We start from the raw sequence: 57,671 nt of genomic DNA, 5'->3' as shown, positions 1-57,671 counted from the left end.
TTGAATAATATTTCCAGTAGAAGCTTGGTATTGTTGGATGAAATCGGTAGAGGAACTAGTACTTATGATGGAATTTCGATAGCTTGGGCAATAGCTGAGTTTTTACATGAACATCCTTCAAAACCCAAAACATTATTTGCCACACATTACCACGAATTAAATGAAATGAGCGAATCTTTGCCCAGAATCCAGAATTACAATGTTTCTGTCAAAGAGCTGAAAGACACGGTGCTTTTTATTCGGAAATTAGTAAAAGGAGGAAGTGCACATAGTTTTGGAATACACGTAGCAAAAATGGCAGGAATGCCTCAAATAGTAATTTTAAAAGCTCAAAAAATATTAAAAAAACTGGAAAAGGATCATTCAAGCGAAGTGTTGAATGGGATTAAATCAAATAAAGACGGCTCGAGCCTGAAAGGCGAACTGGCTCATGAAATACAAATGAGTTTTTTTAATCTTGACGATCCATTATTAGAGGAAATAAAGGACGAGATTTTGAACCTGGACATCAACACCATCACACCGATGGAAGCTTTGATGAAACTTAACGAAATAAAAAGAATGCTAACCAAAAAATAACTCTGTTTGCTTTAAAGTTTAGGTTATCAGAAGGTTACATTCCGTCTATTTATTTTTGCAAAAAACACTTGTTTAATTGAATTAATGTATTAAATTTGCATCCGCAATACGGTATAAGTATTGCGTTCTTTTAAGATTGAAAATGCGAAAATAGCTCAGTTGGTAGAGCGCGACCTTGCCAAGGTCGAGGTCGCGGGTTCGAGCCCCGTTTTTCGCTCGAAACCAAACTGCTGAACGGAGTTATATTTAATTTTCATAAATTAGATGAACATCAAAAAGCAAAATGCTCGGATGGTGAAATTGGTAGACACGCTGGACTTAAAATCCAGTGAACAGCAATGTTCGTGCGGGTTCAAGTCCCGCTCTGAGTACTAGAAAATGCCGTAAAGAATTAATTTTTAATTCTTTACGGTTTTTTTTATTATATACAAAAGAACGATTTTATATTACTACAGTTCTAACTTGAAATTAAAAAAAATAATTTCAATCAACAAAAAGCCACGACATTTTACACTGCCCTCAAAATAATATTTAAAAAAATACTCAAATTTTTCAGGATAAGCAAAAAAAAAGCCACGCTAAACGTGGCATAATTTTTTGATTGTAATTTTTACAAATTACTCAGCTACAGCAGCAGAGTCAACAGCTACAGCAGCAGTGTCAACAGCTACAGCAGTAGTGTCAGCAGCAACTTCTTCTACAGCAGCTTCAGTTTTCTTACAAGAAACTACAGTCAACATAGCAACAACGGCTAAACTTAAAAATACTTTTTTCATCTTACTTTATTATAAAGGTTAATTATTAATTCGGGGCAAAGATATAAATTTTTTAATAGGTAAAATATTTTTTTATATTTATTTTAAAAAATATTATTCTTTTTCAACATTCTATTTCATTCCGAATTTCATACCTGAAAATAAATCATAATAAATATTCAATATATAAACCAAAAATTGAGTCATAGCATATCTTTAGCAATACTTATTTATGTAAAAAAAATTGGATCGTGGCAAGGTTATGAGCGATTATCTACTATTAAAATTTTAATTTTATAATCCAATTATACGGTTAAATTCGTTTTCCATGTACTTAAATTAAAACTATTAGGAGGCGCGAAATTACCATAGTTTAATTTACTAAATGCTCTTCATAATAACATTAGTTGCCCCTTTATTCATTTGTACAAAAGTGCTACAAATATGTCCCTTTTCTTGTCGGATATCATCGTTGTGCATCAAATTAGAAAAGGCATCAAAAAGTTCGTTTTTGTTTGAAATAGAAACACACCCCCCCATATTTACTAAAGCAATTGCTTCGGAAAAATGAGAAAAGTTGGGTCCAACAACAATTGGAACACTAAAAGTAGCTGGCTCCAAAATATTGTGAATGCCTGGATTCCCAAAACCTCCACCAACATAGGCAATATCGGCATAACTATATATTTTTGTTAAAATTCCAATAGCATCAATTATAAAAACATCGAAATCAGCAAGGTTTTTATTTTCTTTTTCTGAGAACAAGACTGATTTTTTTGAAATAGAATTTTTTAATTTCTGAATTTGTTCGGTCTTGATATTGTGTGGGGCGATGATAAATTTAATCTTTTTAGTGGTTTTATTAATAAAATCAACTAGCAAACTTTCGTCTATTGGCCAAGAACTTCCAACAACAATTGTCAACGTGTCATTTTTGAAATTCGAAATAAAATCCAAAGAATTGTCATTTTCTAAAATTGACACAACCCTATCAAAACGAGTATCGCCGGAAACAGCAACGTTGGTTTTACCTATTTGACGCAATAAGTTTTTCGAACTTTCATTTTGTACAAAAAAACAGGTAAAAGTGCTCAGGGCTTTTCTATAAAACCCTCCATACCATTTAAAAAACATTTGGTTTTCCCTAAAAACCCCCGAAATCAAATAAGTTGGAATTTCAAGTATTCGTAATTCGTTCAAATAATTAGGCCAATATTCATATTTGATAAAGAAAACCATATCGGGATGAACCAATGCTAAAAATTGTTTTACATTTTTTTTAGTGTCCAAAGGCAAATAAACCGTGACATCAGCAACTGTATTGTCTATTCGAACTTCATAACCCGAAGGCGAGAAAAACGTGAGCACGATTTTATGATTTGGATATTTGGTTTTTATCTTTTCTATAACAGGCAATCCTTGCTCATACTCTCCAAGTGAAGCGGCGTGAAACCATATGGTTTTGTCAGAGGTAATTATTTTTTCTGTCAAAGTTGAAAAAACAAGTTTCCGCCCATCTACAAAAAGTTTAATTTTTGAACTGAAAAGCGCCAGGATTTTTAATAAAAAATCAACGGTTTGAACAATTAGATTATAGAGAAAAAGCATATCGATAAATTTCTGTGGCTAAAATACGTTTTCTTTTAATTATCTGTAAAATCATTCTGCTAAAATCCCTATTTTTGTTCTAAATTTAAAAACTTAGTAAACTTTGCTTTGCGCTTTGCAAACTTTGAAATTGAAGAAATTAAACAAAGAATAAATGAGAAAAATCCAAATGGTTGACTTAAAAAGTCAGTATGAAAAAATAAAAAATACCGTAAATACCTCAATTCAAGAAGTCCTTGATACCAATGCTTACATCAATGGACCACAAGTTCACCTATTTCAAAAAAATCTAGAAGAATACCTTGGCGTAAAACACGTAATTCCTTGTGCAAATGGAACCGACGCTTTACAAATAGCAATGATGGGACTAGATTTAAAACCCGGCGATGAAGTAATTACAGCCGATTTTACATTTGCCGCAACTGTTGAAGTAATTGCTCTGCTGCAACTCACGCCGGTTTTGGTTGATGTTGATTTAGTAAATATGAATATCTCAATCGAAGGAATCAAGAAAGCAATTACGCCAAAAACTAAAGCTATTGTTCCAGTACATTTGTTCGGTCGTGCTGCTAATATGGAAGCGATTATGGCTATTGCGGCAGCACACAATCTATTTGTTATAGAAGATAATGCGCAAGCTATTGGTGCCAATTGCAAGTTTTCGGATGGAACCAAAAATAAAGCAGGAACCCTTGGTCACGTTGGATCCACTTCATTTTTTCCTTCTAAAAATTTAGGGTGTTATGGTGACGGAGGTGCAATTTTTACCAATGACGATGTTTTGGCACACAAAATTAGAGGAATTGTAAACCACGGTATGTACGAACGTTATCATCACGATGTTGTTGGAGTGAATTCCCGTTTAGACAGTATTCAAGCGGCGGTTTTAAATGCTAAATTGCCTTTATTAGACCAATACAACGCAGTGCGTCAAAATGCTGCCAGAAAATACACGAAAGCTTTTGAGGGCAATAAAAATATTATCGCGCCAAGTATTTGCGAAATTTGTGACTGTCACGTTTTTCACCAATATACTTTACGTATCATAGATGCAGATAGAGATGGTTTAATGCAACATCTGCTCGATAAAGGAATTCCTTGTGCGATTTATTATCCAATTCCGCTACATTTACAAAAAGCTTATTTGGATTCGCGATATAAGGAGGGAAATTTTTCGGTGACAAATCAATTGGTTAAAGAGGTGATTTCGTTGCCAATGCACACCGAATTGGACGATGAACAAATTAAGTTTATTACCGAAAGCGTTTTGGAATTTTTAAAATAATTTAATTCCGTAGAGATGCACTGCAGTGCATCTCTACCATAAAAATAAATATGAAAATACTAGTAACTGGAGGCTTAGGCTTCATCGGTTCACACACCGTAGTGGAATTGCAAAATCAGGGTTTCGAAGTAGTTATTATAGACAATCTTTCGAACACATCGTTGAAGGTTTTAGACGGAATCACCAATATTACGGGGATAAATACGGTATTCGAAAAGCTGGATTTACGAAACAAGGAAAAAGTGCAGGACTTCTTCAAAAGACATCGTGATATTTTTGGAGTAATTCATTTTGCAGCTTCAAAAGCTGTCGGTGAAAGCGTTGAAAACCCATTATTGTACTACGAAAACAACATCAATACTTTGGTTTATTTACTTCAGGAATTACTGCAACTATCAGAAGCCAATTTCATTTTTAGTTCGTCTTGTACGGTTTACGGCCAAGCCGACAAAATGCCCATTACTGAAGATGCTTCCATTCAACCAGCGATATCGCCTTACGGAAACACCAAACAAATTGGGGAAGAAATAATTACTGATGTTGCCAAAGTAAGCAACATTAATGCAATTTTATTGCGTTATTTCAACCCCATTGGAGCGCATCCATCAGCAGAAATCGGGGAATTACCTATTGGTGTTCCGCAAAATTTAGTGCCTTTTATTACTCAAACTGGATTTGGTTTGCGTCAAGAATTATCCGTTTATGGTAATGATTATCCTACGCCTGATGGAACATGTATACGAGATTACATTCACGTTGTCGATTTGGCGAAAGCTCACGTAATTGCCCTAAAACGGTTATTGGATAAAAAGAATTTATATAAAGTCGAAACCTTCAATCTAGGAACGGGAACTGGAAGTTCTGTACTGGAAGTGATTCACGCTTTCGAAAAAGTAAGCGACCAAAAATTGCCTTATAAAATTGTGGCTCGCAGAGAAGGTGACATTACTTCCGCATACGCCAATACAGATAAAGCAAATAATGTTTTAGGTTGGAAATCAAAATTTACATTAGAACAAGCCATGGAAAGTGCTTGGAAATGGGAACAGAAGATTAGAAATTAGCAATCAATTGCAACCCAAATCAAAAAACATTTTTGGAAGAAATAAAATGAAATAATTTTAAAAGCTTGTTTTGTAATATAAAAAATCCCGTTTGCTTGAGCAAACGGGATTTATTGTTAAAGCTTTAAAAATTTATTTTGCAAAATTTACTCCTCCTGCATCATATCTATATGTCTGTCGTGGTAGCCTAATAAGTATAAAACCCCATCGAGACCAAGGCTAGAAATTGAAGTGGATGCATTTTCTTTTACTTTTGGTTTGGCGTGAAAAGCAATTCCTAAACCTGCCAAGTTCAACATAGGTAAATCATTTGCACCATCTCCCACGGCAATAGTCTGTTTAATATGAATGCCTTCTTTTTCTGCAATTGCTTTTAAGTATTCTGCTTTCTTTGCGCCATCAACAATTTCACCCAAATATTTTCCCGTCAATTTACCATCTTTAATCTCCAATTGATTGGCGTAAACGTAATCAATCCCTAGTTCTTTTTGCAAATAATTCCCAAAATAGGTGAATCCTCCAGATAAAATAGCGGTTTTAAAGCCATAATATTTCAAGGCTTTCATCAAACGATGTGCTCCTTTTGTTATGGGTAAATTTTCAGCAACATTTTTCAACACCTCTTCGCTTAAACCTTCTAGCAAAGCCATCCTTTTTTTAAAACTTTCGCTAAAATCAATTTCACCATTCATTGCAGATTCAGTAATGGCTCTTACTTGCTCTCCTACTCCATTTAATTCAGCCAATTCATCAATTACTTCAGTTTGAATTAAGGTAGAATCCATATCAAAACACACTAAACGTCTGTTTCTTCTAAAAATATTATCTTCTTGAAAAGAGATGTCGACATCTAAATCTCTAGAGACTTCCATAAATCTAGCGGTCATTAACGTTTTGTTTTCTATTTCTCCCGTTACGGATAATTGTATGCAAGAACGAGGATATTCTTCCTTTTCAAGCACCGATGTCCTGCCGGTTAATCGTACAATAGAATCAATATTCAAATTTTGATCTGACATTATTTTGGTCACAGCAGCCAATTGAACAGCGGTCAATGTTTCTCCTAAAATATTGATAATGTAGCGTTGCTTACGTTGTCCTTTTACCCAACTTTCATAATCAGGAATTGAAATTGGAACAAACTTAACGTTGATACCTAATTCATAGGCTTTAAATAATAAATCTTTCAAAACTGCAGCTGAGGAAGAACCTGCTTTTATTTCAAATAAAATTCCTAAAGATAGCGTGTCGTGAATGTCGGCTTGACCAATATCTAAAATAATAGCCCCATAAGTTGCTAATATGGATGTCAAACCAGTTGTTACCCCGGGTTTGTCCTGACCAGAAACTTTTAATAAAATAATCTCTTTATCTTCTATTGTCATTTTTATCTATATTAATTTACGCCGGACAAAACTCGACAATCTATCGCTTATAAAAAAGAATATCCCTTTTTTTTTCACAAAGTGAAAATTATTAAGGTTTGAACTTGGTTGCCTTATTAGTAGAAATTCAGTACTGAATAATCCTTTGCAAAAAAAACCCGACTGGTTTTAAAAACCTGTCGGGTTTGAAACTCTAAAACCAAAAAATTACGACGCGATTTCTAATCGTTTCAATAAATTTCTATTCAAGGTTTCTTTGGCATAATCCACGTCAATTTCTAATGTTTTATCATCAGAACTTGGCAATTCGTACATGGCATCGGTCAGGATGGCTTCGCATAAAGAACGCAATCCACGTGCTCCAAGCTTATATTCCAATGCTTTTTCGACAATGAAATCCAAAGCATCGTCTGTGATATTGAAAACAACTTCATCCATCAAAAACAATTTCTGATATTGTTTTATTAATGCATTTTTAGGTTGCGTCAAAATTGCTCTTAAAGTTTCTCTGTCTAACGGATCCATGTGTGTTAATACTGGTAAACGTCCAATAATTTCTGGAATTAATCCAAAATCTTTGATGTCTTTTGGAATAATATATTGCAATAAATTGTCTTTGTCAATATTATCCGCGTTTTTAGAAGTGGAATAACCAACAGCTTGGCGATTCAATCGTTTTGATATGATTCTCTCGATTCCGTCGAAAGCACCGCCGGCTATAAATAAAATATTTTGGGTATTCACCTCAACAAATTTCTGGTCTGGATGTTTTCTCCCACCTTTTGGCGGAACATTAACCACCGTTCCTTCTAATAATTTTAATAATGCTTGTTGAACACCCTCACCTGAAACATCTCGAGTAATGGATGGATTGTCACTTTTGCGAGCAATTTTGTCGATTTCATCAATGAAAACGATTCCTCTTTCGGCTTTGACAAGATCATAATCAGCGGCTTGTAGTAAACGAGTTAGAATACTTTCTACATCTTCTCCCACATAACCAGCTTCTGTCAAAACTGTCGCATCCACAATTGCCAAGGGAACGTCTAGCATTCTGGCAATAGTTTTAGCAACCAGAGTTTTCCCAGTTCCAGTTTGACCCACCATAATAATGTTGCTTTTTTCAATCTCAACATCGTCGTGTAATTCTTGTTGCATTAAGCGTTTGTAGTGATTGTACACGGCAACGGCCATCACTTTTTTAGTTTGGTCTTGGCCAATAACGTATTGATCAAGAAAAGCCCTGATTTCTTTTGGTTTTTTCAAAACCAAATCAGCAGGCAACTTTGCCTTAGTGTTAGATTTTAATTCTTCTAATACAATTCCGTGAGCTTGCTCGATACATTTATCACAAATGTGCGCATCGATTCCGGCAATCAACAAATTGGTTTCCGGTTTTTTTCTTCCACAGAATGAACATTCTAATTTTTGTTTTGCCATTATTTTGTGTTTAAAGTTTAAAGTTTAAAAGTTACTCTAGCAACCTTAAACTTTAAACTTGGAACTAATTTATCCTCTTCTCAACACTTCATCAATCATTCCGTATTCTTTTGCTTCATCAGCAATCATCCAATAATCGCGTTCACTGTCTTTGTGTACTTTATCGAATGTTTGTCCTGAATGTTGTGAAATAATTTGATATAATTCGTCTTTTAATTTCAACATTTCGCGCAAGTTGATTTCCATATCCGTTGCTACACCTTGTGCTCCGCCTGATGGCTGGTGAATCATTACTCTTGAATGTGGCAATGCCGAACGTTTTCCTGCTGCTCCAGCACACAATAAAACGGCTCCCATAGACGCGGCCATTCCAGTACAAATTGTGGCAACATCTGGTTTAATATATTGCATCGTGTCGTAAATTCCCAATCCCGCGTAAACACTTCCGCCAGGAGAATTCAAGTAAATTTGAATGTCTTTTGAAGCATCGGCACTTTCAAGAAAAAGCAATTGCGCTTGAACGATATTTGCAATTTGATCATCAATTCCTGTTCCTAGAAAAATGATTCTGTCCATCATTAATCTTGAAAAAACGTCTAATTGAGAAATATTCAACTGTCGTTCTTCAATGATATATGGAGTCATATTGGTCGGATTCATTGCCGCCACGATTTTGTCGTAATACATTGCGTTTACACCTTGGTGCTTTGTAGCAAATTTTTTAAATTCTACGCCGTAGTTCATATATTTTTAGTTTAAACATTAAAAAAAGAGCGTCAAAAAAAATTTCTTCCTGACGCTCAAAGATACTAATTTTTTCTAAAATTTACTCCCCATAAGAAGCAGCAATAAATTGCTCATAAGTAACTTTTTTAGTTGTTGGATTTGCTTTTTCTTTGAACAATTCCAATAATTTTTCGGCCACTACTTGATCTGAAAGTTTTTTTACTTCTTCTTGGTTTGCCAAAACTCTTGCTACAATTCCTTGAACTTCTTCTTCAGTAGGATTTGTTTGTCCGAATTGTGCCATTTGCTGACGAATAGATTTAGCAGTGAAGGTTTTCAAATCTTCGAAAGTAATTTTGATATCACTTTGAGCCATTGCTCTACCTTCAATCAATTGAAAACGCAACCCTTTTTCAGATCTAGCGTATTCTGCTTCTGCTTCTGCAGGAGAAAGTTGTTTTTCGCCAACGGTTTGCAACCATTTTTTAAGAAATTCAGCTGGTAAATCGAATTTAGTGTTTTCTATTAAAAACTCAGTTACATCACCTAATAATTTTTGATCTGCCTGTTGAGCGAATTGAGATTCAGCATCTTCTTTAATTTTTGCTTTCAATTCCCCAAGAGAGGCAATAGTTCCTGCTCCAAAAAGTTTGTCGAATAATTCTTGGTTTAATTCTGCCAATTCTGTTGAATTGATGCTTTCGATTGTAAAATCAACATCAACTTCTAAACCGTGAACGTCATCATGTGCTACTTTCATAACGTCCATCAATTGATGATCGTCTTCAAATAATCCTTTCGTATTTACTGTAACCACATCACCTGCTTTTTTACCGATGAATTTATCGGCAGTAGCTTTATCCTTGAAAATATCCAAAGAAATAGTTGTAGGGTTGGCAATTCCTTTTTCTTCGTTTGTAAAAACTCCAGAAATGTCAAAACCTGTAGTAACAACTTCTTGAGGAACGGCTTTTCCAAATTGTTTTTGGATGCGTGCTACCTGACCGTCAATTAATTTATTGTCAGCAGTAACAACATATTTAATTATATTATTTTTTGCTTCAAGATCAAGTTCAAAACTTGGAATCAAACCAATTTCGTATTCAAAAACCAATTCTTCAGCATCCCAAGAAAAGTTTTTATTGATTTTTGCAAGCGGTGTTCCAAGAAGATTTAATCTTTCGGATTGCACAAAACGCTCCAAAGCTAAATCAACCACTTTTTGAACTTCCTCTTGTTTGATGGCTTTGCCATATTGTTTTTCGACAAGATCTTTTGGCACTGCCCCTTTTCTAAAACCTTTAACGGTTGCCAAAGGCATTTTTTCGTTTATCCTTTTTGCTACTTGACCTTTGTAATCCATAGGAACAACCGTCATTACAATTGTTTCGTTTACCGTGTCTAATGCTACTCTTTTAATATCCATTTCTGTCTTTAATTTACGTAATAAAATTGGGTTGCAAAATTATAAAATTTTTACAACCCAAACAAGTTTTTAACCTATTGTATTTTAGTCAATTATTTACTCTTCATTTCTAGGTTTTTCCTATTTATCGTCTCCAACAATTTTATACACAACGGATTGACAAACAGATAGAATTATACTAAAAATTAAAGCTGTCCAAAAGGAATCTACATGAAAACCGCCAACAATGTTTGAACACAAAAGAATAATAATTGCATTGACCACAAATAAAAACAAACCCAAAGTTAAAATAGTGGCAGGTAAAGTTAAAATAACCAGAATAGGTTTGATAAAGACATTGAGTAATCCCAAAACAACTGCAACAATCAAGGATGTTTCAAAGTTTTCGACCATAACGCCTTTCATAAAATATGCAATAAGCAAAACCAAAGCTGATGTAATTAGAATCCTAATAAGTAGTTTCATAAGTTTTTATAATTTAAATTACATAAAAACAACCCTGTCTGGTGTAATTAATTTTTGATCCTGACTTTTCGTTAGTTCGAGTGATTTTTGATGAAAATCGTATTGAGGGCAAGCGAAAATTTATTAAAAACGGTTCTCGATACATTTTTTGTTTCATTTTACTACACAAATAAACACTCGAACTGACGGTTGCGATCATTACACCCAACGGGTTAAAAGTACTAAATATTTAATTTTAACCCAAAAACGAACTTGTTATTTCGTAAAACAGCTTCGGATTTTCGGCATGAAGCCAATGACCCACATTAGGAATGGTTTCAATTCTTGAATTTGGAAAATGGTTTTTAATATTTTCGAAATCCACATCCAAAATATAATTAGAATTTCCGCCACGAATAAAAAGTGTTGGTTTACTGAAAACAGAATTTTCGAAAAGTGGTTTTCCTATTTCTTCTATTTTTTTGTTAAAAACAGTCAAGTTAAATCGAAATGCCAACTGTCCCAGATCCTGCCAATACAAGCTTTTCATCAGAAATTGGCGCGTACCAAAATCAAAAACATATTGCGAAAGAATTTCTTCGACTTCGTTGCGGCTTGGTTTTTTAGAAAAGTCGACTGCATTCAAACCTTCAAGAATACTTTGATGATGTTGTGGATAGAATTTTGGACCAATATCCGCAACTATCAGTTTTTCGACCCTTTTCGGATAAGTTGTTGCAAAAAGCATCGCCGTTTTTCCTCCCATCGAATGCCCGATAATATCAATTTTTTCTAGATTATTGGCCTTGCAATACTCATAAACATCCTGAACCATTATTTCATAACTAAATTCGTTAGAATGTAAACTTCGTCCGTGGTTGCGCAAATCAAGTAAATGAACCTCGAATCCATCAGCAGCGAATTGCGTTCCTAGTGTTTTCCAATTGTCCGACATTCCTAGAAAACCATGTAGAATTAATAGCGGTTTACCTGAGCCTTCTATTTTTGAGTACAACATTTATATTATTTTAACCACGAATTCGAATTTTTGTTCCTCCGTGAATTTCGCATAAAGTTTTTATTTCATTTTTTGCAAATACATATTCACGACATTATCCAATCCTAGATGAATTGCTTCGGAAATGAGTGCGTGACCTATAGAAACTTCGAGCAAACCTGGAATGTTTTGATTAAAAAACTGAATGTTGTCCAGACTCAAATCGTGTCCGGCATTAATTCCGAGATTAAGTTCATTGGCTAAGATTGCCGATTTCAAATAAGGGTCAATACCGTTTTTGTTTCCCAAGCTGTATTCGTGAGCAAAAGCTTCGGTATACAATTCGATTCTTTCAGTTCCAATAATTTTTGCACCTTCAATCATTTCTAGAACTGGATCAACAAAAATGGAGGTTCGAATGCCGTTGCGTTGAAATTCCTGAACAATTTCTGTTAGAAAATCTTTGTGTTTTGTTGTATTCCAACCTGCATTTGAAGTTATTGCATCGAAGGCATCAGGCACTAAAGTGACTTGAGTTGGTTTTATTTCGAGAACAAGATCAATAAAAGTTTTCTCGGGATTGCCCTCGATATTATATTCCGAGTACACGATCGATTTCAAATCACGTGCATCCTGATAACGAATGTGACGTTCATCTGGACGCGGATGAATAGTGATTCCTTGTGCGCCAAATTTTTGAATATCGGTGGCCATTTTTAATAAATCGGGAACATTTCCGCCACGAGCATTACGCAAAGTGGCTATTTTGTTAATATTTACGCTTAACTTTGTCATTGGAATAATTCTTGTGGATAATTACTGAGATTAGAAATGCAAAAATACAAAGTAAAACTAGCCATTATTGCATAATTTTGATTATTTTGCATCAAATATTTTGAAATAATTTATGACAGAAATCACGAACTATATTACTAATGATTTTAAAGCGATTGACAGCCAAGAAAATATTGCGGTTGTTCACGACTTTTTTGACGAATTAACTTTTTCGCATTTTCCGGTAGTTGAAGAGGAAGTATACATTGGAAGTATTGCATCTGAGGATATTGAAACTTTTTCAACCGATAAAAAAATAATTGATTATAGGTATTCTTTCGAAAAATTTTATGCTAGAACAAACATGATTTGGCTAGACGTCTTGGAAATTTTTGCAAAAAATCACACTAATTTAGTTCCTGTATTAGACGAATCTAACAAATATGTTGGCTATTATGAAATATCCAATATTGTGAAATTCTTTCACGAAACCCCTTTTTTACAAGAGACAGGAAGAATTATAATTGTTAAAAAAAGAGTGTTAGATTATTCTATAAGCCAAGTTTCTCAAATTGTGGAAAGCAATAATGGCAAACTACTCGGTTTATTTATCTCGGATTCTGATCCAGAAAATATAGAAGTGACCATCAAATTAAGTTTGGGGCCAATAAACGAAATCATTCAATCCTTTAGAAGATATAATTATGAAATTATATCGGAACATCCAGAAGACAATTATATCAACACATTAAAGAACCGCTCTGATTATTTAGACAAATACCTTAGTATATGAGTCTAATTTATCCCGAAAATTAATGAGATCCTCCAAAAACGAAAGTCAAGAAAATGAAAGTAGCCATATACGGTCAATATTATCAAAATAGCACGGAGCCCATCGTAAAAGAAATCTTCGGTTTTTTTATCAAGAACAAGGTAGAAATGGTTATTGAATCTAATTTTTTGAACGTCTTATGCGAAAAAAAAATTATCAAAAAAAATTTTAAAACCTTTACTTTAAATACCGACTTAGACAATAGTTTTGACATGCTTATTAGTATTGGTGGTGACGGTACCATTTTGAAGGCTTCAACACTAGTTCGAGATTCTGGAATTCCCATACTGGGAATAAATGCAGGTAGATTGGGTTTTTTGGCCACGGTTAAAAAAGAAAATATCGCCGAGTTTATGCAGCTTATAATCGAGAAAAAATATACCATTTCTAAAAGATCATTGTTAAATTTATCTTGCATTCCTGACAATCTTGCGATTCAGGACATCAATTTTGCTATGAATGAAATTACAGTAAACAGAAAAGATAACACTTCAATGATTACGGTAGAGACTTACTTGAATAACGAGTACCTGAACTCCTATTGGGCTGACGGATTGATTATAGCAACTCCAACGGGCTCTACGGGTTATTCGATGAGTTGTGGCGGGCCAATATTAACTCCCGATGTAAAAAGTTTGGTTATAACACCCATTGCACCTCATAATTTAAACGCAAGACCACTAGTGATTCCGGATGAAACCGAAATTCGCTTAAAGGTTTCTGGTAGGGAAGAACATTACTTGGTTTCGTTAGATTCAAGAGTTATTTCAGTGAAAAACGAAACTATACTGGTTATTAAGAAAACTCCTTTTCAAATAAATATGGTAGAAATCTCCAAAGAAACCTTTTTGAAAACACTTCGCACTAAATTATATTGGGGTGAAGACCGAAGGAATTAAATTGTTTTTGGCATACCATCATACGAATACCCTTGTTTTTCCCGTTTCATTATTTTCGAACCCCTAATTAAGATGTTTTTTTGTGTCAATTTTTTAATAAAAGACACATTTAAATCAATGTGTATTGATTCCTTTTGATAATTATTATATTTGCATCCAATTTTTAATAAATGTATAAACTTTTTAATCTAATATTCTTCTTCTTCTTTTTTACAATTAATGCGCAAATTCATGAAGTTGGCGTTTTTGTAGGCGGAAGCAATTATATTGGTGATGTTGGTCCCACCAACTACATCTCACCTATTAAGCCTGCATTTGGAATCTTGTACAAATGGAATAAAAGTCCGAGACATTCTTACCGTTTTTCATATACTCAATCAAAAATTTCTGCAAACGATCTTGATTCAAAAGAGACAAGTAGAAATCGGAGGGGATATCATTTTGAAAATAGCGTAAAAGAAGTATCTTTAGGCCTTGAATTTAATTTTTTTGAATTTAATTTACACGAAATTGGAAGAAAATTTTCTCCTTATGTTTATTCTGGATTAAGTTTGTTTAGTTATAATGAATTATATGTTTTGTCTGGAGAAACACTGAAGGATAAAAAAGCCATTTCATTAGCAATTCCGATAAATTTAGGCATAAAAACGAATGTTATGCCCCAATTAATATTGGCTTTGGAAGTTGAAGCAAGATATACCTTAACGGATAATTTAGATGGAAGTAACCCGAAAAATAAAATTGGGCAATTTGGAAATATAAATAATAACGATTGGTATGTTTTTTCGGGGATTACGCTAACTTATACTTTTGGAATCACACCTTGTTATTGTGTAGAATAAAAAATGAATTTAAAAGACAAAATAGACTTAACAAATTTACCTAAACACTTAGCCATTATTATGGATGGCAATGGTCGTTGGGCAAAACAACAAGGGTTTTTAAGGGCATTGGGTCATGAAAGTGGCACAAAATCTGTGAAGGTAAACATTGAATCATGTGCCAAACTGGGAATTGAATTTCTTACTTTGTATGCCTTTTCTACCGAAAACTGGAACAGACCAAAACTGGAAGTCGAAACTTTAATGAAAATATTAATTCGATCATTAAAGAAAGAACTTAAAACACTCATAGACAACAACATCAAATTAAATACAATTGGAAATTTAGAAAAATTACCAAAATCAGCGCAAAAAGAATTGCTTGACGTGATCAACAAAACCAAGGATAATACCCGAATGACGTTAACATTGGCCTTGAGTTATGGTTCGAGAGAAGAAATAGTAAATGCGGTTAAAAACATAAGTTATAAAGTTAAAAATAATATAATTTCAATAGACTCTATTGACGATTCAATTATAAATGAGCATCTTTACACGCAAAATTTACCTGAGGTAGATTTATTAATACGAACAAGCGGTGAACATAGAATAAGTAATTTTTTGCTATGGCAAATTGCCTATGCAGAATTATATTTTACTGATATATTATGGCCAGACTTTAAAGAACAAGATTTATATGAGGCTATTATTAGTTATCAAAAAAGAGAACGTAGATTTGGAAAAACAAGTGAACAAATTAAATAATTTTTTAGTGTTACATAAAAGCATAAAAATAGTCCTTGCCCTATTAATTTTTGGAGGTTTTTTTCAAATTAAAGCTCAGGAAAGAGTTCCTTTTGACCAAGGAAAAAAATATATTCTAGCCGATGTTACAGTTGTTGGTAAAATAAGTTTTAACACTCAAACCGTGGTAACTTTTGCCGGCCTTGAAAAAGGTCAAGAAATTTTGGTTCCCGGAGAAGAAATAAGCAATGCCATAAAAAAACTAGGCAAACTAGGTTTGTTTGATGAAATTTCATTTTATGTAAATAAAATTCAAAACGACAGCATATATATAGATTTACACGTTGAAGAATTGCCTAAACTGAATGAGGTGAAATTTGTAGGTGTCAAGAAAAGCAAAATCGAAGGTTTAATAAAAGACAACGGATTGACCAAAAGTAAGGTTGTAAATGAAAATTTAATTACAACCACAAAAAATTACATCGAAAATAAATACAAAAAAGACGGTTATTACAATACAAAGGTTACCATCAATACTGTTAAAGATACCTCTGCGGTAAATTTAGTGAATATGGTAGTTAATATTGATAAGGGTGAAAAAGTGAAAATTCAAGAAATTGATTTCATAGGAAACACAAAACTATCAGACAAAATCTTGCGTGGTTCAATGAAAGACACTAAACAGAAGAAACTAACTCGAGTCTTAAAAGCATCTAAATTTATCAAGGAAAAATACAAAACAGATTTAGAAAAAGTAATAGAATCATACAAAGAAAAAGGATATAGAGATGCTAGAATACTTTCGGATTCCGTTGCTTATAATAAAGATAAAAATGCATTAATAGTTAAAATAAAAGTTGAAGAACCCAACAAATACTATTTTGGAAACATTAAATTTTTAGGAAACACCGTATATACAGACCAGGGACTTAGCGGAATGTTAGGTATCAAAAAGGGAGAAACTTATAACGGTGTTCTTCTCGAGAAAAGAATCGCCGACAAATCGAAACCAGACGGAGAAGACATCACCAATCTATATCAAAACAATGGTTATTTATTCTCCAACATTAATGTTGTTGAAGTGAAAACAGCGAACGATACGATTGATTTTGAAATAAGAATTAACGAAGGTCCTATTGCTTATTTTAACAAAATTACGGTTACAGGAAATGACAAGACAAACGACCATGTAATTTACAGAGAATTAAGAACAAAACCGGGAGAAAAATACAACAAAGAATTGTTGATAAGAACCATTCGTGAAATTGGCCAATTGGGTTTTTTTGATCCAGAAACCATTGAGCCAAAGTTTAAAAACGTAGATGCGGCAGCCGGAACAGTAGACATCGAATACCCATTGACCGAAAAAGGAGCCAGCCAGATAGAACTTCAAGGAGGTTATGGTGGTGGCGGTTTTATTGGTACTTTAGGACTGTCGTTTAATAATTTCTCTGCAAGAAATTTATTTAACAAAGAAGCATACAAACCAATCCCTATGGGTGATGGACAGAAAGTTTCCTTACGTTTACAAGGAAGTACTTATTTCCAAACGTATAGTTTGTCCTTTTCGGAACCCTGGTTTGGCAAGAAAAAACCAGTACAATTTAGTTCATCATTATCTTATACCAAACAATTTTTGAACAATTACCAAACCGGGAGAGTTGATAAAACTAAAAGTTTTAATATCATGACTATATCTGTAGGTTTAGCTAAAAGACTTTCAGTGCCCGACGATTATTTTGTATTGTCACAATCTGTGAGCTACCAACATTATGATTTAAATAACTACAACACCGGATTATTTACATTTGGTAACGGAGCATCAAGAAATTTAGCATATACCTTAGGATTGTCGCGAAGCAACAAAGGTTTCAATCCAATATTTCCAACTTATGGTTCGGAGTTTAGTCTTTCTGGGAAATTTACACTTCCTTACTCCTTGTTAAACGGCATCAATTATGCAACATTAGGAGATCAAGAAGCATATAAATACAAACATACAGGTGATTCGTATGTAGGGGCAAACGGTATAATTGTAAATGAAGGAGATTTTGTTGAAGCCATTCCAAGCCAAACAAATCCTACACCAAACAGAATGACTTCTTATGTAGATGCTGCAGCAGATCCTGCAAAAGTGGATCAAAAAAAATATAATTGGCTAGAGTATTATAAAATAAAGTTCAAAGCGGATTGGTATACCAAAGTTTATGGTAAATTAGTGTTTCGATCTTTGGCAGAATATGGGTTCCTGGGAACATACAATCAAGATAGAGGTATTGTACCCTTTGAACGCTTCTATCTAGGGGGTGACGGAATGGCAAATTACTCTATGGACGGTAGAGAAACCGTGGCATTAAGAGGGTATCCAAATGGTTCATTAACAGATCCAACAGGAGGAACGATTTATAATAAATATTCCTTAGAATTGCGATACCCAATAACCCTAAAATCATCGGCATCCATATATGCTATGACATTTTTAGAAGCGGGTTCGTCATTTAGTTCGTTTAGAAACTATAATCCTTTTGACCTAAAACGATCTGCAGGTTTTGGATTGCGCGTTTTTATGCCGGCATTTGGATTGTTGGGGATTGATTTCGGACATGGTTTTGACAGCTTAACTCCAGAAGGAAAAGCAAACGGATGGGAAACGCATTTTATTATTGGACAACAATTTTAAAAAAAAATTTTCTAATAAAGCAACGTTATGAGAAAACAATTTTTATTTTTATTCATGATTCTGATTGTATCAAATACTAATCAGGCTCAAACTAGAGGAACAAAAATAGGCTATATTGACATGGAATACATTTTGCAAAATGTGCCAGATTATACCGATGCCCAAAACCAATTAGAGCAAAAAGCACAGAAATGGAAACAAGAAATTGAAACCAAAAAAATAGAAATCAACAAACTAAAGGATGCATTAAAAGCAGAAAAAGCATTATTGACCAAAGGACTTATTGAGGAAAGAGAAACAGAAATTAAGTTTCTTGAAGATGAAATGTTAGAATATCAACAAAAAAGATTTGGGCCTAATGGAGATTTAATAATACAAAAATCCACCTTAACAAAACCTATACAAGACCAAGTATTTGGTGCAATTCAAGATATTGCTGAGGCAAAAAAATATGATTTTATTTTTGACAAAACTTCTGATTTGACAATGCTTTTCGCAGCAAAAAGATTTGATGTTAGCGACCAGGTTTTGCGGGTAATAACGCGAGCCGATAAAAGAGAACAGCTAACAAAAAAACAACTTAAAGAGGAAGAAGAAAAGGAAAATAAAGAAGATGCCGCTGACGAAAATCCTGCTTTGCCAAATAGACAAAAAGCTTTAGATGCAAAGAAAGAAGCTCGGGATAAAGTTATCGCTGACAGAAAATCATTGATGGAAGAAAGAAAAAAAGCTGCCGAAGATAAAAGAAATCAAATTCTAACCAATAGAACAGCCCAGAAAACCGGAACAACACCTGAAACTTCTAAAACGACTGACGCGACAAAAAACGATGCTGAAAAAGAGACCGCTAAAACAGCTGCGGCTGATACCAAACAAAAACAAGCCGATGCAAGAGCTCAAACTTTGGAAGATCGCAAAAAAGTGATTGAAGATCGCAAAAAAGCTGCTGAAGAAAGAAGATTACAAATTCTGAAAGACAGAGAAGCCCAGAAAGCTGGCGCCGTTCCTTCAGCCTCAAAAACTGCTGAACCTAAAGCCAATACAGAGAAGGAAGCTGCTATATCTGCCGGAGCCGAAGCGAAACAAAAACAAATTGACGAACGGGCAAAAACATTGGAAGACCGCAAAAAAGTGGTTGAGGATAATAAAAAAGCCCTAGAAGAAAAAAGAAAACAAGTGCTTGAAGAAAGAGAAGCTAAAAAAACTGGCACGATTTCTGAGAAAACGATAGTCGATGAGGTTATAACCCCTACGTCTGTTACTGAACCGGTCAAAGAAACTCCGAAAACAACAGTAGAAGAGGCCAAACAGAAACAAATTGAACTTCGAGCAAAGACATTGGAAGATCGCAAGAAAATAATCGAAGATCGTAAAAAAGCAGCTGAAGAAAAAAGAAAAAAGATTATAGAAGAAAGAGAAGCCGCAATAAAGGCAAAAACAGATTCATTAAAAACAACAAAAGAAAATTCAAACAATAATTAATTACTTAACACTTAAAAACGATGAAACAAATCAAAACTTTACTAATTGCTGCAATATTTATTTTAGGAGCAAATCAAACCATTAATGCACAAGCAAAAACAGCTCATGTTGATGTAAGTGAAATCATGTCAAAAATGCCCGCTATGCTTGACGCTCAAAATCAACTTGAAAAACTGAGCGCAACTTATGATGCCGATTACAAAAAAATGGCCGAAGAATTCCAAGCAAAATTAAAAAAATATGATGCGGAATCAGGTACTGTTACAGAAGCAATAAATGCAGATCGTCAAAAAGAAGTTCAAGATATGCAAAAAAGAATTCAAGATTTTGGACAAAATGCACAAAAAGAATTGCAACAAAAACAAGAAGACATAACTAAACCAATCTACGAAAAAGTAAGAGCTTCAATTCAAAAAGTGGGTAAAGCTAAAGGTTTTCAATATGTTCTTGATGGAGCAACACTTTTACTTGCCGATGGTCCTAACTTGACTGCTGACGTAAAAAAAGATTTAGGTTTCTAAAAACCTTTTTATTGAATAAAAATCGCTCATCCAAAATTTGGAGTTGAGCGGTTTTTTTATAAAATATATTTATAGGAAATTTAATTCGAAGCACCTAACTTTGTTTCTATGGATAATAATCGACCTATCGGGATTTTTGACTCAGGAATTGGAGGAACTTCCATTTGGACCGCCATAAATCAATTACTTCCCAACGAAAAAACGATTTATCTAGCTGACAGTAAAAATGCGCCTTACGGCCAAAAATCGAAAGCCGAGATTGTCTCACTAAGCAAGAAAAACACTGAGTTTTTGCTCGACATGGATTGTAAATTAATCGTGGTCGCTTGCAACACAGCAACCACAAATGCCATACAAGAATTAAGGGGAAAATACAACGTTCCTTTCATTGGCATAGAACCCGCAATAAAACCAGCTGCAACAAATTCAAAAACTCAAACTATAGGGATTCTTGCCACACAAGGCACTTTAAACAGCGCGCTTTTTCATAAAACGACCGAGAAATTTCAACAGACCAAAATCATCGAACAAGTAGGTCATGGATTAGTTCAACTCATCGAAAACGGCAAAATAAATTCTTCCGAAATGAAGCAACTACTTCACTCCTATCTTACACCGATGATAGAAGCCAATATCGATTATCTCGTTTTGGGATGCAGTCATTATCCTTACCTTATTCCGCAAATAAAAAACATCCTTCCCTCACATATTCACATCATAGATTCTGGAGAGGCTGTTGCCAAACAAACCCAAAATATCTTAAAAGAAAAAGTAGGGTTTTCTATAGCAAAGGAAAATAAGCCTGTTTTTTACACCAATTCCAATCCAAAAGTACTTTCTGAAATTTTAAAAAATAAGTATACGGTAATTGAAAAAGATTTCTAAAAGAATTGAAGTCATTCCTCTTTTTTGTACCAGCCTGAATACATAACATAATTATTTGCAATTCGAGCCACTTCACCGGAAAAATCAGATTGATTAATTTCCTTTACTTTTTTTGCGGGAACTCCGGCATAAATACTGCCTGATTCGACAACCGTGTTTTGAGTAATCACGGCGCCTGCAGCTATAATTGAATTGCTTTCAACAACACAATTATCCATTATAATCGCTCCCATCCCCACCAGTACATTATCGTGAATGGTGCAGCCGTGAACTATTGCATTATGACCAATAGATACATTATTACCAATGATTGTGGGATATTTTTGATAGGTGCAATGAACGATCGCTCCATCTTGAATGTTCACTTTGTTTCCAATGGTAATAAAATTTACATCACCACGAATTACGGCATTAAACCATACACTACAAGAATGACCAAAAGAAACTTCGCCAATAATGGTTGCGTTTTCGGCTATGTAACAATCTTGAGGGATAGAAGGTGTTTTTCCGTTTAGAGATTTTATAAGCATTTCAGTAATTTTTCTATGTAAATCAAATTAATTAATAGCAGGACAATTACAATCATATCGCTCTTTTTTGCAAAATAAATCGATTCCCAAAGTTATTTGATGAAAGCCTCCCGTATCATAATTAATAGCGCCAGAAAGATACGAATAGGTATAGGCAAACATAAATTTATTATAGTTTACACCAATAATAGGTGTAATATATTGCTGTTTTTGGGCAACGAACGCGCCAGAGCCATTTAGATATTGAGCTCCATAAAAATTTCTGCGATAAGACAAACCTCCCCAAACTTTTCCAAAATCAAGATTCTTGTATGCTTTAATGTTTACGTCAATCCATTTTTCTTGGGTTTTTTCTACCAACTGAAACAAAACAGAAGGTTCCCACAATATTCTGTCACGATCCCCAAAAACATATCCACCACTCAACAAATATTTTCGCAAATTGGCACTTTCAGAATCCGTATAAATTTTTCTTTTGGTTTCAATTGCGTTCTGAACAGTTCCATGAACATAAAAATCGAGATAATTATAGGAAGCCCCAATATCGACATTAAAATAAGAAGCATCTTGTACAATCATTCCATTGACAATTGGATCAAAATCTCCAGATTGTAGCCACTCGGTTTCATCTAATTGGCTTTGAGCAAAAACAGCACTCACTCCGAAAGAGAGTTGATTCAAATCAAATTCATCTCTGGAAAACATAAGATGATGAGCATAAGACAACTTGGTGCCTTTCTGGGAATGATACCCATTTTTATCATTAAAAAGAATAATCCCAACTCCGGACCTTTCGTCCACTCTTCCATTAAAACTAAAAGTTTGAAGAGAGGGTGCGTCTACTTGGTCAAACCATTGTTTACGAGCCGTAATTCTTATTTTAGCACAGTTTGCAGCTCCAGCCATAGATGGATGAATCAAATAATAATTATCCGACAAATAATCCGAATAGACCGCAATTCCTTCTTGAGAAAAAGAATATTGAGTTACTAAAAAGAGAACTATAAAAATTTTTATTTTATTATACATTCAAAAAAATATGATTGGAAATACTATAAACCTACTATAACAAAGTGAAAAAAGAATAAATATTTAAGGTTTAATCCTTTAAAGTTAATTTATTCTTTAAAAAATCAAATATAGTTAATAGTAAAAAATAAGTTTGCTAAATTTACAAAAATTTATAAAAACCATGTCAAAAATAACATTAAAAGAAACACAAAACCCAAGCATTTTAAAATTTGAGTTTGATGATTTTATTACCCAAAACGAAAGTTTCGAGTTTAAAAATATCGACGAAGCCTCAAATTCACCACTTGCACAGCAATTGTTTTATTTGCCATTTGTAAAAACAGTCTATATTTCTGGGAATTTCATCGCAATCGAAAAATACAACATTGTAGAATGGGAAGACGTAAAAGATGCTGTGGTAGAACAAATGGAATCGTTCGTATCAAATGGCGGAGTAATTATAACTCCATCCGAAAACAAAACGAAGAAACAGCCAATAACTGTATATGGTGAAACAACTCCCAATCCAGCAGCTTTGAAATTTGTGGTGAGCAGAATGCTAACTAAAAATGCTATTGAATTTAAAAATATCGATGATACAGTTGCTTCTCCATTGGCAAAAGAATTGTTCAAGTTCCCTTATGTGAAAGAGGTTTTTATGGATGAAAATTATATTTCAATCACAAAATACGAGGTCAACGATTGGCAAGAAATAACATTAGAACTGAGAAGTTTCATAAAACTTTACATTGAAAATGGAGGAACCGTGCTTGATGAAAGCTTGATTGCAGCAAGCGTTGAACAAGAGGCTGTAAAAACTGAAAACTTCGACAAGCTAGACGTCACTTCACAACAAATCATCAATATATTGGAAGAATACGTAAAACCTGCCGTTCAAGCAGATGGTGGAAATATTGCATTTGAATCTTATGACGAAGCTACAAAAACGGCAAAAGTTATTCTTCAAGGGGCTTGTAGCGGTTGTCCCTCATCGACTTTTACTCTAAAAAGCGGTATCGAAAATATGCTGAAAAATATGCTCAATGATGACGATATTAAAGTTGAAGCCGTAAACGCTTAATTAGTAGTCCATAAAATGAACCAACTTTCTAAAGAAACCAGCCCTTATTTATTACAGCATGCTAATAATCCCGTGCATTGGAAAGCTTGGAGCGCTAATTCATTGGCTGAAGCCAAAGAAAAAAACAGGCTGATAATCGTGAGTATTGGCTATTCAGCTTGTCATTGGTGTCACGTTATGGAACACGAAAGTTTCGAAGACCAGGAAGTTGCTGATGTAATGAATGCTAACTTTATATCCATCAAAGTTGATCGAGAAGAACGGCCAGATGTCGATGCTGTTTATATGAAAGCCGTCCAGATTTTGACTGGTCGAGGTGGTTGGCCCCTAAACATGGTTACACTTCCTGACGGAAGACCGGTTTGGGGCGGAACTTATTTCAGGAAAGAACAGTGGATTAATGCCCTCGAGCAGTTACAGGAACTTTATCTTTCAAATCCAGAAAAAATAATTGATTATGCCGAAAAACTCCATCAAGGAATTCAATCAGTTGGAGTTGTTCAAAATAAAAATTCTGAAACTTTAATAAATCAACAACAGCTTGCTATTTTAGTCGAAAAATGGAAAAATAGTTTCGATTGGGAATATGGCGGAATGGCGAGTTCTCCCAAGTTTATGATGCCCAATAATTATCATTTTTTAATGCGTTTTGGACATCAAAATAAAGATAGTCAATTACTTGAATTTGTAGATCTTACTCTGACAAGAATGGCTTTTGGTGGCGTTTTCGATACCATTGCTGGTGGATTTTCACGTTATTCAGTAGATAATAAATGGCACGTTCCCCATTTTGAAAAAATGCTTTATGACAACGGACAATTAGTTTCACTATATAGCGATGCTTATAAATTGACGGCAAATTCTTTGTATAAAGAAGTCATCCAAAAAACACTTTCTTTCGTAGAAAGGGAATTAATGAATGCCGAAGGCGGTTTTTATTGCGCACTTGATGCTGATAGTTTAAACACCGAAAACCATCTTGAAGAAGGGGCTTTTTATGTTTGGGAAATTCCTGAATTAAAGACCATTATTGGGGAAGATTTTGATTTATTTAGTCAAGTTTTCAACATTAATACTTTTGGATTATGGGAAGACGGAAACTATGTCTTGATTCAAAATCAAAGTTTGGAAGGAATTGCAAAAGGCAACACCATTGAAGTTTCATCACTCGAAAACAAAAAGAAAATCTGGGAACAAAAACTTTATATCGAAAGAGAAAAACGTTCTAAACCTAGACTAGACGACAAATGCCTGACTTCCTGGAACGCGATAATGCTCAAAGGTTTTGTTGACGCTTACAAAGCTTTGGAAGATCCAAAATACTTGGATTTGGCCATGAAAAATGCCAACTTCATCATCAAAAATTTGTGGTCAAGCGAAGGAAATTTATTCCATAATTACAAAAATAATAAAAGCACCATCAATGGATATCTAGAAGATTATTGTTTGGTTATTGCCGCATTTATCTCCTTATACGAAGTGACTTTTGATGAAAAATGGTTGCTTAATGCAAAACAACTTACTGATTACAGTTTCGAACATTTTTATGACGAGAAAACAGGCTTTTTTGCCTTTACTTCCAATCTAGACGAAGCTTTGATAACGACTCATTTTGAAACAGAAGACAACGTGATTCCTGCTTCTAATTCAGTTATGGCAAAAAACTTGTTTCAATTAGGTGTGTATTTTGAAAATTCCTATTACGAAAAAGTAAGTCAACGAATGTTGCACAATATTATGCTGGGAGTCGAATACCCTTCGGCATATTCAAACTGGATGGATTTGGTTTTAAACTATTCTGAAGACAATAAGGAATTGGCGATTTGTGGTGATTTGGCGTTGGAATATTGCAGTAAAATAAATGGCATTTACATCCCTAATGTAGTTTTGGCTGGAGCGGAAAAAAACTCTAAACTTCCTTTTTTGAAAGAACGCTTTAAAGATGGTGAAACACTTTTCTATCTTTGCCAAAACAAAAGTTGCTTATCCTCAAATAATGATTTTCAAAAAATTATTACTGATTTAATTTAAGGAAATACTGGGAATATAATAATTTGTATCTTTGTTGTTCTAACATATTCCTTCTTATCTTGAGAAGGTTTTTTTATCCAATAAAAATGAAACTCAATCCCAATAATATCACCAGTTATGCTGATGCTCTTATCAAAACCTTAATTGATTATTCGCCAAAACTGATCTCTGCATTCGTAATCCTATTCGTGGGAATTTATGCTATTCGACTTATCAATAGACTCATAAGAAAAATAATGGTTAAAAGAGAATTAGATCCCACATTGACTAAATTTCTCGCTGACATTTTATTTTGGGTTTTAAGAGTATTATTGTTTGTGACTTTCATTTCAAAACTAGGAATCGAAACATCTTCTTTTGTTGCCATTTTAGGAGCAATGGGACTTGCTGTGGGTTTATCGCTTCAAGGTTCCTTGTCTAATTTTGCTGGAGGAATGCTAATTATTCTCTTCAAACCTTTCAAAGTGGGTGATACTATTGAAGCCTCAGGTAACGTTGGAACAGTAAATGAAATTCAAATATTTGTTACTAAGCTTGTGAACGCAAACAATCAAACTATTTTTATCCCAAATGGTTCCTTATCAAATGGTACGATTACTAATTATTCGATGCAGGGATCTCGAAGAGCTGATTTGACCATTGCCATTTCCTACGATACTGATATTAAAAAAGCAAAAGATATTATTTCAGGCGTTTTAAAAAATGACCCTAGGATTCTAGAAACACCTGCAGCAACTGTTATTGTAAAGAATTTGACGGAAAGCTCCATCGAATTAGCCGTTAGACCTTGGGCCCAAAACGAAGATTTCTGGGACGTTTATTCCGATACATTGGAAAACTGCAAACTAGCATTTGATGCTGCTGGCATAGAATTGCAACCTTTTGTAAAGGAGCATTCGAATAAATGATTGTAATTATTTCTTTGAAGCTGTCATCATAAAATTCTTCAAATAATAGGGTTCAAAATAAGCGACATCTACGGTGTCGTTTTTTTTGTGTTTTTCAAAACTCAAAAAACTCATTTCCTTTGCGGAAGGATATTTGATTTCTTCCAAGAAAATAAAGTTGTCTTTGGTCAAAACTGGCTTGCATTTTTCGGCACAATCACCAACAAAATAAAGTGTTTTTTCTAAATCTTCGAAGGAGTTTTCGGTGATGATTTCTGCCTGAACGGCTCTTATTTTTTCGAAATTTGGAGTAAAAACAGCACTATAGACTTCCATTCTTCGGGCATCGAGCATTGGAATTATCAAACCATTGAAAACTGTAACTTGCGAAGCCAAAACTTGCAAAGTATCCACAGCAATCAACGGAATATCTAAGGCAAAACATAATCCTTTTGCGGCAGAGACGCCAATGCGTAAACCCGTATAAGAACCCGGACCTTGGCTCACGGCAATCGCCGACAAATCTTGAAAAGTGATTCCGGCTTCTTTGATGATTTCTTCAATAAAAACGTGCAGTCGCTCAGCATTCGAGTAGCCTTCTTCGGCAATTTCTTTGCATAGCATAGTTTTTCCTTCTTTTGCTAAAGCAACAGAACAATTCTTAGTAGCCGTTTCGATGTTGAGAATGTAAGACAAAATGGATGTTGGATTTTAGGTATTGGTTGAAACCTTAATTACAAAAACTGAAACTGAACACAGATTACTTTTTCACTTCGCCTTTTTCTGTAGTGATTTTATCCCCAGAATTTAAATCCTTTGAAACCGTTGTATAGGGTCCGGTAATAACTACATCTCCCTTTTTAAGTCCGGTAATTACTTCAATATTGGCGTCATCTTGAATTCCTGTTTTTATGATTCGGATTTTAGCTTTATCCCCCACTTTCACGAAAACACATTCCAGTTTCTTGTCGTTTTTTGGTGCTGATTTCTCTTGATCATTCTTGTCATCTACTTTAAATCCTTTCACGGCCGTTGTGTCTGATTTTACCACAACAGAACTTATTGGAACAGCAAAAACGTTAGCTCTTGTTTTTGTAACAATATCAACAGTAGCTGTCATCCCTGGCCTAAAAGGAGAATACGTTATAGGTTTTCCTTCCAATAAATCTTGATACGATTCTTTCAAAATTCTAATTTTAACTTTAAAATTAGTCACTTGATCTGCGGTTAAAGCAGAGCTAGCAGAGTTAGAAATACTCGTTACAACTCCTTTAAACTGCTTTTTCAAATAGGCATCAACCTCAACTTTAACTTCGTTTCCTTCTTTTATTTTTACGATGTCATTTTCGTTCACATCGACTTCCACTTCCATATTATTCAGGTTGGCCACTCGAAGAATTTCGGTTCCTGCCATTTGTTGGGTTCCCAAAACACGTTCTCCTAATTCCACATTAAGCACGGAAATTGTCCCGTCGGCTGGCGCATAAATTAAAGTTCTGCCTAGATTATCTCTAGCTTCATTCACGGTTGCAGAAGCGCTTTGGACATTGAAATATGCTGCTTGTTTGCTTGCTTTTGCCACTTCAAAAGAAGCTACCGTTTTATCCCAATCTGACTTAGAAATAATTCCTTTTTCGAATAATGTTTTGTTTCTATCGTAATTGCCTTTGGCTTCATTATAGGAAGCTTCGGCTTGGGTTAAACCAGATTTAGTACCTGATAAATTAGCCACTGATCTGTTTAATCCCGAAGTGTATAAATCCGGATTTATCTTTACTAGTAAATCTCCTTTTTTGACTACTTGGCCTTCTTTAATTGGCAAAGAAATAATTTCACCAGAAACCATAGAAGCAATTTTTACTTCTATTTCAGGTTGGATTTTACCTGTTGCCGAAACGGTTTCGACAATTGTTGTAACATTAACATTCGCAATTTCAACAGATTTTCCTTTGTCTTTGTTTCCAATAACTCCTGTTTTCGAAAGTGTTATCAACACAGCAATAATTAGAATTGCTACACCAATTATATAATAAATAGTTTTTTTTGACATAATAATTTAGTTTTTGAGAATTGGAATTCCAAAATAGAATTCCAGTATTTTTATTTTAAAAATATAATCGTATTTCGTTCTAAGCACTTCGGATTGCGCATTGGAAAGCAAGGTTTGCGACTGATTAAAGTCGAAAGAGTTCATCATTCCTACAGCATATTTTTCTTTGGCATAATTGTATGCTTCTTGCCTTGATTCTAGAGCCACAAGTGAAGATTCATAAGCATTCAAGCCTCCTTTAGCATCTGCAAATGCGGTATAAACATTTCGTTGTAAATCCAATTCTTGTTGCTCAACAGCGATTTTTGATTTTTCTAGATTTACTTTGGAACGCTCTACATTATTTTTGGTTGAAAAACCATTAAATATAGGAATTGATAATTGCGCCCCAAAAGATTGTCCTTTATTATCCCTAAACTGATCGAAAAAAGGCGCGGGACTTTTAGTTCCAATAAGATTTCCCGTAACAGAATCAAATGCGGGAACATCAGCATAAGAAACCCTAGTGTTGTAATTATAAAACCCTCTCAAACTGGGTTGAAAAGCTCCTTTTGCAATGGAAACATTTTTCTCTGCAATTTCTAGATTAGTTCTGGCAATTTTCAATTCTGTTCTGCTGTCTTTTGCTTTGTCGTAAATAGCAATTGGGGTTTGTGACAAAATATTGTTTTCGTCTTTGGCAGAAGTTTCGTCTGAAATGTCAAAGTTTTCAAAGTCTTTGAGTTGCAATAATTGGGACAAGCTTAATTTTGAAATTAATAAGGTATTGTCGGCAGCGATTACTTTTTGGTTGTCTAAAGCCACTGTTGCTTTTATGTCTAACAAATCCCCACGAGGAACTGAACCCGCTTTTACTAATTCTTCGGAACGTATTAACTGCTTTTTGTTTATGGCGAGTTGATCTTGCTGTACTTTTAGATTTTCTTTACTGAAAAGCACTTGCAAGAATGAATTGGCAACGTTAAGTGCTATATCTTCCTTCATTTTCAATAATTGATATTTGGCAGCGACAATCGAAAGATTGGCTCTTCGAAGCGTGTTTTGGTTTTGCAAACCATTGTAAATATCTACGCCAACATTTGCCCCTGCTGATGTAAATTGGGTAGTTTGATTGCGTAATAACCCAGTTGTAATATCTTGATTTAAACCGACATTCCAGGAATGGGAAGCATTGGCATTGAACGAAGGAGTAAAATTTCCTATCGCTCCTTTTTTATCAATATCTGCCGTTTTAGTATCTAACTCGGATTGCTTGATGGAGATGTTGTTTGCTATGGCATATTTTACGCATTCTTCTAAGGTCCACTTTTTAGTTTGTGCTTGAATCGACAAACTAAATAGCAAGATAAAAACGAGAGAGATACAGCTATTCTTTTTCATATTTTTTTGAATGAAAGCGCAGCAAAGGCACTACGCAAATTTAACATTTATTTTAAAACTAGAGTTCTTTTTGTGGGATACTTTATGGTTTTGGTACATCTGTTTTTAAACCCTGATTCCAAACTTTTATTTTGTCGGAAGCTTTCAATCCGCTTATTATTTCTACATAAATTCCATCGCTAACTCCTAATACAAGGTCTTTTCTGGTGAATTTTTGATTAGAAGTTTCTACTTCTACAAAAGGTTTTTGAGTTTTATCATCAAACTGGATTAATGCTTCTTTGACTGACATAACTTTGTCTGCTCTCTCCAAAATAATCGAAGCATTGGCACTCAATCCTGCCCTAATAAACGTGTCATCTCTATTTAATAAAGACGCTTTTATTTCAAATTGAATCGCTCCGTTTTCGGTTATTCCTTTTGGAGCAATGTCGGTTAAAACGGCATCAAACTTTTTGTTCTCAATGGCTCCAACAGTTATTTCAATAGGCAAGTTTACTTTTATTTTTCCCACTTCGGATTCGTCAATTTTACCAACGAATATCATTCGACCTACATCAGCAACGCTGGCAATGGTGGTTCCTTCGTTGAAATTATTACTTTCGATTACTTGATTTCCTACTTTTACTGGTACATCAAGCACCATTCCGTTCACCGTAGAACGAATTAAAGTGTTTGCATAATTTCCAAGACCCGAAGTTGTTCCTGTTTTTACAATATCATAGCTCTGCTTTGAGGCTTCGTAATTTTGTTTGGCTTGCCTATAAGTTAATTGTGATGCATCAAAATCATTGGCAGAAATCACGCCTTTGTCATACAAATTTTTTTGTCTTTGGAATAATTTTTCCTGATTATCTAAGTTTATTTTGGCTGTTTGAACCTGGTTTTGAGTATTACTCAAATTCGAAACATTCGCAACTACTTTTATTTTGGCAATTAAATCTCCAGCTTTAATGGTTTCGCCGGCTTTGATATAAACAGCTTCAATAATACCAGAAATATTAGGTTTGATTAGCACTTCTTCGTCAGGAACTATATTACCGGTAGCAATAGTGTTCTTGATTATTGTTTTAATCTCTGTTTTATCTGTTTCAAAAACGATTGGAGATTCTTGATTTTTGGCATATAAATAATATAGCGACCCAAAAAATGTTATTGCTATAAAAATTAAAATTGTTATGGTTACTCCTTTTTTCATTATAATAGTTTTTAATTTAATTTATATTTTTGATTAATCTTTTATTCTGTTCTTAATGCGTCAACTGGCTTTATGTTTATAGCAGTTTGAGCTGGAATAAATCCTGCTAATAAACCTGATCCAACTAATATAATTAGGGCGAAGAACACTACTGGTAAATCTACAGTTGGATTGGCAAACATCATTCCTTCGCTAGGCATTGAACCTAAAATTTTGTTGATTATTATCAAAACTCCAGTTGCTGTTGCAATGCCTAACATTCCAGCAGTAATAGTCAAAAAGATGGCTTCTAATAATATTTGAGAACGGATTGCCGCCGGTGTTGCGCCTAAGGCTCGCCGAATTCCAATTTCTTTGGTTCTTTCTTTAACAACTATTAACATAATATTTGAAATTCCAATAACTCCTGAAAGCAATACTAATGTTCCAACGAAAAAAGCAATGAATTTTAATATGGAGAATAGACCTTGTATTTTGCTGAATTCCTCATACAAGTCAAATTTCCCTATCGCTCTTTCATCTTTAGGGTGAATGGAGTGTCTGGATTTCATAAAATCTAAAATTTTAGGTTTAAGCTCCGTAATAGATGAATCATCTTTAGCTGTAAGTGCCATCCAACCAACCTTGTCGCCAAAATTGAAAGCTTGTTGAAAAGCAGTAAAAGGCACGAAAATGCTTTTTTGTGCTTCTTCTGCACCGCCATTTTTATTGGATTTTGATTTATAAACACCAACAACCATGAAATTCACACCATTGACCTTAATATAAGTTCCAATGGCTTCTTCCTCTTTTTCATACAATCCATCTATCACTCCTTGTCCAATTACGGCAACTTTGCGACTCAGCTCTATATCCTGATAATTTACAAAACGACCTTTAATGATGCTCATTGACTCTTGTTTAACATATTCAGGGTAATCTCCATAAACGTTAAAAGCGGCTGTTTTTGTACCCCTAACCACATTGTTTGAGCCATTATGACCGCCCAATTGATTTCTTGGAGAAACATATAAAAGGTCAGGGAATTTTTCTTTTAGAGCTTGGATATCGCTGTTTTTAAAATTAAATCGTCTGGTTTGAGCCAACCCTTTGTAGGGTTTTGAAGTGGTTTGTGTCCACATAAACATTGTATTAGTTGCCATACCGCCAAAACCACTTTTAACTCCGTTTTCCAGTCCATTTCCTGCAGCAAGAAGTATAACTAATATAAAAATTCCCCAAAAAACTCCAAAAGCGGTTAGTATCGTTCTGAAGGTATTGGCCGTAAGCGCCTCTAAAATTTCATTCCATTTGTCTCTATCAAACATAATTATTCGTCTCTAAGTGCTATAATGGGTTTTATTTTGGCAGCATGATAGGCTGGGAAAAAACCGGCCAAAATTCCTGCAAAAATAAGCAATACAAGTGTTGTCAATGCAATGCTAAAATCTACTTCAGGGTTCAAAAAATATTCGCTTTTTACAAACGGACCTACAAATTCTAAAAGCAATAAACTAGACAGAAGACCTATAAATCCAGCAATAGTAGTTATGAAAATAGACTCGTGCAAAATCATTCCAATAATAGAAATAGGTGTTGCTCCAAGTGCTTTTCTAATGCCAATTTCTTTGGTTCGTTCTTTCACAATAATCAGCATAATGTTACTTACTCCAACAACGCCGGCAATTATAGTGCAGATTCCTACCCACCAAAAAAACAATCGGATATACAGATTTAAATCATAAAATTCCTTTGCGTCTACAACTGAATTATTAACACTAACACCGCCACTATCATCAGGGGCAATGATATTCTTACTTTTTAATAACTGTTCTAATTCGTTTGAAAACTTGTCCGATTCCGCTAACGCTTCTTCGTAAGTAGCCTTCTTGTGCAAGGTGTAAAACAAAGTGCTGATTTTATCTCCAGCCCCATACGTTTTTTGAGTAGTTGTCAGTGGCAGATAAATTCTAGTTTCCTCTCTTTCACCAGAAGGGTCAGTAAAAACGCCCACTACCTTAAAATTTATTCTATTGATAGAAATTAGTTTTCCTAATGGACTTTTACCTTTAAACAAATCAAACTTTATTTTTTGTCCAATCACTCCAACTTTTTCATTGTGCTTTAAGTCATACTCGTTGATGAACCTTCCCTCAACGATAGTTGCGTTTTCAATGAATTGATAATCTGGATTAACCCCGCGATATTGATAATTACCCGTTTCTTTTCCAAAGACTACTACTCCATTCCATTGATTATATGTAGAGGCTTTTTTCTCTAATTGATTTCCAAATTTTTGTAACGAAAGTTTGTAATCACTATTTCTTAATTGAATTTGTCTACCGGGATTCAATCCTTTGTATTCTTTTGTTGTTACTCCAGACCAAACCTCAATAATCCCTTCAGCATCATTTTCGAATTGTTTTGCTATTCCGTTCTCGAGTCCTTTTCCGGCACCCAGAAGAATAACCAAAATAAAGATGCCGGAAGCCACAGAAATACCTGTGAGAAAGGTTCTCAACTTGTTTTTGGCAATCGCCTCAAAAATTTCCTGCCAACGCTCTATATTAAACATACGATGAAGCCCTTACTTGTTCTATGTATTTATCATCAATGATAATTCCGTCTTTTAATATTACATTCCTTTTACACATTGCCGCAATATCGGGTTCGTGAGTTACAATTAAAATGGTTTTTCCTTCGTCATTTATTCCTTGAATTAACTCCATTACTTCATAAGAAGTTGCGGTGTCTAATGCTCCTGTTGGTTCATCGGCCAAAAGCACTTTTGGGTTCGAAGCCATTGCTCTTGCAATTGCCACACGCTGTTTTTGACCACCGGAAAGCTCACTGGGTAAATGATGCGAATGCGAAGACAAACCTACTTTTTCAAGATAACTCATCGCTATTTCGTTGCGTTCTTTTCTTTTTATTCCTTGATAATACAATGGCATCGCTACATTTTCTAGAGCAGATTTGTAATTAATCAAATTGAAAGATTGGAAAACAAAACCCAAAAATTGATTTCGATATTTAGAAGCTATTGTTTCGTTAAGGTTTTTGACGGGAATTTTATCCAAAATATATTCTCCAGAATCTGCTTCATCTAAAATTCCTATAATGTTGAGTAAAGTAGATTTTCCAGAACCAGAAGATCCCATAATAGCAACTAACTCCCCTTCTTCTATATTAAAATTGATGCCTTTAAGCACGTGCAATTCTGAACCACCTACTTTATAAGATTTAAGCAAATTTTTAATCTCAATCATATCTACCTGAATTAGAGAACAATAATTAATTATTTTAAAAAATAAATTTTAATAAGAGAATGTCAATACTATTCTCATATTTAAATAATAAGACTTCTCCCATTGTAAAATGTTACAGTTTAATTCGAAAATATTTTTATTTCGCTAATTTTACATCCTTAAACCAAATATGATGCTAAAATTCTTTCCCGCCCCGCTTGTTTTATTACTTGTTGTTTTTTCGAGTTGTTCTACATCTAATAAAATAAATGCTTTAAAACCTGAACCCGACGATGCAAACCCTTTGGTTTATGAAAATGCACCCTCTTTTATCAATTTGCCAATTAGTATAAAACTTAAGGATGTAGAACGTCAAACCAACCTGTTTTTGAGTGGTTTAATTTTTGAGGATGACAATATTGAAGATGACAAAATTGAGATGAAAATATGGAAACTAGCTCCAATCTCCATCACAAATGAAAACGGAAAAATAAAAACAATATTGCCATTAAAAGCTTTGATTAAATACCGAATTGGCACAACGACTTTGGGGGTTGAACTATACAACACAAAGGAATTCAATCTCAACGGAGTGGTGACTTTAATAAGTGATGCAACATTGACAAATTGGAAACTAAATACCAAAACCGAATTAAAATCTTTGGATTGGAAGGAGAGTCCCACGATGACAGTTTTTGGAAAAAACATTCCTGTTACTTACCTTATTAATCCTGCAGTAAAACTTTTCAAATCGAAAATAGAAAAGCAAATTGACACCGCCATTGAGGAATCGATGAATTTTAAACCCAATGTTTTAGTTGCTTTAGAAAAAATTTGCACTCCATTTCAAATGAGTGAAGCCTATGAAAGTTGGCTTAAAATTGTTCCAATCGAAATATATTCTACCAATGCTAAACTTAAAAACGATGCTTTTTTGCTAGAAATGGGAATGAAATGCACTATGGAAACGGTGATTGGAAACAAACCGGTATCAAAATTCGACGCCTCAAAAATCGTACTGAAACCAGTAACTCGTATTCCAAATCAAATTACAGCAAATATCGCAGCAGTTTCTACTTATGCGGAAGCATCAAGATTAATGACCAAGAATTTTACGGGGCAGGAATTTGGTTCAGGGAGCAAGAAAGTAACCGTGCAAAAAGTAGTTCTTTGGCACAAAGAAGGAAAAATGGTCGTTGCTTTGGATGTATTAGGAACCGTAAATGGGATGATTTATTTGACAGGTTTTCCGCAATATAACGAGCAAACAAAAGAGTTGTTTTTGGACACTATGGATTATGCTTTGGACACCAAAAACAAATTAATGCGAACTGCAAACTGGCTTGCTCAAGGTATAGTTTTGAAAAAAATTCAGGAAAACTGTCGCTATTCTATCGTTACAAATTTAGAAGACGGGAAACAAAATATGATAGCATATTTAAAAAATTATTCGCCTATGCCTGGCGTTTTTATCAACGGGAAATTAGAAGATATTCAATTTCAGAAAATCCAATTGACGAACAAGGCTATTGTTGCTTTTATAAAAGTAAACGGAACTGTTAATGTCGCTATAGATGGTATGAAGTAATCTGAGCAACAGGTATTAGTGCGATAAGCAATGTTGCTATTCTTGTTTTTTGTTCGTTCTCATTCGATAAATATAATACCCAATCCCTCCAACAAGTATATAAGGAATCACCATCAAATAAACAATGCCGTCGTTTACAGCTTGCGCTTGTGCTTTATTAGCGTCGCCTCCTAAAGCAGCTCGACACATTGCGCATTGGGCATTCGAAGTAAGCGAAAATAAAACAAAAAATAGACAATAGAGAATAGTAGACAAGCTTTTCGTGTTGCTTTTATCACTTCGCACTTGTAACTTCTCATTTGTAACTTTACTAAACATAATAAGGCGAAATCATTAAGTAAACCACTACTCCGGTAACGGCAACATACAGCCAAATTGGGAATGTGATTTTGGCAATTTTTTTATGTCTGTCAAATTTATTGGCCAAAGCGCGAACATACGTTATTAAAACCAATGGAATCACAGCAATTGACAAGGCAATGTGTGTTATTAAAATGAAGAAATAAACATATCTAATTGTTCCTTCTCCACCAAATTTAGTAGAATCTGAAGTCATATGGTACGCCACATACATAACTAAAAAAGCAACAGAAAGTGCAATAGCCGTTGTCATTAATCGTTCGTGAAGTTTTCTTTTCCCATTTTTAATGGCTAACACTCCACCCACTAATACTATGGCTGTAACTCCATTTATTGCAGCATAAATTGGCGGTAAAAAGGAAAGTGGCTCTACATCATATCCAAAATCTTTTAGCCTTACACTAAAAAGTAACGCAACCACAACGGGTATTAATATTGATACTAATACTATAAACTTGTTTAATTTTTGTTCCAATAAATTATCTTCCATAATTATTCTTTTAATAAAATTGCAATATCTTGTTGAATGTCTCTCACTCCTTTTTTATCTAAACCATCATAATACAAAATTGGATTTCCATAATCGTCTTTTCGACAGCGGATATTTCCTTTTTTATCAATCAAGGCAAACAATCCTGAGTGCTCAAAACCTCCTTTAACTTTGTGATTTTCGCCCACATAAACATTAAAACCCTTGTTGGCCAAATCATAAATATATGCTTTGTCACCCGTCAAAAAATTCCAATTAGACGATTTCACTCCCAATAATTCCCGATGTGCTTTCAAAACCTCTGGAATATCGTGAACTGGATCGATAGAAATGGATACAATTCCAAAATTAGGATTACCAAAAAAAGTTTTTTCAATTTGAAGCATACTTTGATTCATTTTAGGGCAAATAGACGGGCAACTGGTAAAAAAAAATTCAAGAATATAAACTTTGTTTTTATATGTTTCGTTAGAAATCTTGGCATTGTCATGGTTCACTAATTCGAATTTGGGAGCCAACCCTATTTTGATTATTTCTAGATTCTCTTTTGATGAATTAGAAACTTTGTCTAATCGATCGCCTTTTACAATTTCATTGTTTTGTATTCTATCAATAATCTTTGGAACGGCGTAAATTCCGAAAATAAGAATGATAAACGAAACCCCAATATACGATTTGTTTTTAAGCATTATTTCTAAAGATTAAATTTGTTTTGTGGCATTGTGATTTTTCTTGAGGGCAGCACGATATTCATAAAGAATAACTTTAAAATCATCTAGCATTTCATTACTCAATTCTGCAGGATGAAAAGTGTTGTACCCTTCTTTGTAGCCTTTCTTTTCCTTTCTCCCTCTGAGATTTCTTTCTTTGTCAACAATATAAACGTTTGGAGTCCCTAAATCTGCGTCTAATTTCCCAACAAGTTTCAGTTGATTATAATAAGTGTTTATTTCCTCTGGCGTTGTAAACATAAAGTTCCATTGACTAACATCTGTAAAATCAGATAAAGCATCGATGATTTTCTGGGCATCATTTTCGGTTCCTATAGGACATATTACAACAAATTGTAAATCTTTGAAAGTGTGGTATTGTTGATAAATTTTTTGGTTTAGATTAAAAAAATTCCCGCGATTTTTTAAAATATTAGAACCTGAAAAACCAAGTATAGTTATTTTACCGTTCAAGGAGACTTTTTCGTTTTTTAATGATTCCCAATTTCCAAAATCAGTGACTTTTGGAGTGATAACAGGTAATTTAGTAAAACTATTTATTCCCGAAGCAAAAAAAAGATAGGCGACAATTGGCAAAACAAAAAGAATGAAGAGAACAATGTTTTTTTTCATAATTTGGATGAAATATAAGTTACAAAAATAAAAAAAGGCACGCAATGCGCACCTTTATTTTGAATTAAAATTTTGTTAAAAATTCCACTTTATGGTGGCATTTTTAAAAACCTCAAATATATAATCGGCCTCAGTCAATAGAATAAAAAGTAAATAAATTACCAGAAAAATTAACGGTAGAATTACCGAATATCTTAAAGATGTTTTTTCCCCTTCCATGTGCATAAAGGCATATACTATATAATATGCTTTTACCCCTGTTAAAATAATGAATAACCAATTTAACAAATTTAGGCTCAAGAAACTATTCAAGTGTAAAAATTCAGGTTTTAAAATCCCAAAAAAGACTTCAACAATTGTGATTAAAGATAATATTCCAAAAACCGTCCAAATTCTTTTTGTGTTAGATACATGTTCGTGTGACATAATAATTGCTTTTTGTAAATTAAACTAGATAGAAAACCGTGAATACAAATACCCAAACTAAATCGACAAAGTGCCAGTATAGTCCAACTTTTTCTACCATTTCATAACTCTTTCTTTTTTCATAAGTTCCAACCAACACATTAAAAAATATGATAATATTTATGATTACTCCCGAGAATACGTGGAAACCGTGGAAACCCGTAATAAAGAAAAAGAAGTCAGCAAACAACTTGCTTCCATATTCATTTCTGATCAGGTTAGCGCCTTCTACGACTAAACTTGCCTGATCTAATCGCAATTGCGATTCTTCTCTTGTTAAAATTGTTTTATGTTTATGTTTCGTTAATTCATGATTAATTCTGCCATCTTTCTCATCGGCTGGTGTATCTTCATAAATTACTTCTGTTCTAATTAATATATCAGGATGAGCTTTGAAACCCGCTTGAACTTCTTTCACTGTATAAGTGGACAAAGGAGCTTCTTCAATAAACCACCCTCCTTTGTTACGTGTCAGTTGTTCTCTTTCTACTGGCAAAGTTGCAGCAAATTCAGCAAGTGCAACGCGTTTTCCTTCTTTATCAACAAACTGCAGTAAGCTTCCTCCTTTAGTTTCAATGGCGCCATATTCGCCTTTTATGAAATTTTTCCATTCCCAAGCTTGTGAACCTACGAATATTAAACCTCCTATAATGGTGAGGAACATATAAATTGTTACTTTCTTTTTATTTAATTGATGTCCAGCGTCAACAGCAAGTACCATTGTTACGGAAGAAAAAATCAAAATAAAAGTCATGAATGCCACATAATACATTGGAGCAGAAACGCCATGCATGAATGGAAAGTGTGTAAACACCTCATCGGCCAAAGGCCAAGTTTCAATAAATTTAAATCTAGAAAAGCCGTAAGCAGCTAAAAAACCAGAAAATGTTAAAGCATCTGACAGGATAAAAAACCACATCATTAATTTGCCATAACTTGCTCCCATTGGCTCATTTCCGCCATCCCAAATTTTTTCTCCACTATTTTTAGTAGCAACTGTATCCATAAAAGTTATTCGTTAAAAAGTTCCCAAATCTACAATTTTTTCTTATTTAAAGAAATATAAAAATAAAAATAAATACACCCATAATAAATCAAGAAAGTGCCAATACATTGCACCGAGCTCAATGCCAAGAATTTGAGTTGAATTGTATTTTTGTTTAAATTGATTGTAAATAATAATTAAAAGCGCAATTAATCCGCCTGCAAGGTGTGCTAAATGTACTACCGTAACTATATACAAAAACGTAGTAGTAATCGAACTCTCGGCGCCTGTGAAATAATAACCATTAGCAACAATTTGGCCAAAGCCAACAAATTGCAAAATCACAAACAAAATTCCCAATAACAATGTGATCAAAAGGAAAGCAGTTGTCGCTTTTTGATTGTCCTTTTGAATGGTTTTTTTAGCCAAATGAAAAGTGACACTACATGCAATTATTACAGCAGTGCTGAAATAAAATGCTGTTGGTAATTGAAAATCCTTTAGCCAATCAACTCTGGATTTACTCACAACAAAAGCACTTGTGAGTCCTGCAAACATCATTGTCATACTGATCATTGCGAATAAGAGTAGCAATTTGTATGACCTTGCTGTTCTTGATTTGTGTTCCGCTGGTGTCATTGTAATTTCCATAATTATCTTAAAAATTTATCGAATATATAAATTAACTGCAATAAAGTAATATAAGAAACACTAACAAGCATCAATGTTCTTGCTGCTTTTGCGCTTCTCAATTTGTATAACCGAACTGAATAATAAAGCATCCAAACCCCTAGCAAAAATACTAAAACTGCGGCAATTGGCGAAATAAATAATTGCCCCGTATATCCTAAAGCAGGTAATAGTGATGCTATAATAAGCCAAACAGTATATAAAATTATTTGCAAGGCAGTTCCTTTATCCTTTTTACCCGTTGGTAACATAAAAAAACCTGCTTTTTCGTAATCCTCGAATAAAAACCAACCGATTGCCCAAAAATGGGGAAACTGCCAGAAAAACTGAATCAGAAACAAGGTTCCGGCTTCGATACCAAAATTACCTGTTGCCGCAACCCAACCCAACATAAACGGAATCGCTCCCGGAAATGCTCCAACAAAAACCGACAAAGAGGTCATTGTTTTCAAAGGGGTGTAAACACTTGTATATAAAAATATGGAAATCGCACCAAACATCGCTGTTTTTGGATTGATGGTATACAATAAAATAGTTCCAATAATTGTAAGCAAACTTGCAATAAACAAAGCAACATTAGGTGACATTCTTCCTGCGGGAACGGGACGATTTTTAGTTCGATCCATTAATGCGTCCAAATCTTTCTCGATGACTTGATTGAAGGAATTTGAGGCTCCAACCATACAATACCCTCCGATAGCTAATTTTAACAAAACCATCCAATTCAAGGACTGAAAATCAGTAACGCCAAGCAAAAACCCAGCAATAGAGGAAAAAACAACACTAATAGCCAAACCTGCTTTTGTGATTGCTTTGAAATCGGTATAAATGGATTTTATGAAAATGGTATTTGGTATCGCGATCAATTGGGTTCTAATTTGCTTTTTTTAACTGGTGCAAATATAGGCATTCAATTGTATAGTTTCAGGAGTTATTTTTAGATTTTTTTTAAATTAGGATTAAGCTTAAACAATTGCAAATTCACTTTAAAAAACTGTAAAATTAATTAAGGACAAGAAATTTTTTGGACTGGTTTATTATAAAAAAATAGGAAAGTTTTTTTAATTAACTAGTAGCGGATAAGATAAAAATCTCATTACGGATTTTATTTACAAAATTTATGGCTTCATATTTTAATTTTAAAGGAATTTTCTGTTTTAAAAAAGCACCGCTTTTTAAAACTATTGTTATTCCGTAGCTTTTATAATTCTTTAATTTTACAGCTACAAAATTAACCGCAAACAAGGTTAACAATAGGGGTATTTTAAAATCCGTATACAATAAAAAAAATATTATAATAGTCACAGGCACTGTGGCACATAAAAAAAAATATGATGGGGAAAATTTATTTACTGTTAAATAAATTTTATTAATTTCGGAAAGTGAAATTTCTTTTGCGTGTTTGGAATTAAAACCTAAGAGTTTGCCATCCTCATTCAAAGACATCCATTTAAACTTAATATTAATCATTATTTTTGTGGTTTAATTTTCACAAAAATAGTTTCAATAAAAAACAACTCCTTACGGGTTTCCTCATTTGGACGATTTTTTTTATTTGTGATTAGTATTCGTCCTGCGTTTTGTGTCCGTTTGCAATCGCTTTTGCTCCAGATGTGCCAATTCGTTTTACGCCAAGCCGAATCATTTCGACAGCTTCATCATACGTTCTTACTCCACCAGCAGCTTTTACCGGAAGGGGCGAAGCGTTTTCAAGCATCATAATTATTGTTGAAACAGTAGCGCCGTTAGGAAGATTGTTCTGCGTTTCGTAAAATCCGGTTGAAGATTTTACAAAAACCGAAGCGTATTGATCTTCTTTGAAATTAGTTATGACGCTATTTTTTATCAAAGCAGAAAGTTGGATAATTTGCTTATCGTTGAGTGCAGCCACTTCAATAATCCATTTTACGACTTTGTTATGAGCTAAACCCAGTTGGGTACATTTTAAAATTTCTTCTTTTACCAAATCTACATTTCCTCCTTTGAATGCTTCGTAATTGCAAACAAAGTCGAGGTCGTCAGCTCCATCGTGTATTGCTTGAGTTGCCTCAATGAGTTTGGCTTCAAGCCCTGCTTTTCCCTCAGGAAAATCGATGACTGTTCCTATTTGAACTTGCGATTTGGCCGCTGCAATCATTACATTTGCCAATGAAACCATATTAGGACGAATCATAATGAGTTTGAAATTCTCATCAATTGCTTCCTGGATAAATTCTCTAACAATTTTGGTGTTTTCGGCTTCACTAAGTCCCGCTTGTGATGGCGTTTTTAAATAGGTCGAATCTAAATATTGCTTGATATTCATCGTTTTATATACTTTATATTTAATAGTTATTCGTGAAATTAAATCTTGCTTATTCTACCTGATTTATTCAACAAAATAATTGTGATAACAGCCAAGGTTGCCCCTGTTATATTTGCCAAAACATCAAACACGTCAGCACTTCTGGTTGATGTCAAAAGCGCTTGTAGTAATTCTATACCAATTCCAAACAAACAAGAAAACCCAAAGGAAATGCTTAAAGGTTTTGGAATTGTTGTGCTATTTAAATGTTTTTGGAAAAACAAAAACCAAAGCGATGTAAACACAAAATGGAAAAAAGAATGAATTACTTTATCAAGGTTTGGAATACTAATTTGTGGAATATCGCTTGATTGTATCAAGCAAGAAATCAAAATTAATCCCGACCAAGATATAGCTAACCAGAAATATATTTGTTTAAGCACCAATTAATTCTTTGTAAGACTCACTCGAAAGCAAGGAATCAACTTCGTCTAGATTTGACACTTTTATTTTTATCATCCATCCCGCTCCATAAGGATCTGAATTTACGCTTTCGGGCTTGCTTTCAAGAGCATCATTAAACTCGATGATTTCTCCTGATAGAGGAAGAAACAAATCAGAAACTGTTTTTACGGCTTCAACAGTTCCAAAAACTTCGTCTTTTTCAAGGGTTTGGTCTAATGTCTCTACTTCTACGTATACGATGTCGCCTAATTCTTTTTGGGCAAAATGGGTAACACCCACAGTTGCAATATCACCATCAAGGCTAATCCATTCGTGATCTTTTGTGTACTTTAAATTTACTGGTATGTTCATTGTGTTTTTAGATTTTTATCAAAAGTATTATTTCTGATTTTATTATTAAAAGGATTAGGATAAAATTTTACTTAATTTCCGAAATTATAACGGAGTGTAAACCCGGAACGAATATTCGTCAAAGGAAAAGAAGTCGATATTACTGCTTTCGAAAAGGAATGGTCATAATAGAAAATGGCTGTCAAATTTTTGCTGAAAGAATAATCGGCAGTAAGTTTTAAAGACCAGAGATTTTGCCCTCCGGCTAATTGATTGTTGTCATAATCTAAATACCTCACGATAGTTTGATTGTTTCGATAGGAAACATCAGCCTTTAAATTAATGTCACTTTTTATTATTCCTGTTGGACTGTCGGCTAATTTCGACGAGAAAATAACATCTTTAAATCGGTAACCAAGACCTACAACATATTCAATTCCTTTTACTTCAGTCAATAAATTATTGTCGAAACTCATAGATAAAGCTCTGTCTTTTTTGATTTCGGTAAGCAATTTTAATGAATTTTTCAGTTCAAAATCCACTCTAATAAGCGGACTGAATTGTTCCACCAAGTTGATATTAGACATAATGGTTTTGTTGAAATAATTACCACTAGCATCAACTCCATTTGGAATTTTATCAAATTCAAAATTAGAACGAAACCCGTTTATGGTATAAGAAGCCCTATAATTATGTTGTAAAGAAAAACGTTTAAAAGTATTTTTGAAAAAGTTGTAACGCATCAAACCACTATATTTTACAGACCAATTAGGAACAGGGAAACTTTTGAAGATTCCAAGAGAAACATCTGAAGAGTTTCCGCCAGAATAAGCCGCTAAAAATGCTGGCAACAAAACTGCTTGATTGTTTTTGCCAAAACCTACCGGAAATCCATCCGCATCTATGTTAGCAGGATTAGTAATGTCTATGCCTCTCTGTGTTGCCAATCTATTTGCAACCGTAAGTCTATTTTCTCTAAAATCATCAAATGAAGCGGATCCATTTTCATCACTTGCCGAAAAAGCTGATTTTATTAATACTGTAGAAATCGAGAAGTTACCAAAACTATATGGGGATTGCGGATTATATTCACCGGTAATATTGTCAACAAAAAATTGTTCCGAGAAATTTTCAGAGTAGGCTCTGTCTAATGTCAAATCGATTTTAAAATCTGGGAACAAATCTACGTTTGCCGTTGCCTTGAATGTTTTATTGCTTACTTGGGTGAAATTTTGATTGAATTCTTGATAATTTGTAAGCCATCCGTTTTTTGCAGCTTCATATCTCACATCCTCTTGGCTTCCGAAAATAAATCCAAGTGTAGGTCTAGATGTACCAAGGAATCCAACACCTGGCGTATATCCTGGTAATACGGTTCCGCTATTCTGGGTGTAATTCGCTTGAATGTTTTTCACACTGGTCAACACTCCTTTCAAACCATCTACAAATTGATTAGATGAGGCAACTTGAGTATTTGTATTTTTTACTTTTTCCCCAGGTTTGGGAACGGCTGCTTTGGATTTGGATACCGATTTATTTCCGCTTTTTGTCAGTCCTAAATACTTATAAAAAGTATCCATAGTAAACGTGGCATTCAAATTATGAGAGCTCGCGTTTTGAATCGTATTCCCTAAATCATAATCGATTCCTCCAATTTTTATTTGAGACAATGCATTGGAGGCTCTTTGCCAACTATAGTCTCCCGTATAGGAATAGTTTGCTTTTACAAAACTAAACAATGGGATTTTATTGATTGGAATTTCATAATTCAAAACTAATTGTTGCATATGCTGGTTAGGATCTCCAATATCCCAATAGCTATCCCAAATCGTAAAACTGTCAATTGGTTCGTTATTCTCATTCAAATAGTTTTTCACTATATTGCTGGAGGAAGCCGTATAATTTATTTTTAAGGATTTTGTCAAATTATAATTGAATCCATATTGATAATTGAATCCAAAATTTCGTCTATACATTGGATCAAGTCCAATACCTTCTACATCAATTTGCCTGAATTGTTGGCGGTTGTATTGTCTATTGATATTCGTGTTAAAAGTGATATTAGAAGGTAAATAATTAAAGTTGAAATCGCTTAATAATTTCCAATAATTACTTTTTTTCATGAATGCCGTTTTCTTGAAAGGCTCAACTGATTTTGGTTGAAAACTATAAGCATAATCTACCGATGTATTTGCTTGCTGATCCGTGTATTGTTCTATTTCAAAATCATGTCGCTCCACTTCATTAAACGACTGCGAAAAAGTGAAATTTTCAGGGTCATATATGTGCTGTTTTTGCTCAGGACTCCTTTGCTTTCTCACTCCAATAAAATTGATGCTTTTGCGTTTCGTGTAATCAATGGCTCTATTGGCATAAGTGTCTCTGGTAGTTTTGTCGGCTGTTTTATCCAACAACTGTTTCAGTTTAATATCTTGGTTAAAAGGATCGTATTCTGGAGTTATAATCTCTTCTCCAATGGCATAATTAAACGGCAAATTAATTCCCCATTTTAAAGGCAATAATTTTCCTAAATTTATATTGGTTACAATGTTATATTGTTGAGTGTCTTCGCGACTTCTCTCATTTGGACCTTGTTCTAACGCCCCAAATCCAATCGTGCTTTTTTTGCCAGTGGCAGAAATCGTTGCAAAATCAGCTAAATTTGAATCTACATTCAATAAGGCTGCCATTCCTTTATGGTTATCCATACTTGACAGTCGAAGTTCGTTGAACCAAACTTCGCCCTTTAAATCTTGGTGGGTTTCATTACTTTTTACTCCTAGCATTAAATTGCGAACCATTCCAAAATTAGGATTTCCTTTTATTCCTAACCTCAACTTACTGTTCCCATCGGCTTCCGGATTATTAGCAACATCATCTGGATAATAAATTCCGTCCAGCGGTAAAGTGCTAATATCAATACTCATTGCATCTACTTTTAATTGCGTTAACAATGCTAAGGACAAATCTATTTCATTATCTTCAGGCCATACGTCTTCTGCTCTCAATTTACAATCTCCAACGGACTTACTTACTTTCAGAGGAATTTCTATTTGATAGAAATTTTGTGTAAAATCATTCCCAAAACGAATGAAAGCATACATTTGATCGTCATTAAGAAAAATTTCATTTGGTAAAGATTCGGCGTGTAAAAACATTTTTAATTTTTTGTATTGACGCATATCAACACTCACGTTTTTAAAAACTGCCCTGGAATCTTCCGGCTCAAGCCCATCACCAGAAACGCGCAATGATAATGACTGTTCGTTTTGGTTAATAATGGTATTGTTATTATACAATTGTTCTCTTTGTACTCCAGGAGGGATTATGTAATTTACAGGACACCTATCGTTATTTTCCTGAACATTCACGGCCAATACGTCTAAATTGGTGCCGTCATCAGCAATATTTACATCAGTAGGATCAAGCGTATTCGAATATCTTCTCCATTCTCCTCTTACTAAATCTAAAGCTCCAAAACGAACAGTTACTTCATTGTTAAAACCCGTCATAAACATTCTCATAAATCGAATTGATCTAAAATCGGAAATGTTTCCAATGGTGTTTTCGGGTTGTGAAACAGGTATTTTAAACTGGATCCATCGGGCATCGGTCACTGATCCATCGGGCAAAGTAACTTGGGTATTTCTTATATCGGTAATGTAGTTTTCACCAATACTCATGTTTGGTTTTACATCGATGCCATATTCATAATACGCATTGATGGTATTCATAGTATTATCCCTGTTTATGTCTTCTACGTCAGGAACGGTTGTAGCGCCTCTATTAGCGTTGTTAATGTCAACGGCAGAATTTCCTTCGACACCATTGTAATTTTTATAACGGTCTAAAATACTTCCTGTAGTGTTCAAATAATAGATGTAATCATCTGCTGCTGGATCCACTTCGGAAGCAAAACTAGTATAGACTGATCCTTCATTGGCATTAGACAAACCATCCAACCCGACATCTTGATTTTTTCGATTGTCAGCATTAGTGTCAAAAGCATAAATTAGTGATTGCGAAGCTGGAACATCTCCCCATATCGGTTGTGGATTTACTAATATTTGATCTGGTCCAAGTCCATTTTCATATTGTTTTCTTCCATCTTTCAGAACATCTTCCGAAATTTCCCCTAAATTGAAATAGATTTTTCCGGTATTTGACAGTGGAATTTCCCCTTTTCCCACATAGGGATCCATTACCCAAAACTGAATGTATTCGACATTTCCTTGTTCGAAATTAGTCGAATTTAAAGAGCGCATTATTCCTCCAAAATTAGATGACGGATTTGCTGCGGCATTCAAACCGTTATTATACGGTCCTCTATCGGCAGGATAATAACTTAAATCCAATGTGTTTATGACTTGAGATTGTCCTTGAGCAATGTCGGTTAATGGATATAATTCTTCGCTAAAAATTCTTCTTGTAGTATTTAGCGATAGATCATCGTTTGTAACTCCATCGGGTTTTTGGGTGTAAAATACGGGATCAATGGTATACCAAGCTATTTTTGCTCTTTTAAAACCATAACTCAAATCGTTCGCATTTGCATTGAAATTATAAGTGCTTTGGGCGTCATTCATTGGAGTTGACGCTAAATTCCAAGCATAGGCAGAACGCATATCAATTGTGGATTGAGAACCTTCAAAATCATCTACATAAATGGTTGCTTCCCCTTGAAAACTATCCCACTTTGGAGTGTTCGGTTGCAAAAAGGCAACTTCTCCTCTTACAGAAAGATTCGAAGGCACATCCGTATCAATGTTTGGTAATTTATTTACTAATCGAGTCAAGAAAGGAATTTCAGATGAATAATTAAGGTTGAAACCATAAATACTGTTGTTTACGGATTCCTGACCAAAACCAGATTTTTGGGTAAATGGTTTTTCGCTCAATTTTAAGAAAGTGGCTCCAACCAAAAATTTATCGGTAAACTTGTGCTCCACATTTACACCAAAAAATCGTTTGGTTTGCTGTCCAAAAACGGAATTATTTTCTAATGACACATTGATTGGCGTATTCGATGCTTGAAGGGATGGATCTAGAATTTGTACTCTTCCTAGTTGATAATTCACGCTATAATCGATTCCTTCGACCAATAATCTTCCTCCGGCAGTTACAACTACGGAGCCTCTTGGAACATTGAAAGCCCCAATAGGTATTCCGTCGCCTCCCGAAGATTTATATTTTCCTCTTAAAAGGAATTTATTTTTATCACTGTCTTGCAAAGCTCCTGATTGCGTGTTGCTATACATATTACGAAACACGTATTTTTTTTGATTTTCGTTATAGGTGTTAACATCTTTGTAGTTTTCTCCACCGTTTGATAATTTGGAAAACAACAATTCACCAAAAGGTTCCTTAGTGGTAAATATTATTCGACCATTTTGAGAATCTATTGTCAATCCTGGCATAAAATCAAAGAAACCGTCACCGCCAGTTTGTGGATCATTGTTATAATTCAATTTATCTAAATTGAATACTTTCAACAAAGGTGTTTCAGCAATTTTGTCTTCTCGTAAAGGATTTGCTGGAAATGGACTTCCTGAAACTTCAGAAATATAATTCAAAGGAGATGGATCAGTATAAAGAATATTGAACCTGAAATTTTCCTGTTTTACTTGATAGGCTCCTGGAATTTGATAAATGTTTTTCATCATCAGGTTCCAAACCGGATTTTTGACATTGGTCAAATTACTTTTCAGCATTTTCAATATCAAACTCTGGGTGATGATGGCTGTGGTAGAGGGTGTGTTTCCAGTTACAACTGTAGCATTGACTCCATCATTACCAAATTCCCCCACTTGATACACTTTATCTCCAATGGTATATTGATACGCAACTGCAAGAACCTCGTCATTGGCTAATCGCTGTTGCAAGGAAATATATCCTAATTGTGGATTAAACGTATATTCGTTTGAGGTCAATTTTCTGGCATTTTCTAACTTGGAATAATCTTGACCTTCACTTACAGTTGTGTTAAATCCAGAATTTGAAGTCGCTATTTCTCGTATATTGTTATTTAACAAACCTGTTCCTACTATTAATTGTGCAGGGTCATAATCATTATTGGAGTTATCAGAAGGAGAATCAATTGGATTATTAAAAATTCCTGTTGATGGATCTAAAACCACGACTTCGCTGTCAGCTAAACCGGTTAATTGCCCTTCCCCTAAATCCTGAAGTGCAATAATGTTTCTTAGATTGTTACCGGCAGTTGTAGTGTTTATACGATTTTGTTTGTTCGTAACCCAAATCTCCAATCGTGAAATCTGAACTCTACTATCAATAAATGGATAGTTTTTTAAAGCCGCGTCGTATTTATTTCTAAAATATTGCGAAAGAAAAAAGTGTCTGTCATTATCATAATCAAGCGCAAACATTTCAAAGTCCTGAATTGTTCCTCCGCCTTCAGAAATTAAACTTTTTGTTTGTGATTTTTGTTCCGAAAAAAGTCCCGTTATGGTTGTGTTTCCAAATTTCAATTGGGTTTTCACCCCAAATAAACTTTGGGCTCCTTTTATCAAGGTACTATTTAAAGGCATGCTTATATTTCCAACTTCGATTTTTTGAATAATATCATCTTCCGATGGAGCATATTCTAACTTGATTAAGTTTTGAAAAGCAAATGTGGATTGGGTGTCGTAATTGACATTTACATTCAAGCGTGTTCCTACTTTTCCCATCAAACTTATACTAATTCTTTGATTAAAATCAAAAGAAGTACTAGATCTATTTCTGGGAGAAAATGAAGGATTGTCTTGTTTTGTATAGCGAGCTCCAAAATCCATTTCGACAGAACCGGTGGGTTTTACATCAATGGTATTGCTTCCAAAAATAGATTCAAACAGCCCAGATTTCACATAGTACCTTGGTAATAAATCTTTTTTGGCCTCTTCGCTACCTTCTTTTTTTCCATCAATAGCGTCTAATTTTCTTTTAAAATAAGTACGCATCGATTCTTTTATAACTAGATCTTCATATTCTTTAGGAGTTAAAATAGTTGGATAATTCGTTGGGAATCCCCCAATGGTAGTGGTGTAAATATACCTGCCAGTTATTGAATCAAAGGTATATTGTGAAAGAATGCTTTTAGGATCGTTTATTTGGATTTTTCCGGTAGAAAACCCTGTTTGAGTTGAGTCTGTGGCTTCAGTTTTTACTTGGCCTTGTGATACAAAACTACAAAACAAAACAAACAAAAAAGTATAAATTTTATACGCGAATCGGGTCTTTTTTAAGTCCTGTATTTCCAATTTTATAAGTTTTTTAAAGCTTGCTTAATAATATATTCAACTGAACTTTCCGGATTTTCTTTTATAATTTTTTCGACTATCCTTTCCGAAGCTTTTCGAACAAAACCCAAAACCTCCAAAGCAGATAACGCCTCATCTCTATTTGTATTGTTTTGTGACATCGAAACTTCGTCTAGATCGTAAAGTTTTAAAACTTTGTCCTTCAAATCAAGTATTACCCTTTGGGCAGTTTTACTACCAATTCCCTTGATCGATTGAATTGTGACCACATCACCAGATGCAATAGCATTCGTAATCTGTTTTGGATCCAATGAGGACAACATTGTTCTTGCGATGCTGGCTCCAATACCCGAAACAGACAATAACATTTTGAAAATTTCTCTTTCTGATTTTTCAACAAAACCAAATAAAGTGTGGGCGTCTTCCTTTATTTGAAGATGTGTGAACAATTTTATAAAATCGGTTGTAGGAAGCAAGGAGTAAGTATGTAGCGAAATGTTTACATGATAACCAACACCCCCACAGTCAATAATAACTTGTGTTGGAGATTTTTCAACTAATTTTCCCTGTAAATGTGCTATCATATATAAGTTATATGTTTCCAAATATAACAAAACTTATATAAATTTTCATCAAATTTATATAAGTACCATTATTGTCCAAAAATTATTTTACCTTTTGTTTTTTTTCTTCTCTTTTTCCTGAGCATCAATAACCGCAATTGCAGCCATATTCACCATTTCTTCAACGCTGGCACCAAGTTGAAATATATGAACCGGTTTTCCCATTCCCAACATAATTGGCCCGATTGAATCGACTTTATTTAATTCCTTTAGGAGTTTATAGGTAATGTTTGCTGTGTCAAGATTAGGGAAAATCAAGATATTTACTTTTTTTCCAGCTAATTTAGAAAAGGGAAATTTAGCTTTCAACATTTCAGGATTTAAAGCAAAATCGGCTTGAATTTCACCGTCAATAATCAAGTCTGGATGATTTTTATGCAAATAAGAAACTGCTTCTCTCACTTTTGCTGCATTCTCATTAGTAGAAGAACCAAAATTCGAAAATGACACCATTGCAATTACCGGTTCAAAACCAAACATTTTGGCTGTATTTGCTGTCATTATCGCAATTTTAGCCAAATCATCTGCCGATGGATTTATATTTATAGCTGTGTCTGATAAAAACATTGGACCACGATTCGTCATCATAATATTTGTAGTTGCAATAAGAGAAACTCCTGGCGCTTTGTCTATAAGTTGCAACATAGGTTTTACCACCGAGGAGTAACTCCGGGAATACCCTGTGACTAATCCATCTGCTTCTCCTTCATTGACCATCATTGCGGCAAAATAATTTCTTTCTCGCATTAAACTTTGGGCGTCGTAGAAAGAAATTCCTCTTCTTTGTCTCGTTTTCCAATATGCTTTGGCAAATTTATTTCTTCTTGACTCCTCATCATCAATTTTGGGGTCAATAATTTGGACATCAGCCTCAAAACCAAGTTCCTTTTTTAATTCCAAAATAATTTCTTTTTTTCCTAATAAAATTGGGAAACCAATACCTTCTTCAAATACAATTTGTGCTGCCTTAAGAACGTCTAGTTGATCCGCCTCAGAAAAAACAATTTTTTTAGGATTCATTTTGGCTCTATTGGTAATCAATCGAACCATTTTATTTTCATTGCCCATTCGGTCTAAAAGTTCTTCCTCATATTTATTCCAATCGAGGATTGGATTTAGGGCAACACCTGAATCCATTGCTGCTTTTGCCACTGCTGGCGCAACGACAGTTATCAATCGTGGATCAAAAGGAGATGGAATTATATAGTCACGGCCAAAAGTTAATTTAGTGGCGCCATAGGCAATATTCACCTGCTCCGGAACATGTTCTTTGGCCAGAGCGGCGAGTGCTCTAACGGCAGCCATTTTCATTTCTTCGTTAATTTTTGTAGCGCGAACATCTAATGCTCCTCTAAAAATATACGGGAAACCGAGAACATTATTAACTTGGTTAGGATGATCTGATCGTCCAGTCGCCATTATAATGTCTTTTCGAGTAGCAATTGCAAGGTTATAATCAATTTCCGGAATTGGATTTGCCATTGCGAAAACGATTGGATTTTTTGCCATTCCCAATAACATTTTTGGAGTCATAATATCTCCAGAGGACAATCCTAAGAAAATATCTGCGCCAACTAATGCCTCTTCAAGACTCATAGGTTTTTTGTCAGTTGCATATTTTTGTTGCAAAACAGATAATGAAGGATTGTCTTTTGTTAAAACACCTTTACTATTAAACATCAAAATATTTTCTAGTTTAAGCCCCAGCAAAATATACATATTAGCACAAGCTAGAGCCGCTGAACCCGCGCCTGAAACCACCATTTTTAAATCTTTGGGTTTTTTGTTGGCTAGTTCTAAAGCATTTATTAGTGCCGCAGATGATATGATGGCCGTTCCGTGCTGATCATCGTGCATTACCGGAATATTTAATTCTTCGACTAATCGCCTCTCTATTTCGAAAGATTCTGGCGCCTTGATATCTTCAAGATTAATCCCTCCAAAAGTTGGCGCTATATTTTTGACAGTTTGTATAAATTCTTCAATATTTTTAGTTCCTATTTCAATGTCGAATACGTCAATTCCGGCAAATATTTTAAACAACAATCCTTTGCCTTCCATTACTGGCTTTGAAGCTTCGGGACCGATGTCTCCAAGTCCTAAAACGGCTGTTCCATTTGTAATTACCGCAACCAGATTGCCTTTTGCAGTATATTTATATACGTTATTTACGTCTTTTGCGATTTCGAGGCAAGGTTCAGCTACGCCTGGCGAATAGGCTAAAGACAAGTCTCTTTGGGTGGCATATTTCTTAGTAGGAACTACTTGGATTTTTCCAGGAGTTGGTTTTGCATGATATAATAACGCTTCTCTTCTTTTACTGTTTTTGTCCATTACATTAAATTTATTTAGTCATACAAAGATATAGGACTTGTCTTAAAAAGGAAGCTTTTATATTATTCATTTACAAAAAATGTTGTGCTATTTAAAAAAAAAGCCTCATAAAAAGCAGCTATTCGAGACAATTGATTGCTTTGTGTGTTTTATTGTGAAATAGTTAAAATTCAAATCTTTAATTTTTAGATTTGGATTATCATTTCACTAGGTGACTTATGGATACAACTCCAATACATTAATCTAAATTATCAGATGGCTTTACTGTAATTGCCTCTTCATCTATAATTTCATAAACAAAGGTTTTTTAAAAGACATGGTTTTTATTGTTTTTTCAGATTACAAAACCATTCAGACAAAAATAACGTTGTTTTATTTCAAAAATTCAATATTCCTTTTCAAGCCTTCGAACTTAGCTCTTTTTATGGGAGAATTTTTAAACACCGCCTTAAAGGTATCTTCGGTTATCTCTGTCCAATCTTTTTTAGACATGGAAAGCACCTCTAAATTTGGATTAAAAAGAGGCTCTTTATGTGGTTTAGAAAATTTATTCCAAGGGCAAACATCTTGGCAAACATCGCAACCAAAAGCCCAATCATTAAATTTTCCTTTCATATCCGTTGGAATATTTTCCTTGAGTTCAATGGTAAAATAAGAAATACATTTACTTCCGTCAACGACATAAGGCGAAACGATAGCTTCCGTTGGACAAGCATCAATGCAAGCGGTGCAAGAACCACAGTGATCTGTTGTGGCGCGATCATATTCTAAATCCAAATCTATAACCAATTCAGCGATAAAGTAGAAAGAACCAACTTTCTGGGTCAATAAATTACTATTTTTTCCTATCCAACCCAAACCGCTTTTTGCCGCCCAAGCTTTATCAAGAACTGGCGCCGAATCTACAAATGCTCTTCCTGAAACTTCACCAATGTAATCTTGAATTGAAGCCAATAATTCCTTAAGTTTTTCCTTAATCACAGAATGGTAATCTTGCCCGTATGCGTATTTTGAAATTTTATACGTGTTTTCTATTTGATTTTTTTCTGGGAAATAATTAAGCAAAAGGGAAACGACGCTTTTAGCATCATCAACTAACAAAGTTGGATTGAGTCGTTTGTCAAAATTATTTTCCATATAGGACATTTGCCCGTGTTGGTTTTTGTTTAGCCAATTTTCTAATCTTGGTGCTTCTTCTTCTAAAAAATCTGCTTTGGATATACCACAAGACAAAAACCCGAGGCGTTTGGCTTCGGATTTTATAAATTGGGAATATTTTGATTTTTGAGTTATAGGTTTGTGAATTACTATTGAAATTTTTATTTTAAAAAAGTCCTCCTTGAGTATTCAATTTAACTTTACCTAGATGTTTATATGCTTTTTCAGTAACTTCCCGACCTCGTGGCGTTCTCATAATGAAGCCTTCTTGAATTAGAAATGGCTCATAAACTTCCTCGATTGTTTCGCTGCTTTCGGATACGGCTGTCGCTAAAGTGGATAAACCAACTGGCCCTCCTTTAAATTTATCGATAATTGTGTTCAGAATTTTATTGTCCATTTCATCCAAACCATGAGCATCAACATTCAACGCTTTTAGCGCATAACGAGCAATTTCAATGTCGATTGTTCCGTTTCCTTTAATTTGTGCAAAGTCACGAACTCGGCGCAATAAAGCATTGGCAATACGAGGTGTGCCACGACTTCGACCTGCAATTTCGATAGCGGCTTGCATAGAAATGGGCATTTTTAAAATCGTAGCACTTCGTTCAACTATAGTCGTTAAAAGTTCGGTAGTGTAATATTGCAATCGTGATGAAATTCCGAAACGGGCACGCATTGGCGCTGTTAACAAACCAGAACGCGTGGTTGCTCCAATTAATGTAAACGGATTCAAATTGATTTGAACGGTTCTGGCATTGGGTCCCGATTCAATCATAATGTCAATCTTGAAGTCTTCCATTGCCGAATATAAATATTCTTCAACAATTGGACTTAACCGATGAATTTCATCAATAAACAGAACATCCCTTTCTTCGAGATTCGTTAATAAACCGGCTAAATCTCCTGGTTTGTCGAGAACTGGTCCTGAAGTAATTTTGATTCCAACTTGGAGTTCATTGGCAAGAATATTAGCCAAAGTTGTCTTTCCTAATCCCGGAGGTCCGTGAAAAAGGGTGTGATCAAGTGCTTCATTTCTTTGATTTGCCGCCTGAACAAAAACCTTAAGATTTTCTAAAATTTGTTCCTGGCCTGCAAAATCATCAAAAGTAAGCGGTCTTAATTTTTTTTCGAGATCAAGTTCTTCGGGATTGTACCCTTCGTTTGTTGGGTCTAAATTTTCATTCATTCTACAAATATATAACAAAGTTATATTTAAAATAAAATGCCTTCCGATTAAGAAAGGCATTTTTATAATTTATTGTTTTTTATTAATGATGTAATACTTCTTCTCCTTCTTTCATTGGAACGTTTTGTGGTACAAAATCCTCGTCGTGAGCTGGATTGCTATAATCATAAGGCCAACGGTGAACTTCAGGAATTTCTCCTGGCCAGTTTCCGTGAATATGTTCTATTGGAGCTGTCCATTCTAAAGTGTTTGATCTCCAAGGATTTTGAACTGTTCTTTTTCCGTAAAAAATACTACTGAAAAAATTGTACAAGAACACTAATTGGAAAGCACCACCAATTAAGGCAAAAACGGTTATCAAAACATTGACATTTTGCAAATCATCAAATAAAGGAAAGTTCGTGTTGGTATAATAACGTCTTGGTAATCCAGCTAACCCAATAAAGTGCATTGGAAAAAATACACCATAAGCACAAACTGCAGTTACCCAAAAGTGAATATATCCAAGGTTTTTATTCAACATTCTTCCGAACATTTTTGGAAACCAGTGATAAATTCCAGCAAACATTCCGTAAAGAGCAGAAATACCCATTACCAAGTGAAAGTGTGCCACTACAAAATAAGTATCGTGAACATTTATATCAAGAGTACTGTCGCCAAGAATAATTCCTGTTAAACCACCAGTGATAAATGTTGATACCAGTCCAATAGAAAACAACATTGCTGGATTCAATTGCAAGTTTCCTTTCCAAAGTGTCGTGATATAGTTAAAAGCTTTTACTGCTGAAGGAATCGCAATCAATAAAGTGGTAAATGTGAATACAGATCCCAGAAATGGATTCATCCCCGAAATAAACATATGATGACCCCAAACAATTGTCGATAAAAATGCAATTGCCAAAATGGACATAATCATCGCTCTATATCCGAAAATTGGTTTACGTGAATTAGTTGCTATAACTTCAGATGTAATACCTAAAGCTGGCAACAAAATTATATAAACTTCAGGATGTCCCAAGAACCAGAATAAGTGTTCAAACAAAACAGGTGAACCTCCTTGATAATGCAAAACTTCACCTGCAATATAAATATCAGACAAGAAGAATGAAGTCCCAAAACTTCTGTCAAAAATCAACAATAAAGCAGCTGACAATAAAACAGGGAAAGAAATTACACCGATAATGGCAGTAACAAAGAAAGCCCAAATTGTAAGTGGCATTCTGGTAAATGACATTCCTTTTGTTCTTAGGTTAATAACAGTCACAATATAGTTTAATGAACCCATTAAAGACGCTGCAATAAATATAGCCATTGAAACCAACCAAAGTGTCATACCTGCTCCAGAACCAGGAATTGCTTGTGGTAA

Annotated in this window: 51 protein-coding genes and 2 tRNA genes (2 of these 53 cut by a window edge); 17 read left to right on the top strand and 36 right to left on the bottom strand. The window is 34.3% G+C overall.

From position 1 onward, the window contains the following. The 3 genes from mutS to AABM59_RS05925 form a co-directional block, all read left to right on the top strand. Positions 1–579, top strand: partial view of a DNA mismatch repair protein MutS gene (mutS, locus tag AABM59_RS05935; protein WP_338408059.1) — the 3' portion only. It extends 2,058 nt beyond the left edge of the window; the window shows 579 of its 2,637 coding nt (coding positions 2,059–2,637); its start codon lies off the left edge, out of view; it ends in the stop codon at positions 577–579. A gap of 144 nt (positions 580–723) precedes the next feature. Next, positions 724–796 (top strand) — tRNA-Gly (locus AABM59_RS05930). Between the two features lie 68 nt (positions 797–864). Further along, positions 865–950 (top strand) — tRNA-Leu (locus AABM59_RS05925). Between the two features lie 246 nt (positions 951–1,196). Here the strand turns inward: AABM59_RS05925 and AABM59_RS05920 are convergent. Together AABM59_RS05920 and AABM59_RS05915 are read right to left on the bottom strand one after the other, a co-directional pair. After that, on the bottom strand, positions 1,197–1,355 hold the full coding sequence (locus AABM59_RS05920; protein WP_338408058.1) for a hypothetical protein: 159 nt from the start codon (positions 1,353–1,355) through the stop codon (positions 1,197–1,199). Positions 1,356–1,715: 360 nt separating this feature from the next. After that, positions 1,716–2,942 carry a glycosyltransferase N-terminal domain-containing protein gene (locus AABM59_RS05915; RefSeq protein WP_338408057.1) on the bottom strand — a complete coding sequence of 409 codons (1,227 nt, stop codon included), beginning with the start codon at positions 2,940–2,942 and terminating at the stop codon, positions 1,716–1,718. 154 nt (positions 2,943–3,096) lie between these two features. Between AABM59_RS05915 and AABM59_RS05910 the strand changes: the two genes are divergently transcribed. Together AABM59_RS05910 and galE are read left to right on the top strand one after the other, a co-directional pair. Beyond that, complete coding sequence (locus AABM59_RS05910; RefSeq protein WP_338408056.1) at positions 3,097–4,227, top strand: DegT/DnrJ/EryC1/StrS family aminotransferase; 1,131 nt, start codon at positions 3,097–3,099, stop codon at positions 4,225–4,227. 50 nt (positions 4,228–4,277) lie between these two features. Further along, positions 4,278–5,291 (top strand): UDP-glucose 4-epimerase GalE, encoded by a 1,014-nt coding sequence (gene galE / locus AABM59_RS05905; RefSeq protein ID WP_338408055.1) that lies wholly within the window; start codon positions 4,278–4,280, stop codon positions 5,289–5,291. Between the two features lie 146 nt (positions 5,292–5,437). Here the strand turns inward: galE and serB are convergent, their stop codons facing one another. From serB to AABM59_RS05870, 7 genes are all read right to left on the bottom strand, one after another. Then, entirely contained in the window at positions 5,438–6,676 is a 1,239-nt protein-coding gene (gene serB, locus AABM59_RS05900; protein WP_338408054.1) for a phosphoserine phosphatase SerB, read from the bottom strand. Positions 6,677–6,883: 207 nt separating this feature from the next. Next, entirely contained in the window at positions 6,884–8,116 is a 1,233-nt protein-coding gene (gene clpX / locus AABM59_RS05895; RefSeq protein WP_338408053.1) for an ATP-dependent Clp protease ATP-binding subunit ClpX, read from the bottom strand. A 69-nt stretch (positions 8,117–8,185) separates the two neighbouring features. Next, complete coding sequence (clpP, locus tag AABM59_RS05890) at positions 8,186–8,860, bottom strand: ATP-dependent Clp endopeptidase proteolytic subunit ClpP (protein WP_338408052.1); 675 nt, start codon at positions 8,858–8,860, stop codon at positions 8,186–8,188. 82 nt (positions 8,861–8,942) lie between these two features. Beyond that, entirely contained in the window at positions 8,943–10,268 is a 1,326-nt protein-coding gene (locus AABM59_RS05885) for a trigger factor (protein ID WP_338408051.1), read from the bottom strand. A 120-nt stretch (positions 10,269–10,388) separates the two neighbouring features. Beyond that, positions 10,389–10,733 (bottom strand): phage holin family protein, encoded by a 345-nt coding sequence (locus AABM59_RS05880; protein ID WP_338408050.1) that lies wholly within the window; start codon positions 10,731–10,733, stop codon positions 10,389–10,391. 235 nt (positions 10,734–10,968) lie between these two features. After that, on the bottom strand, positions 10,969–11,730 hold the full coding sequence (locus AABM59_RS05875) for an alpha/beta fold hydrolase (RefSeq protein WP_338408049.1): 762 nt from the start codon (positions 11,728–11,730) through the stop codon (positions 10,969–10,971). Positions 11,731–11,790: 60 nt separating this feature from the next. Beyond that, positions 11,791–12,504, bottom strand: a complete 714-nt coding sequence (locus tag AABM59_RS05870; RefSeq protein WP_338408048.1) for a pyridoxine 5'-phosphate synthase — start codon at positions 12,502–12,504, stop codon at positions 11,791–11,793. Positions 12,505–12,616: 112 nt separating this feature from the next. Here AABM59_RS05870 and AABM59_RS05865 point away from each other — a divergent pair, with 112 nt between their 5' ends. From AABM59_RS05865 to murI, 8 genes are all read left to right on the top strand, one after another. Further along, positions 12,617–13,276, top strand: a complete 660-nt coding sequence (locus tag AABM59_RS05865) for a CBS domain-containing protein (RefSeq protein ID WP_338408047.1) — start codon at positions 12,617–12,619, stop codon at positions 13,274–13,276. Between the two features lie 53 nt (positions 13,277–13,329). Next, positions 13,330–14,214 carry an NAD kinase gene (locus tag AABM59_RS05860; RefSeq protein WP_338408046.1) on the top strand — a complete coding sequence of 295 codons (885 nt, stop codon included), beginning with the start codon at positions 13,330–13,332 and terminating at the stop codon, positions 14,212–14,214. A gap of 170 nt (positions 14,215–14,384) precedes the next feature. Then, positions 14,385–15,056 carry a DUF6089 family protein gene (locus AABM59_RS05855; protein WP_338408045.1) on the top strand — a complete coding sequence of 224 codons (672 nt, stop codon included), beginning with the start codon at positions 14,385–14,387 and terminating at the stop codon, positions 15,054–15,056. A 3-nt stretch (positions 15,057–15,059) separates the two neighbouring features. After that, the gene (locus AABM59_RS05850; protein WP_338408044.1) at positions 15,060–15,800 is read left to right on the top strand and encodes an isoprenyl transferase; all 741 of its coding nucleotides are present in this window, start codon (positions 15,060–15,062) and stop codon (positions 15,798–15,800) included. Beyond that, a complete protein-coding gene (locus AABM59_RS05845) occupies positions 15,733–18,459 on the top strand; it encodes a POTRA domain-containing protein (protein ID WP_338408043.1) in 2,727 nt (908 codons plus the stop codon). The genes AABM59_RS05850 and AABM59_RS05845 overlap by 68 nt, the downstream gene beginning before the upstream one ends. 27 nt (positions 18,460–18,486) lie before the next feature. Continuing rightward, positions 18,487–19,941 carry an OmpH family outer membrane protein gene (locus AABM59_RS05840; RefSeq protein ID WP_338408042.1) on the top strand — a complete coding sequence of 485 codons (1,455 nt, stop codon included), beginning with the start codon at positions 18,487–18,489 and terminating at the stop codon, positions 19,939–19,941. A 20-nt stretch (positions 19,942–19,961) separates the two neighbouring features. Continuing rightward, positions 19,962–20,462 carry an OmpH family outer membrane protein gene (locus tag AABM59_RS05835; RefSeq protein WP_338408041.1) on the top strand — a complete coding sequence of 167 codons (501 nt, stop codon included), beginning with the start codon at positions 19,962–19,964 and terminating at the stop codon, positions 20,460–20,462. Positions 20,463–20,570: 108 nt separating this feature from the next. Then, on the top strand, positions 20,571–21,347 hold the full coding sequence (gene murI, locus AABM59_RS05830; protein ID WP_338408040.1) for a glutamate racemase: 777 nt from the start codon (positions 20,571–20,573) through the stop codon (positions 21,345–21,347). An 11-nt stretch (positions 21,348–21,358) separates the two neighbouring features. Here the strand turns inward: murI and AABM59_RS05825 are convergent, their stop codons facing one another. Continuing rightward, positions 21,359–21,877 carry a gamma carbonic anhydrase family protein gene (locus AABM59_RS05825; protein WP_338408039.1) on the bottom strand — a complete coding sequence of 173 codons (519 nt, stop codon included), beginning with the start codon at positions 21,875–21,877 and terminating at the stop codon, positions 21,359–21,361. A gap of 27 nt (positions 21,878–21,904) precedes the next feature. Next, positions 21,905–22,906, bottom strand: a complete 1,002-nt coding sequence (locus AABM59_RS05820; RefSeq protein WP_338408038.1) for a type IX secretion system membrane protein PorP/SprF — start codon at positions 22,904–22,906, stop codon at positions 21,905–21,907. Between the two features lie 163 nt (positions 22,907–23,069). On the opposite strand from AABM59_RS05820, the gene AABM59_RS05815 reads away from it, so the two are divergent. From AABM59_RS05815 to AABM59_RS05805, 3 genes are all read left to right on the top strand, one after another. Next, a complete protein-coding gene (locus AABM59_RS05815) occupies positions 23,070–23,969 on the top strand; it encodes a NifU family protein (protein WP_338408037.1) in 900 nt (299 codons plus the stop codon). Between the two features lie 15 nt (positions 23,970–23,984). After that, entirely contained in the window at positions 23,985–26,000 is a 2,016-nt protein-coding gene (locus AABM59_RS05810; protein ID WP_338408036.1) for a thioredoxin domain-containing protein, read from the top strand. Between the two features lie 86 nt (positions 26,001–26,086). Next, entirely contained in the window at positions 26,087–26,908 is an 822-nt protein-coding gene (locus tag AABM59_RS05805; RefSeq protein WP_338408035.1) for a mechanosensitive ion channel domain-containing protein, read from the top strand. 6 nt (positions 26,909–26,914) lie between these two features. Here AABM59_RS05805 and tsaB read toward each other — a convergent pair whose 3' ends face one another. From tsaB to AABM59_RS05770, 7 genes are all read right to left on the bottom strand, one after another. Continuing rightward, entirely contained in the window at positions 26,915–27,583 is a 669-nt protein-coding gene (tsaB, locus tag AABM59_RS05800; protein WP_338408034.1) for a tRNA (adenosine(37)-N6)-threonylcarbamoyltransferase complex dimerization subunit type 1 TsaB, read from the bottom strand. 64 nt (positions 27,584–27,647) lie between these two features. Beyond that, on the bottom strand, positions 27,648–28,937 hold the full coding sequence (locus AABM59_RS05795; protein ID WP_338408033.1) for an efflux RND transporter periplasmic adaptor subunit: 1,290 nt from the start codon (positions 28,935–28,937) through the stop codon (positions 27,648–27,650). A 6-nt stretch (positions 28,938–28,943) separates the two neighbouring features. After that, a complete protein-coding gene (locus AABM59_RS05790) occupies positions 28,944–30,317 on the bottom strand; it encodes a TolC family protein (RefSeq protein WP_338408032.1) in 1,374 nt (457 codons plus the stop codon). 82 nt (positions 30,318–30,399) lie between these two features. Further along, positions 30,400–31,515 carry an efflux RND transporter periplasmic adaptor subunit gene (locus AABM59_RS05785; protein WP_338408031.1) on the bottom strand — a complete coding sequence of 372 codons (1,116 nt, stop codon included), beginning with the start codon at positions 31,513–31,515 and terminating at the stop codon, positions 30,400–30,402. 41 nt (positions 31,516–31,556) lie between these two features. Continuing rightward, positions 31,557–32,822, bottom strand: a complete 1,266-nt coding sequence (locus tag AABM59_RS05780) for an ABC transporter permease (RefSeq protein WP_338408030.1) — start codon at positions 32,820–32,822, stop codon at positions 31,557–31,559. 2 nt (positions 32,823–32,824) lie between these two features. After that, positions 32,825–34,069 carry an ABC transporter permease gene (locus AABM59_RS05775; protein WP_338408029.1) on the bottom strand — a complete coding sequence of 415 codons (1,245 nt, stop codon included), beginning with the start codon at positions 34,067–34,069 and terminating at the stop codon, positions 32,825–32,827. Then, positions 34,062–34,763 carry an ABC transporter ATP-binding protein gene (locus AABM59_RS05770; RefSeq protein ID WP_338408028.1) on the bottom strand — a complete coding sequence of 234 codons (702 nt, stop codon included), beginning with the start codon at positions 34,761–34,763 and terminating at the stop codon, positions 34,062–34,064. Before AABM59_RS05770 ends, AABM59_RS05775 begins: the two co-directional genes overlap by 8 nt. A 172-nt stretch (positions 34,764–34,935) precedes the next feature. On the opposite strand from AABM59_RS05770, the gene AABM59_RS05765 reads away from it, so the two are divergent. Continuing rightward, entirely contained in the window at positions 34,936–36,330 is a 1,395-nt protein-coding gene (locus AABM59_RS05765; RefSeq protein ID WP_338408064.1) for a DUF4403 family protein, read from the top strand. A gap of 36 nt (positions 36,331–36,366) precedes the next feature. Here the strand turns inward: AABM59_RS05765 and AABM59_RS05760 are convergent, their stop codons facing one another. The 18 genes from AABM59_RS05760 to AABM59_RS05675 form a co-directional block, all read right to left on the bottom strand. After that, positions 36,367–36,648, bottom strand: coding sequence for a hypothetical protein (locus AABM59_RS05760; RefSeq protein ID WP_338408027.1), 282 nt, complete (start codon positions 36,646–36,648; stop codon positions 36,367–36,369). Beyond that, positions 36,641–37,180 (bottom strand): DUF420 domain-containing protein, encoded by a 540-nt coding sequence (locus AABM59_RS05755; protein ID WP_338408026.1) that lies wholly within the window; start codon positions 37,178–37,180, stop codon positions 36,641–36,643. Before AABM59_RS05755 ends, AABM59_RS05760 begins: the two co-directional genes overlap by 8 nt. A gap of 2 nt (positions 37,181–37,182) precedes the next feature. Beyond that, on the bottom strand, positions 37,183–37,869 hold the full coding sequence (locus AABM59_RS05750; protein WP_338408025.1) for an SCO family protein: 687 nt from the start codon (positions 37,867–37,869) through the stop codon (positions 37,183–37,185). A gap of 12 nt (positions 37,870–37,881) precedes the next feature. After that, the gene (locus AABM59_RS05745) at positions 37,882–38,523 is read right to left on the bottom strand and encodes a hypothetical protein (RefSeq protein WP_338408024.1); all 642 of its coding nucleotides are present in this window, start codon (positions 38,521–38,523) and stop codon (positions 37,882–37,884) included. Positions 38,524–38,598: 75 nt separating this feature from the next. Further along, entirely contained in the window at positions 38,599–38,949 is a 351-nt protein-coding gene (locus tag AABM59_RS05740; protein WP_338408023.1) for a cytochrome C oxidase subunit IV family protein, read from the bottom strand. 19 nt (positions 38,950–38,968) lie between these two features. Next, positions 38,969–39,994 (bottom strand): cytochrome c oxidase subunit 3, encoded by a 1,026-nt coding sequence (locus AABM59_RS05735; protein ID WP_338408022.1) that lies wholly within the window; start codon positions 39,992–39,994, stop codon positions 38,969–38,971. Positions 39,995–40,036: 42 nt separating this feature from the next. Beyond that, positions 40,037–40,624, bottom strand: coding sequence for a cytochrome c oxidase subunit 3 (locus AABM59_RS05730; RefSeq protein WP_338408021.1), 588 nt, complete (start codon positions 40,622–40,624; stop codon positions 40,037–40,039). A gap of 2 nt (positions 40,625–40,626) precedes the next feature. Then, entirely contained in the window at positions 40,627–41,529 is a 903-nt protein-coding gene (gene cyoE, locus AABM59_RS05725; protein ID WP_338408020.1) for a heme o synthase, read from the bottom strand. Positions 41,530–41,728: 199 nt separating this feature from the next. Then, complete coding sequence (locus AABM59_RS05720; protein WP_338408019.1) at positions 41,729–42,133, bottom strand: hypothetical protein; 405 nt, start codon at positions 42,131–42,133, stop codon at positions 41,729–41,731. A 91-nt stretch (positions 42,134–42,224) separates the two neighbouring features. Then, positions 42,225–42,968, bottom strand: coding sequence for a deoxyribose-phosphate aldolase (gene deoC / locus AABM59_RS05715; RefSeq protein ID WP_338408018.1), 744 nt, complete (start codon positions 42,966–42,968; stop codon positions 42,225–42,227). A 38-nt stretch (positions 42,969–43,006) separates the two neighbouring features. Further along, positions 43,007–43,390, bottom strand: coding sequence for a VanZ family protein (locus AABM59_RS05710; RefSeq protein ID WP_338408017.1), 384 nt, complete (start codon positions 43,388–43,390; stop codon positions 43,007–43,009). Further along, the gene (gcvH, locus tag AABM59_RS05705) at positions 43,383–43,763 is read right to left on the bottom strand and encodes a glycine cleavage system protein GcvH (protein ID WP_338408016.1); all 381 of its coding nucleotides are present in this window, start codon (positions 43,761–43,763) and stop codon (positions 43,383–43,385) included. The genes AABM59_RS05710 and gcvH overlap by 8 nt, the downstream gene beginning before the upstream one ends. A 71-nt stretch (positions 43,764–43,834) precedes the next feature. Further along, complete coding sequence (sprA, locus tag AABM59_RS05700) at positions 43,835–51,001, bottom strand: cell surface protein SprA (protein WP_338408015.1); 7,167 nt, start codon at positions 50,999–51,001, stop codon at positions 43,835–43,837. Positions 51,002–51,003: 2 nt separating this feature from the next. After that, on the bottom strand, positions 51,004–51,585 hold the full coding sequence (ruvA, locus tag AABM59_RS05695; protein ID WP_338408014.1) for a Holliday junction branch migration protein RuvA: 582 nt from the start codon (positions 51,583–51,585) through the stop codon (positions 51,004–51,006). 87 nt (positions 51,586–51,672) lie between these two features. Next, positions 51,673–53,958 carry an NADP-dependent malic enzyme gene (locus tag AABM59_RS05690; protein WP_338408013.1) on the bottom strand — a complete coding sequence of 762 codons (2,286 nt, stop codon included), beginning with the start codon at positions 53,956–53,958 and terminating at the stop codon, positions 51,673–51,675. 372 nt (positions 53,959–54,330) lie between these two features. After that, positions 54,331–55,251 carry a tRNA epoxyqueuosine(34) reductase QueG gene (gene queG / locus AABM59_RS05685; RefSeq protein WP_338408063.1) on the bottom strand — a complete coding sequence of 307 codons (921 nt, stop codon included), beginning with the start codon at positions 55,249–55,251 and terminating at the stop codon, positions 54,331–54,333. A 31-nt stretch (positions 55,252–55,282) separates the two neighbouring features. Further along, complete coding sequence (ruvB, locus tag AABM59_RS05680) at positions 55,283–56,305, bottom strand: Holliday junction branch migration DNA helicase RuvB (protein WP_338408012.1); 1,023 nt, start codon at positions 56,303–56,305, stop codon at positions 55,283–55,285. Positions 56,306–56,387: 82 nt separating this feature from the next. After that, positions 56,388–57,671, bottom strand: the 3' portion of a protein-coding gene (locus AABM59_RS05675) for a cbb3-type cytochrome c oxidase subunit I (RefSeq protein ID WP_338408011.1). The gene runs 507 nt beyond the window's last position; 1,284 of the gene's 1,791 nt are visible here — the last part of the coding sequence; its start codon lies beyond the right edge, outside the window; the stop codon is at positions 56,388–56,390.

The sequence above is a fragment of the uncultured Flavobacterium sp. genome, assembly GCF_963925185.1.
Classification (GTDB): Bacteria; Bacteroidota; Bacteroidia; order Flavobacteriales; family Flavobacteriaceae; genus Flavobacterium.
Note: the sequence above shows the minus strand (reverse complement) of the source record. Positions and strands in the feature narration are given on the sequence as shown.

Excerpts from the sequence above, each read along its gene's own strand:
- AABM59_RS05920 (WP_338408058.1), bottom strand. The coding sequence starts at position 1,355 with ATGAAAAAAGTATTTTTAAGTTTAGCCGTTGTTGCTATGTTGACTGTA.
- AABM59_RS05915 (WP_338408057.1), bottom strand. The coding sequence starts at position 2,942 with ATGCTTTTTCTCTATAATCTAATTGTTCAAACCGTTGATTTTTTATTA.
- AABM59_RS05910 (WP_338408056.1), top strand. The coding sequence starts at position 3,097 with ATGAGAAAAATCCAAATGGTTGACTTAAAAAGTCAGTATGAAAAAATA.
- galE (WP_338408055.1), top strand. The coding sequence starts at position 4,278 with ATGAAAATACTAGTAACTGGAGGCTTAGGCTTCATCGGTTCACACACC.
- serB (WP_338408054.1), bottom strand. The coding sequence starts at position 6,676 with ATGACAATAGAAGATAAAGAGATTATTTTATTAAAAGTTTCTGGTCAG.
- clpX (WP_338408053.1), bottom strand. The coding sequence starts at position 8,116 with ATGGCAAAACAAAAATTAGAATGTTCATTCTGTGGAAGAAAAAAACCG.
- clpP (WP_338408052.1), bottom strand. The coding sequence starts at position 8,860 with ATGAACTACGGCGTAGAATTTAAAAAATTTGCTACAAAGCACCAAGGT.
- AABM59_RS05885 (WP_338408051.1), bottom strand. The coding sequence starts at position 10,268 with ATGGATATTAAAAGAGTAGCATTAGACACGGTAAACGAAACAATTGTA.
- AABM59_RS05880 (WP_338408050.1), bottom strand. The coding sequence starts at position 10,733 with ATGAAACTACTTATTAGGATTCTAATTACATCAGCTTTGGTTTTGCTT.
- AABM59_RS05875 (WP_338408049.1), bottom strand. The coding sequence starts at position 11,730 with ATGTTGTACTCAAAAATAGAAGGCTCAGGTAAACCGCTATTAATTCTA.
- AABM59_RS05870 (WP_338408048.1), bottom strand. The coding sequence starts at position 12,504 with ATGACAAAGTTAAGCGTAAATATTAACAAAATAGCCACTTTGCGTAAT.
- AABM59_RS05865 (WP_338408047.1), top strand. The coding sequence starts at position 12,617 with ATGACAGAAATCACGAACTATATTACTAATGATTTTAAAGCGATTGAC.
- AABM59_RS05860 (WP_338408046.1), top strand. The coding sequence starts at position 13,330 with ATGAAAGTAGCCATATACGGTCAATATTATCAAAATAGCACGGAGCCC.
- AABM59_RS05855 (WP_338408045.1), top strand. The coding sequence starts at position 14,385 with ATGTATAAACTTTTTAATCTAATATTCTTCTTCTTCTTTTTTACAATT.
- AABM59_RS05850 (WP_338408044.1), top strand. The coding sequence starts at position 15,060 with ATGAATTTAAAAGACAAAATAGACTTAACAAATTTACCTAAACACTTA.
- AABM59_RS05845 (WP_338408043.1), top strand. The coding sequence starts at position 15,733 with ATGAGGCTATTATTAGTTATCAAAAAAGAGAACGTAGATTTGGAAAAA.
- AABM59_RS05840 (WP_338408042.1), top strand. The coding sequence starts at position 18,487 with ATGAGAAAACAATTTTTATTTTTATTCATGATTCTGATTGTATCAAAT.
- AABM59_RS05835 (WP_338408041.1), top strand. The coding sequence starts at position 19,962 with ATGAAACAAATCAAAACTTTACTAATTGCTGCAATATTTATTTTAGGA.
- murI (WP_338408040.1), top strand. The coding sequence starts at position 20,571 with ATGGATAATAATCGACCTATCGGGATTTTTGACTCAGGAATTGGAGGA.
- AABM59_RS05825 (WP_338408039.1), bottom strand. The coding sequence starts at position 21,877 with ATGCTTATAAAATCTCTAAACGGAAAAACACCTTCTATCCCTCAAGAT.
- AABM59_RS05820 (WP_338408038.1), bottom strand. The coding sequence starts at position 22,906 with ATGTATAATAAAATAAAAATTTTTATAGTTCTCTTTTTAGTAACTCAA.
- AABM59_RS05815 (WP_338408037.1), top strand. The coding sequence starts at position 23,070 with ATGTCAAAAATAACATTAAAAGAAACACAAAACCCAAGCATTTTAAAA.
- AABM59_RS05810 (WP_338408036.1), top strand. The coding sequence starts at position 23,985 with ATGAACCAACTTTCTAAAGAAACCAGCCCTTATTTATTACAGCATGCT.
- AABM59_RS05805 (WP_338408035.1), top strand. The coding sequence starts at position 26,087 with ATGAAACTCAATCCCAATAATATCACCAGTTATGCTGATGCTCTTATC.
- AABM59_RS05795 (WP_338408033.1), bottom strand. The coding sequence starts at position 28,937 with ATGTCAAAAAAAACTATTTATTATATAATTGGTGTAGCAATTCTAATT.
- AABM59_RS05790 (WP_338408032.1), bottom strand. The coding sequence starts at position 30,317 with ATGAAAAAGAATAGCTGTATCTCTCTCGTTTTTATCTTGCTATTTAGT.
- AABM59_RS05785 (WP_338408031.1), bottom strand. The coding sequence starts at position 31,515 with ATGAAAAAAGGAGTAACCATAACAATTTTAATTTTTATAGCAATAACA.
- AABM59_RS05780 (WP_338408030.1), bottom strand. The coding sequence starts at position 32,822 with ATGTTTGATAGAGACAAATGGAATGAAATTTTAGAGGCGCTTACGGCC.
- AABM59_RS05775 (WP_338408029.1), bottom strand. The coding sequence starts at position 34,069 with ATGTTTAATATAGAGCGTTGGCAGGAAATTTTTGAGGCGATTGCCAAA.
- AABM59_RS05770 (WP_338408028.1), bottom strand. The coding sequence starts at position 34,763 with ATGATTGAGATTAAAAATTTGCTTAAATCTTATAAAGTAGGTGGTTCA.
- AABM59_RS05765 (WP_338408064.1), top strand. The coding sequence starts at position 34,936 with ATGCTAAAATTCTTTCCCGCCCCGCTTGTTTTATTACTTGTTGTTTTT.
- AABM59_RS05760 (WP_338408027.1), bottom strand. The coding sequence starts at position 36,648 with ATGTTTAGTAAAGTTACAAATGAGAAGTTACAAGTGCGAAGTGATAAA.
- AABM59_RS05755 (WP_338408026.1), bottom strand. The coding sequence starts at position 37,180 with ATGGAAGATAATTTATTGGAACAAAAATTAAACAAGTTTATAGTATTA.
- AABM59_RS05750 (WP_338408025.1), bottom strand. The coding sequence starts at position 37,869 with ATGCTTAAAAACAAATCGTATATTGGGGTTTCGTTTATCATTCTTATT.
- AABM59_RS05745 (WP_338408024.1), bottom strand. The coding sequence starts at position 38,523 with ATGAAAAAAAACATTGTTCTCTTCATTCTTTTTGTTTTGCCAATTGTC.
- AABM59_RS05740 (WP_338408023.1), bottom strand. The coding sequence starts at position 38,949 with ATGTCACACGAACATGTATCTAACACAAAAAGAATTTGGACGGTTTTT.
- AABM59_RS05735 (WP_338408022.1), bottom strand. The coding sequence starts at position 39,994 with ATGGATACAGTTGCTACTAAAAATAGTGGAGAAAAAATTTGGGATGGC.
- AABM59_RS05730 (WP_338408021.1), bottom strand. The coding sequence starts at position 40,624 with ATGGAAATTACAATGACACCAGCGGAACACAAATCAAGAACAGCAAGG.
- AABM59_RS05720 (WP_338408019.1), bottom strand. The coding sequence starts at position 42,133 with ATGATTAATATTAAGTTTAAATGGATGTCTTTGAATGAGGATGGCAAA.
- deoC (WP_338408018.1), bottom strand. The coding sequence starts at position 42,968 with ATGAATATCAAGCAATATTTAGATTCGACCTATTTAAAAACGCCATCA.
- gcvH (WP_338408016.1), bottom strand. The coding sequence starts at position 43,763 with ATGAACATACCAGTAAATTTAAAGTACACAAAAGATCACGAATGGATT.
- ruvA (WP_338408014.1), bottom strand. The coding sequence starts at position 51,585 with ATGATAGCACATTTACAGGGAAAATTAGTTGAAAAATCTCCAACACAA.
- AABM59_RS05690 (WP_338408013.1), bottom strand. The coding sequence starts at position 53,958 with ATGGACAAAAACAGTAAAAGAAGAGAAGCGTTATTATATCATGCAAAA.
- ruvB (WP_338408012.1), bottom strand. The coding sequence starts at position 56,305 with ATGAATGAAAATTTAGACCCAACAAACGAAGGGTACAATCCCGAAGAA.